The following is a 55,228-nucleotide window of genomic DNA, read 5'->3' as shown; positions in this document are numbered from 1 at the left end:
GCCACGCGGCGATGCCGGTGTGTCAGCGCACGCCTGCACCGGCTGTGAGACGAGCCGCCAAACCAGTACAACGGCAACAACGCGCAGGGCGCCGCTTATTCCTTGTCGAGCCGGCTGCGCTCGACCGCGCGCTCTTTCTGCACCGCCGATCCAGAAACCAGGCCAAGAAGGGCAGCAAGACCATGGAGCCCGGAATCGCCCAGATGAACAAGTAGGGCCAGACCGCAGGCGCAACGCCCCCCGAGGAGGGAAAGGAGCTACACGCAGTGAAAGCCGTGGGAGGCCTTAGTGTTTCGGCTCAGTCAGTGGATCCGCATGCCGGTGCACCAGCTTCCACGAGTCGCCTTCACGGCGAAACACTTCGGTCACACGCAGCTTGTTCGCCACGGGCTCTGGCTCACCCTTCATGCGGGCCTGCGCCTTTTGAATGCCTGTCCAGTACGCGACGGTGTCGCCCGCCGCCATGTCAAGAACCTCCAGCTCGGTCGTGCTGCCCGGCTCAAACCTGCCGGCATCTTGCTGGTAACGCGACCACACTTCCTTCGTGCCCTTCACCACCCCGCCGCCCGGGCTCATGAAGGTGGCCGGTGATTCCTGCGCCACGACACGGCCCAACGGCCCCGAATCGCCACTGACATACGCTGCCGCGACTTGCTGCCGCTCTTTCATGAAGGTTTTGAAATCTTGCTGCTGCTTGCTCATCTTGGGTCTCCTAAATGGACCAAGGTAAGCCTGACGCGAAAGCAGCGGCGTAGGACAAGGGATGAAGGGGAAAGCGGAGAAGTCTCGGACCGCGTTGGGTGTTCTGTAAATATTTAACTGCAAAACTCAGCTAGCCGAATACGTCGTTCCAGCTGGTCGCCTGATCAATCCCCCCTAAATAGAGGAGAGGGTATTTAGACGTAACTTTTTGTCCGTTTGAGTTCAGAATGCTTGCGGGCGTGATTCGACAAACTAATTTAGTAATCAGGGGCGCGGGATGGCTGGGGAAATGATTCTTCGAATTTGCGACGTCGAACATGGCGCGTGCGCACTGTTATCTCACCGCGAGAACGGCGTTCTGGGTCGGTTGGCCATGATTGATTCTGGGCACGCTCAAGATTGGCGACCAAGCACACATATTCGATACGTTCTCAGGCGTACTCAGCTCGACTACCTCTTCATTACCAATGCAGATTTAGATCACATGAGCGATCTAAACAGCCTATGGGAAATGGGCATTCATGTGGCTTCTCTGACGCGTAACCCGCATCCAACGCCCGCCATTCTTCGAGCTATCAAGCTACAGAGTGGTTCGCTGGGCCCGGACATTGAGCGATTTCTCAGTATTCATGAGACCTACAACAGCCCTATTCCGGAGCCTTTTGACACTCATATGGGAAGGATCACTTTTACCTCCTTCTTTAACTCTTACCCTGCGTTCCAGGACACAAACAACCTTAGCCTTGTCATATTTTTTGAGTATCAGGGTTTCAAGATCCTTTTCCCGGGAGATCTTGAAGCTGCAGGATGGTTGGCTCTACTGACCCGCGACGATTTTCGGGCGGCATTGCAAGGTGTGGACGTTCTCGTTGCCTCACATCACGGACGGGAGAATGGATACAGCGAAGAATTGTTTAAATACTGCCAACCGCGAGCAATCATCATGTCCGATAAAGCCATACAGCATGAGACTCAAAAAATGGCTGGGACCTATAGAGCCCGCGTTGTCGAAAATTTCCCTGACGGGGTATTGGTTAGAACCACGATGAAGCGCCGACACGTGCTTACTACACGAAGAGACGGGCACATAGAAATTACTGTGTCCGCCAATGGGGATTTCACTATTGATACAGAGTACCTTGGGTGAGATATCGAAGCACTTGAACGTGAGATGAAATCTCATTAGAAAACTCTCGCTCATCAAGAGTTAGTCGCATGAAATTTTAGAAAAAATGCCAAATGGAGGCACCATGTCAGTGATAAAAAGTTTTTCTGTGGGACTGGGCGATATGTTCTATCTGAAACATGACAATGATAATTTTTCTATTATTGATTGCGACTTGAGCAACGAAAACGCAGATCGAATAATTCAAGAACTCAAAACCGCAAAGGCGAATAAAAAGATCTCACGGTTTATCTGTACTCATCCTGACGATGATCATTTTGGAGGCATAGAGCTGTTAGATGATGCAATCCCCATTGTCAATTTTTACGTTGTCAAGAATCAAGCGATTAAAGATTCTGACTCAGACTCATTTAATCGATATTGCAAACTTCGTGACAGCGATAGGGCGTTTTACATCGAAAAAGGTTCAAAGCGAAAATGGATGAATATTGGTGACGATGAACGTGGCATGTCCGGCATTTCAATTCTTTGGCCTGACCTCTCGAACGAGCACTTTAAAAAAGCCTTGGCGTCCTGCGATGCGGGGGAAAGCTTTAACAATACTTCCGCAGTGATTAGATACCAAATAGGTAATACAAGTTTTCTATGGCTTGGTGATTTAGAAACAGATTTCATGGAAAAAATAGTTGGCAGTATTGAGCTGAAAAAAACAACTATTGTGTTTGCCTCGCATCATGGGAGAACCTCCGGAAAAATTCCCAATTCATGGCTTGAGAAGCTAGACCCTCAAGTAATAGTAATTGGAGAGGCGCCTTCAAGGCATCTGCATTACTACACCGGATACCAGACCATTACGCAAAACAGCGCGGGAGATATCACAATGGATTCGGACGGCAAGAAAGTTCACTTCTACGTTTCCAATGAAAGCTTCAAGTGGCCGGAGCTAGAGCAATACGGTCAATCCAAATTTTCGAACTACATCGGAAGTATCACCGCTGAAACTGAATACACACTGCAGACACGTTGACTGTTTCGCCGCGAGATCCAACAGTTGACCAAAGAAAACTCATCTTCTCAGCTTGCGCTTGTTCTGTCGGGCGGGGGGGTGCGGGCGATGATTTTTCATCTAGGCCTTCTTCGATACCTGGCAGAGAAAAGGCTGTTGGGAGATGTGAGTCGTATATCCACTGTCTCAGGTGGCAGTTTGCTAGTTGGATTGATTTTGCAAGAGGCTGGAATGCGATGGCCAGATTCTGAGGAATTTCAAACATCCATCTATCCGACCCTTAGGCACAAGCTCTGTGCGCTCAGCTTGCAGTACGGTGCGGCACGCCAGCTGCTTCTGCCATGGAACTGGCGCTTCATACTATCGCGAGCAAATCTCCTCGCAGCGGCACTCCGTGAAGAGTGGGATGTAAAGAGTGCTCTCGCAGACCTCCCGGAAACACCAGAATGGTCTATCAATGGCACTACCGCAGAGAACGGAAAACGTTTCCGTTTCAAACGAGAAAGTATTGGAGACTATTCCCTTGGCTACGCTACGCCGGGTAACTTTCCATTGGCTTCTGCTCTCGCAGTATCTGCAGCATTTCCCGGCGCATTTGGGCCGTTGTCTCTAAATACAAACAAGTTTTTGTGGAAGAAACGTACTAGTTGGGGAGCACCTGTTGAAGCTGCCGAAGTGGTTCAACTTGGCTTTAAGAGGTTGCATATTTACGATGGAGGGGTTTACGACAATCTTGGCCTTGAGCCCTTTTTTGATCAGGGTAAGTGCCTTTCTAAGCATTCGAACATTTTCATATTGGTGTCAGATGCGGGAGCGCCGCTCACCGTGGGATTTGATCGAAATGCACTAAATCCGTGGAGGCTTAAGCGAGTCAACGACATCATGTCTGAGCAGGCAAGAGCGCTTAGAGTTAGGGCGTTTATGCACTATCTTCAGAAAGATAGAGACAACGGCGCATACGTATATATAGGTAGCCCGGCTAGTTCCAGCGAGCTTATTAATGGCTTGCAACCCGCAGACTTCCCTACGACGCTTCGCCGCGTTACTGAGAATGAGTTTGACCTACTCTCAGGGCATGGCTATCAAGTCGGCCGTTCAGCATTGGTGGGGCTGGCGGCCATTTAAGTAAGCACAGCTTCCGGCATCTAGAAGAAGTAGTGTGTTCCCGAGTTGCGTTTCCCTATTGTCATCGTACTGAGCCTCTCGTGTCTCCATCCGATTCACTTGTGTATCAATTGATGCACCTCGCAGGTCAACTCCATCAGCATCAACTTGATACTTAAGCTACCCAGGATAACCGCTGCCTTTTTTCAGTCGCCAGCATCAAAGTTCTCTTCGATCAGCCCCACGGCTACGGCTAGCTCCAACACGCCGAATGGTAGATTCGGCAAAAGCCCGGCCCAGGGCTGAATAAAAAAGCAACTCATGAACAAAAAAACAAAGATCGCCTTCGCTGTTGCCGGAGGAGCCCTGTTGCTGGTGGTGGCCACCGCCATCGTCATTTCTGTTGACGCACGCAACAGCAAGAAAAACGCACCACCGGTTCCTAATGTTCTGGCCGCCACGCCACCCGACACCAGCAAAATCCTGACGGGCATGCAAGACCTGCTGGCCAGCTACCGAAAAATCATTGTGCTGTTTGCTGATGAGAAAAAGCTGGGTGCAGGCGAGCGGGCCATGGCCAACCAGGTGGGGCAGGGGCTTTTTCATGACAACCGTGCGCGCGCGGCCGAGATTGAAGCGCAACTGGCGGCGCTGGTGGCTTCTGGCAACCCGCAGCGCTTTGATGCGATTGCCGGCCTGCTGGACTATGTGGAAAGCGACCGTAGCCTTTTTGATGCTGACCGGTTGGCTTTTAGGGAGCTGCTGCGTAGCCTGCAAACCAGTGTGGCGGCTGATTCGTCATTACCGGCCATCAAGCTGCACAAGCGCATTGGCGAAGACCTGGATGCGCTGGTGGAGATTGAGCGTAATTACGAGAAGGAAATTCGCCTGGTGTTTGGCCGCTTTGAGCCGCGCGCGATTGAGCTGAAGCGTGAGCGCTGGGAAGACTATGTAGCCAGCCTGAAGAAGCGCTACACGCGTGAGCAGATTTTGAAAGACTTTGGCGTGGTGATGCCTTACGCGCTGCCCAAGCCCCCCACGCGCAAAGGCAAGAACGAGGAAGACGGCGAGGTGTTTGGCTACAGCCTGCCGCCCAAGACCATCGTGCTGACGTTTGACGACGGCCCGCACGGCACCTACACCAACGAGATTGCGGCCATTCTGAAGCAGTACAGCGTGCCGGGCATCTTCTTTCAGGTGGGCAGCAACCTGGGCACGGTAGCGGCCGACGGCAAAACCAAGCTGGGGCCGCGCGCAGACATCAGCCGCAAGCTGATGGAGGCGGGCCACACGCTGGCCAACCACAGCATGACGCATGCGCAGCTTTCCAAGCTCAATGGCGCGGGGCTCAAATCTGAAATGCTGGGCACCGACGAGTTGCTGAAAGCGGTGGATGCGCGGCGCTCGCCGCTTTTTCGCTTTCCGTATGGCGCGCGCAATGACGAAGGGCTGGACGTGCTGTCAGCCGCGCACCTGCGCTCTGTCATGTGGAACATTGACTCGCTGGACTGGGCCGACCCCGTGCCCAGCTCCATCGTGGAGCGGGTGCTGAAGTCTGTTGAAAAGGAAGGCCGCGGCATTGTGCTGTTTCATGACATTCATGAGCGCACAGTGAAGGCGCTGCCGGCCATTCTGGAGCGCCTGGTGGCCGACGGCTACCAGTTTGCCAGCTGGGACGGAACCGGCTTTACCGTGGCCAAGGGCGCGGGCGTGGCGCCCGCCCCGCAGGCGGCCAACCCGGGCTACAGCGATTCATGGGCCATTGTGATTGGCATTGACGGCTACGCCAGCTGGCCCAAGCTGCAGTACGCGGTGCGTGATGCGCGTGCCATTCGTGAAACGTTGATCCAGCGCTTTGGCTTTGCCACCGACCACGTGATCTCTCTGGAGAACCGCGAGGCCACGCGCACCGGCATATTGGCCGCCTTTCATGACAAGCTGGCGCACAGCGGCATGAAGAAGAACGACCGCTTGTTTGTGTTTTTTGCCGGGCACGGCGCCACACGGCAGCTGAGCTCGGGCCGCGATTTGGGCTACATCATTCCGGCAGATTCAGACCCGAACAAGATTGCCACCGACGCGGTGCCGATGACGGAGCTGCAGAACATTGCTGAAAGCCTGACGGCCAAGCATGTGCTGTTTGTGATGGACGCCTGCTACAGCGGGCTGGGCCTGACGCGCGGCGCGGGCTCTGGCAACTTTCTGCGTGACAACGCCAAACGCCTGGGCCGGCAGATGCTGACGGCCGGCGGCGCCGACCAGCTGGTGGCCGACGGCGGGCCGAACGGGCACTCGGTTTTTACCTGGACGCTGCTGCAGGCCATGGGCGGCAAGGCCGATTTGAACGGTGACGGCTTGATCACCGCCACCGAGCTGGCCGCGTATGTGGCGCCGGCTGTGGCGTCCGTTTCGCGGCAGACGCCGGCCTTTGGCAGCCTGCCGGGCTCGGAAGGCGGCGACTTTGTGTTTGCGCTGCCGGTAGAGGCCGAGTTTTTGAGCGTGCAGACAAGCCAGCTGTCTGGCGACGCGATTGCGCTGAACAGCAAGCTGGACGCCACGCGCCCGCCTGCTGCCGCGCCCACAGCCGGCAGCGATGCACCGGTGGCCGCGCCACCCACGGCAACGGTGGTGGTGAAAGACCTGCAGGGAGGCGAACAGAAGATCACCACGCCGCTGGCGGTGCCCAGCTCGGCACGGCAACTGGCCCAGCGCGCCAATGACCGCGGCCTGCAGCTCTACAAGGAAAAGCTTTATGCCGAGGCCGAGGCCCAGTTCACCGAAGCACTGAAGCTGCGCCCCGACTTTGCGCTGGCCGCCAACAACCTGGGTTTTGTTTATTTCAAGCAAGACAAGTTCAAGGAAGCGGCGCGCTGGTTTGAGAACACCGTGAAGATGGACCCGTCACGCGCGATTGCCTACCTGAACCTGGGCGACGCCCATGCCCGCGCGGGCGATGGCGACAAGGCGAAGAAGGCGTTTCGCAATTACCTGGAGCTGGCACCGAACGGGACGGGCGCAGCCCATGCGAAACAGCAGCTTGAGAAGGTTTGATGCGGCTGACGGCACTTCGCCCATGACCCACGCCGTTTCTCTTCTGCGCACCGCGCGCCTGGCGCGCGCCTCCAAGCCCTTTCTGGCCCGCGGCGGCCCGCGCAATGTGCGCTGCGCCGGTTGCCGGCTGATCCCCAGCCACTGCATGTGCGCCTTGCGCCCCGTGGTGCCCACGCGTGCGGGCGTGTGCCTGGTCATGGCGGACATCGAACCACTGAAACCCAGCAACACGGGCTGGCTGATTGCTGATGTAGTGGCAGACACGTTTGCGTTTGGGTGGGCGCGCACAGAGGTAGACCCTGCCTTGCTTGCCCTGCTGGCTGACCCGCAGTGGCAGCCGTACCTGGTGTTTCCCGGGGAGTTTGTGGCGGCGGAGCGGGTGGTGACGGATGTGTTGCCTGCCGATGTTGCAGCGGGCGCGGTAAACAAGCGCCCGTTGTTTGTGTTGCTCGACGCCACCTGGCCTGAGGCACGAAAGATGTTTCGCAAGAGCCCTTACCTGAATCACTTGCCTGTGCTGAGTCTGCAGAGCGAGCAGCTCTCCCGCTATAAGCTGCGCCGCTCGCAGCGCGACGAACACTTTTGCACGTCTGAAGTAGCGGCCCTGTGCCTGGAGCTGGCCGGTGAAACGCTTGCTGCGCAAACGCTGGAGGCTTACCTGGATGTGTTTACCAATCACTACTTGCAAGCCAAGCAGCAGTTACCGGTGGACATGGAAGACGCTGCGCACGTGCGTTTGCGCGGCTTGCGTTTGCAGTCGGGTATTGGCGCTGGACGCTAACAAGCAGCGTCTACTTGACGCACAACTCATACCCCGTGCTGCGCCCCCCACCCTTCAGCCTGCGCAGCACGCCGCGCGCCAGCAGGTCGTTGATATCGCGCAGCGCTGTGTCGGCGGAACATTTGCCAATGGCGGCCCACTTGGCGTTGGTGAGCTTGCCTTCAAAGCCGTCCAACACACGATTCAGTACTTTGGTTTGGCGCTCGTTCATGGGCGTGCCTGCCCAGCGTTGCCAGAACTGGGCCTTGTCCAGCACACCGGCCAGCGTGGCGTCTGCGCCCTGCACGGCGCGCAGCAGGCAGCCCAGAAACCAGCTGAGCCAGGGCGTGACGTCCAGCGGGCCTTTTTGCGTGGCCTCCAGCTGGTCGTAATAGTCTTTGCGCTCTCGCTGTATCTGGGCGCTAAAGCTGTAAAAGCGCCGGCTGGTGCCTTCGGCGCGGGCGAGTGCCATGTCGCCCGCGGCGCGGCTGACGCGGCCGTTGCCGTCGTCAAACGGGTGCAACGTGACCAGCCACAGATGAGCCAGCCCGGCCTTGATGAGTGCGTCCCCCACCGGGGCTGCGTTGAACCACCTCAGGAAGGCTTCGGTTTGTGCTGGCAAGATGTTGGCCGGTGGCGCCTGAAAATGCACGCGCTCGCGGCCCACTGGGCCGGACACCACCTGCATGGGGCCACTGGCGTCGTTGCGCCATGCGGCCACGGTAATGCGCACCCTGCCGCTGTAGCCGGTGGGGAACAAGGCTGCATGCCAGCCAAACAGGCGTTCACTGGTCAACGGCTGGTCAAAGTTGCGTGTGGCGTCCAGCACCACATCCACCACGCCGTCTACATGCCGGTCGCTCGGAGCCAAGGCGCCGATATCCAGGCCCAGCCTGCGGGCGATGGACGAACGCACGGCGTCCAGGCTGAGCCGCTCGCCTTCAATCTCGCTGGTTTTGATGACCTCCTGGGTCAACACCTGCAGGGTGGCTTGCTCGCGCTCCGCCAAACCCAACTCGGCCATACGCCCCATGAGTTCGCCTTGCGCCCGATGCACCTGCGCCAATTGCGCGGCCAAGGCAGCAAGGTCAAACTGGAGCTGCGGCCAGTTGGGTAGCTGCCAGATATAGCGTGGGTTATGAGGAGCACGAGGTCTGGCCATGCGGGGATTATGAAGCATATTCACCGCATTTAATACGGTGAATGAGCCTGAAATACGGCTCAAATTGCTCGCCAACCCGCCGAAACGTCCAAATTGCCCCTTGCTTTCATCGTAGCGATGGCCACGTCGTGAACATTCGCAAAGGAGTAAGAGCCATCGCTAACGATCGGCCTTCGTCCCTTTTTAATCAAACAGGGGAATGATGTGGCAGGGACGTAGTTTGTCCCCGATCCGTAGAACTATCCGTAGCGCAGCGGCGCCAGACATTCATCGCCGAGTCTCGTGTTTGAAGATGTGCGCGTACGGTCATTGCGATTCTTCGGGGAACCGCCCCTCCAAAGAAAAAGGCTTCGGAACCGAAGTTTCGAAGCCTTTGACGCTTTACTCAGCGCAGGGCTGAGGTAGCTGGTTTGCTACGGCATTTCTGCCGTTGGCTGGGGTTGCAGGGCTTAGTAGCCGCCGCGGCCACCGCCGCCGCCGCCATAACCGCCACCGCCGGAACGGTCGCCGCCGCCGTAACCGCCGCCACCACCACCACCGCCGAAGCCGCCGCTACGTGGAGGACGTGCCTCCATCGGACGGGCTTCGTTCACGGTGATGCTGCGACCACCAAGAGATTGGCCGTTCATGCCGGCGATAGCTGCTTGAGCTTCGGCATCGTTGCCCATTTCCACAAAGCCGAAGCCTTTGGAGCGACCGGTGTCGCGTTCCATCATGACCTTGGCGCTGGTGACAGCACCGTATTGGCCGAAAGACTGTTGCAGATCTTCGTCGCGCACTGTGTAAGGCAGATTGCCGACGTAAAGTTTATTGCCCATGGGGACTCCTCAAAAAACACATAAAACAAAAGCGATGGGGTCCCGAAAGCACAACAAACCTGAGAAGTACCGCCGTAGCGCGCGAAACTGACCGATCACTAACCTGTCTGGATGGAAATCCACCCAAACAGTTGAATTATGCGCCAATAAGCCTCAAACAGGCTTGAAAGGGCAAACCCGGGGGTCCGCCTGGGAATAAACCCAGTGACGGCCCAGCGCCCTGAACGGGCTATTGCGAGATGCGCACCACGCGGCCATTCAGGGGTTGAACGGGCCGCGCGTTGGCCGGGTAAAGCTGGCGAAAACGGCGAATGGCCCCCGCCGAAACCTTGACAGGCTGCGTCAGCACCATCCAGTGCACGCCCTCGGAGCAAGGCGGCGTTGTCAGAGAGCCCTCAAAGTCCCAATAACGCCGCTCGGTGGGCAACAGGCCCGCCAAGTCGAGCTCAAGGCCGTCAACGGTCAACGTCTCGCCGGCTTGCCGCGGCAGGTGCGACAGGACCGTGTCGAATCCGGTGGAGGCTTTGCCCGGCTGGATCAGCGCGGCCACGACGGCCAGCTTGCCTTCTTCACTGCGGTGAACGAAATGCGCCACCATGGCGCTCGGCTTGCCCTGCACCTTCTCCTCGCTCGGCGTGTGGAAATGGAACTGCAAAAGATCGTAGCGTTGCCCGGCAATGGTCAGGAACTGGCCTTTTGGCACATTGACCTGGATGGTGTGGCCATTGTTCACGATGGACGGCGCCACGCGGCCGTATGAAAACTCCAGCGCGGGCAACTGTGCTGCCTGGGCGTTGCGAATGTCGATGGGTGATTGCACCTGGCCTTTGGCGCAAGATTCGTACGCCGGCTCGATGTCGCCCCAGTGGGTGGCGCCGTGCTTACCGCGATAGTCCCAATGCGCCGCCGGAGCAGCGAAAGACGCGGACGCGCACAGGGCGGACACGAGGATGGAGCAAGAGGCAAGGGCGCGGGAAAGTTTCATGGTTAAGAACTTAAAAAGGATTGAAGATGCCGCCCGGCTGACGCCTGTCAGCGCAGCCCGTTGCGGCGACCGCATTAGATGCCCGAAGTCTAAAAGGAATCTTAAAACTCGCCGCTCGGACACAGCGCCCTGGTTGAGAGCTGCGCAGAGGTGTGCGACCCGGCTGCACTGGCTCAAGCGTTGACTGAGCCGAGAAAGGATGCAGGATAGCGCAGGCCGGCTGCAGCGTCGGGCGGGAAGGCCTTGTCGAGCTGGGCCAGTTCGGCCGGGCTCAGCGTAACGTCGAGCGCGGCGATGTTCTGGTCAAGATAGGTGCGGCGCTTGGTACCAGGAATGGGAATGATGTCGTTGCCCTGTGCCAGCACCCACGCGAGCGCGACTTGCGACGCGGTGACGCCTTTGGCCACGGCCAGTTGCTTGACGGCATCGACCAGGGCCAGGTTGCGCTTGAAATTTTCTTCGGCAAAGCGGGGCGAGAACTTGCGGCGGTAGTCGTCGGCGGGCAGATCTTCGGGCTTGCTGAACGCACCCGTGAGAAAGCCGCGGCCCAGCGGCGAATAGGCGACAAAACTCACACCGTGCTCGCGGCAGGCGGCCAGGGTACCGGTAACTTCAGGGTCGCGCGTCCACAGCGAATATTCGCTTTGCAATGCAGCGATGGGGTGCACCTTGCAGGCGCGGGCAACGGTGGCAGCCGATGCTTCAGACAGGCCGAGGTAACGCACCTTGCCGGCCTTCACCAGCTCGGCCATGGCGCCCACGGTGTCTTCAATGGGCACGGTTTTGTCGACGCGGTGCTGGTAATAGAGGTCAATCTGGTCGATGCCCAGGCGCTTGAGGCTGGCGTCGCAGCTGGCTTTGACGTATTCAGGCCGACCATTGACGCCTCGTACTGTTTCGTCGACCGGGTCGCGCATGATGCCGAACTTGGTGGCGATGAACACGTCTTTACGGCGACCGGCGATGGCCTTGCCGATGAGCAGCTCATTGGTATGCGGGCCATAGATGTCCGAGGTGTCGAGAAAATTCAGGCCGCGGTCCAGCGCATGGTGAAGGGTGGCGATGGACTCGGCATCGTCACGGTTGCTGTAGAAGTCGCTCATGCCCATGCAGCCGAGGCCGATGGCGGAGACGGAAGGGCCGTTGCGGCCGAGGGTGCGGGTTTTGATCATGGTGTCCTTTGGATGGGTAAGTGGAGTGGGTAGATGGCTGGGTCAGGCGCGTTTGGGTACAACGCGCAGTTCTTCGTACAGGCCGATCTTTTTGCGGATGTACTGCAGGGTTTCGCGCTGGGCGCGTATGCCGGCTTCCAGTCGCGCGGCATGTTCTTCCAGCAAGGTTTGCCGCTCGGCCAGGCTGCCGGCGGTATTGCCTTTGCGCAGCAGCTGGGCGTAGCGCTGCATGTCACGCATCGACATGCCCGTGGCGCGCAAGCGCACCAGAAACTCGAGCCAGCGCATGTCGGCGTCGCTGTAGCGGCGCGCGCCGCTACGCCGGTCAATCGGCGCAATGAGGCCGATCTGTTCGTAATAACGCAGCGTGTAGGCGCTCAGCCCCGAGGCTTCCGCGGCTTCGGCAATGCTTAAAGAGACGGTGGGTGCGGTGGTCATGCATTGACTGTAAAACTTCGAGCGCACTCGAAGTCAAGCCCCTGCTTTGCGCGGGGTGTTCTGGCCGTGACCGCGGGTAAAAACCGCCTGCCCGGTACCTGGAGCGACAATGGGGCATACCCAGCAACGCCAGAGCAGCACCATGACCGAAGACCTGAACCGAAAAAACGAACTGAAAAAGATGGTGCTGTGCGATTCATGCGCCGGTATTCAGCGCAACTGGCGCAAAGCCCCGGGCCACCCCGAGCTTGTGCAGGGCGCCAACCGGCAGGAGAAGCGCGGCGGCCATCTGGTCAACGTGACCAAATACAGCTGTGACCGCTGCGGCACGGCGTGGGAATACGAGAACGACAAAAGCAACCTGCATGCGGGTTGGTCGGTGGTGGGGCGGTAAACCGCTTTTTCGATTCAAGTTCTGAGGCGACATGCGCCCATAAAAAAAGACAGGCCAGGCCTGTCTTTTTTTTGTTTCGACTTGGCAGCTGTTAACAGCCACCACTTCGCAATTACTTGCTGCCGGCTGCTTTCGCGTCGGCCTTGCCTTCTGCCTTGACTGCATTGGTTTCAATGCTGGCATTGGCCTTGGTGGCTGCAGCATCAGTCTTGACAGTTTCCAGCTTGGCATCGGCCTTGATGGTGGCCTTGTCTGCTTTTGCATCGGCCTTGCCGGTTTTGACAGCGGCTTTTGCATCTACCTTGTCGGCTTTAGCGGCAGCTTTGGCTTTCTTAGTGTCAGCTGCCATTTCTGCTTTTTCAACCTTGGCGTCGGCCTTGGCATCCACCTTGGCTTCGCTTTTCACTGCAGCTGCCACGGCCTTGTCGGCTTTGACTTCTGCCTTCGTTGTTGCGGCAGTAGCAGGCACAGCTGGTGTGGCAGGTGTAGCGGGTGCAGTGACTTGTGCAAATGCAGCGCCGGTAACCAGGGTAGCGATCAAGGTGGCAAGTAATTTGTTCATGAGAGTCCTTTGAGTAAGCATGTTGTGACCAGCTGAAAATCATGATGATCCAGTGTTCAACGCTTCACAAAGACATGCCGGGGACACAACACACATGCTGTTTCAAGACAGCGCATTCGCTTTACATGTGTGTCTTGTACATACTTCAGCCGTTGCAGTTGGGCTCTAAAAAATTCACGCGCCCCGTGTAGGCCGAAGCGCCATCGGTGTGTCAGTGCGTTGCCTGCCCCGCTTCAAATTCAAAGTGCGGTTTGGAGCGCGTGAGCACACGGGCCTTGGACTTGGCCGCCGGCCACGCGGCCGATATTTCCTGCATGAGGGCGGCCAGGAGTGTGCGCACGTCTTGCGAGGCCAGGTCATGCAGGGCTTCGACCACGATCAATGCTGAGGTGGTGCCGGCGCTGACGGCTGACAGGCTGCTTTGCCGGTTGGTCCATCGGCGCGCGTGGGCACTGCCGGCCACGTCGGCAAAAATGATTTCATCGGGCTCGGGGTGTTCGACCTCGCCGGAGAAGGTTTCGTAGTTTTCGGTGCCGGTGGCGTAGCGCACTTCGAGGTCGCCGGAAATTTTATTGATGTCGAATACGGCGATGGGAATGGCAAAGGCGGCCGAGATGGCGTTGCACAAGTCCACCAATGGGTGCAGGCGCGGCAGCTCGTTTTCCTTGCGCAGGCGGCGCAGCAATGCTTCTGCCGCGCAGCGGTATTTGGTGGGCTTGAGCCCCATGATCGAAAACGTGGCGCGCCAGGCCTTGATTTCCGGCAGCTCGCCTTCTGCGTTGGCTGCCAGCCGGGCCGCGGCCATGGCGCTGAAACGCGCGACCTGTTTGTCCACGGCTGCATGCCGGTTGACACCCTGTATCACCATCGCACCCGGTACCAGCTCGGGGTGGTGCGCCCAGATATCACTTGCGTGACTGAAAATCATGCCCATTCCTCCTGCTGCCAATGATGCGCCAAGCGCGGGCTTCCCGCAACGACAGCCTGTCCCTCCTGTTTTCATAGCTGCTTGCACTCATAGACATTGGGCTACTGGCCGATTCCATGGCTAAAAGGCGAAGTGTCAAGCACTGGCCACCTGCAGCACCGCGCTAGTGCAGTGTTGCATGCTTGATGGGACAAATAAAAATGATGGATTTTGAGTCAGGGCAAGGCGCAAACCACAGCGATACCCCAGGTATCGCGCGGATTTGCAACGCAGCCATGGCACAAAAGACGCATTTTTATGTTCCAGATAGCGTGCAACACTGCACTAGGCATACCACCAGGGAAGGAGTACTCTGCGCATCATCGAGATGGCGGGAAATCCCACATACCATTGCCGTGCCGGGAGGTGTCAAATCAAGCTGGCAAGGTTCAAGATAGACAGGTGGCCGTGGATTGCCCGCAACAAGGGAAAGAGACGCAGGACAGCATGCAACAGAAAGACCAAAGCCTGCACGAGCGCATCGCGGAGCTGACGCGTCTGAATGAAAACCTGGCGCGGCAGGCAGGCGCGCAGGCACCCGCGAACGGAGACCCCGGCACTGAAGGCGACCAGCACTTCAGTAGCGCCTTCGAAAACGCAGCCATCGGCATGGCCGTTCTGGCGCTTGATTCGCACAGGCTCCGCGTGAACCAGGCGTTCAGCGACATGCTGGGGTATTCGAAGGCCGAGCTGCTGACCACGGCCGTTTTCGACGTCACCCATCCGGAAGACCTGGCGGAAGACCTTCTGCAGCGCGAGCGTGCACTGGCCGGTGAAATTGAAACCTACCAGCGGGAAAAGCGTTACCTGCACAAGTCGGGCCACATTGTGTGGGCTCACCTGACCTGTTCACTGGTGCGGGGTGCTGACGGAACGCCGCTGCACTTCATCTCCCAGATGCAGGACATCACCGAACGCAAGCGCGCCGAGCAAATACTGCGCGAAGGCGAAGAGCGTTTCCGCGCGCTGGTCGAGCTTTCCAACGACTGGTTTTGGGAGCAGGACGAACACTTTCGCTTTGTCCAGATCTCGGGCGATGTGGCAGACATGGCGTCCGTGACGAGTGCACAAAGCATTGGCAAACTGCGCTGGGAGCTTGCCCATGTGGGCATGGATGACAGTGTGTGGGCGGCACACAAGGCACTGCTTGAAAGGCATGAAGCCTTCCGGGATTTTGAAGTGACCCGGCTTGACTCCAAGGGCGAGGTCCGCTACCTGAGCATCAGCGGGGTGCCCATCTTCGACGCCTCCGGGCGCTTCACCGGTTACCGGGGAACTGGCAGGGACACGACAGCGCTGCGCCGCTCCACCGACAACCTGCGCGCCAGCGAGCGGCTGCTGCATGAAATCACGGACACCATCCCGGCCTTGGTCGCTTACGTCGACTCTGAGCAACGCTGCCGTTTTCACAACCGGGCCTATCAGGACGCCTTCGGCCTGACAAGTGAACAACTGCTGGGCAAGACCATGCGGGAGCTCATGGGCGACGAATATTACGAAAAAACCCTGCGTTCGAAGGTTGAAGAAGTGCTGGCTGGCTATCCGGTCGTCTATGAACGCAAGCAACGCGTGGCGCGTGGCGGTCGTCGCCACTTCGTGGTCAACTATTTTCCGCGTTATGGCGATGACGATGATGAAGGCAAGGTGATCGGTTTTTATTCGCTGGCGACCGACATCACTGAGCTCAAGCGGATTGACCAGCTGAAAAACGAGTTTGTCTCGACGGTGAGCCATGAGCTGCGCACGCCGCTGACCTCCATACGAGGTTCGCTTGGCCTGATAGCCGGCGGTGTCGCGGGCAAGCTGCCGGACGCAGTGCAGAGCCTGGTCGGAATTGCCAAAAGCAATTGCGAACGCCTGATTCGCCTGATCAACGACATTCTGGACATTGAAAAAATCGAGTCCGGCAAGATGAAGCTGGAACTGCAGCCGGTGCCGCTGGTCCCCCTGATCACGCAGGCGGTTGCCGCAAACGAAGGATTTGCCCTGGCAACCGGGGTGCGCCTGGCGCTTCACTGTGAAGACGAGAACATGCATGTCAACGTGGAGCCGGACCGGCTGACCCAGGTTGTGACCAACCTGCTGTCCAATGCCCTGAAGTTTTCACCTGCAGACGGCACCGTGGATGTTCATGTCAAGCGCCAGGGCCTGGGTGTGCGGGTAGAGATACACGATCACGGCCCCGGAATTCCCGAGGAGTTTCGTGGGCGCATTTTCCAGAAGTTCTCACAGGCGGACTCGTCGGACACACGGCAAAAAAGCGGTACTGGCCTGGGGTTGAATATTTCGCGCGCCATCGTGGAACGAATGGACGGAAGTATCGGTTTTGAAACCGAATCCGGAAAAGGCACAACGTTTTTCTTCGAGCTGCCGGAATGGAAACTGCCCGTGACAACCTTGCCCGGCCAGCCGCTACCGCCGCGGCGGCCCCGCATTCTGATCTGCGAGGGGGACGTTGATGTGGCGAGGCTGATCGGCATCATGCTTGACAAGGCCGGCTACGACTCGGACATGGCGCACAGCGCCGAGCAGGCGTCCGAATTTCTGGCGCGGGGCGGCTTCGACGCCGTGACGCTGGACCTGAAGCTGCCCGGCCAGACGGGCGGCGAATTTCTCGACGCGCTGCGGAACGACGAAAAAACCATGTCTTTGCCGGTCGTGGTCATCTCCGCACTGCCAGGCCAGGGAGAACTCAAACTTGATCAACGGCCTTCGGCGGTGTCTGAATGGCTGCCCAAGCCGATTGACGAAGACCGGCTCATCTCGTCAATGCAGCGCGCCGTCTCGGCGCTCAAGGGCAGGAAGCCGCGCATTCTTCACGTTGAAGACGACCTGGATATCCAGCACATCACCGCGGCCATTGCAGCGGACTTCGCCAGCTTCGAGTTTGCCGCCACGCTTGCAGAGGCGCGCGAATGCCTGCTGAGCAAACCGTTTGACCTGGTCCTGCTGGACCTCTCCCTGGGCAAGGAGTCGGGGTGGGATCTGGTCGAGGTTATTGATACGCTGGACCCCCGGCCGTCGCTGATTGTCTTCTCGGCAAGCGATGTGCTCCCGGGCGGAAGATCGCGGCCGGATGCGGTGCTGCTCAAGGCCTCGACATCGAACGCCGATTTGCTCCACACCATCCAGCGTGTCCTCAAAATGCCGGAGGCAACTGAGCCACCGCCGACCGAGTAGAGAGAAATGAATGCGTCATCACCAGACGCTATTGTTTTTATAGCTATCAGCGCCCGTCGAATAAGGGGAAAGCGGCGATTTTGCTTATGAATTTTGTCAAAACACCTTAAATCGGCTTTATCTGCGGTGGCGCGGCAGACCCGGCAGGCGCGGGAGCGGAGGCCCCTCGCGCAAGCGGTCGTGAATGCTCTCGCGCACGCCATGGCCGGGGTGCGGCACGTGCACCTGCGGCACCATGGGTACCGGAGCCACCTGCTGGTACGGCCGGCTGTAAGTACGCGGATAGGAGCGATAACCATAGTGGTATGCCCCGCCGTAGATATAGGTGGGCTGCTGGACCACCCCATAAGGCACCACCATCGGCGTCTCATAGGTCTCGTAGGCAGGTGCTGGGTACACCGCGCAGCCCGACAGGGTTGCAGCAGCCAGCACGAGTAGCGTCGTTTTCATGAAAATATCCTGACACCCGGTCGGTAAGACATCCGGGCCATGCCAGTAGGCCCTGATGAGGTGTCGCGGGTGTATAGCTTATGTGGCCATGCGTGTATGCAGGTTACAAGGTGTGCAGGTCAAAAACGGTGCATCCTCCTCTGCGCGCGGCGGGCGGGCGTGCAACCTGCCTGCAAGCCGGGCATCGGCCTACATCGCAAGGCGGGCCCGTTGCTTAGCCTTGCTGACTTGACCACTTGAACACTGCCATGAAATTTCAGGCCACTCGCACCGTGAACACCGACACCACGTTCCCTGCTTCTTCCTGTGCTGCAGCCGCGCAGCAACCCGAGCATCCGGAAGGAGAAGCCATGCAGCGCCGCGCGGTGTTGCAGCTGGCGGTGGGCGCAAGTCTTGTTTGGGCTGCGGCTTCGACACTGCGCGCGGCGCAGGCTCAGTCTGGTTACACCGTTACCACCGAACAAATGCGCGAGGCGCTGGGCAAACGGTTTCCGCGGCGCTACAAGGCCGGCAGCTTCTTTGCGATAGACATGCAGACGCCCAACCTGCGACTGCTGCCTGAACAGAACCGCCTGGGTGCCGCCATTCAAATGGAAGCCAGCGGCCCAGCGCTACCCGACCGCCACAACGGCGTGTTCGATCTGGACTTCGCGCTGCGTTATGAAGCCGCCGATCAGTCGATTCGCGCGCATCAATTGAAAGTCAACGCCCTGCGCTTTTCAGGCATGCCCGCGCGGCAGGCGGAAATTCTTGAGGCTTACGGCCCGGCGCTGGCCGAGCAAACCCTGCAGGATGTGGTGCTGCACCAGCTGCAGCCCAAAGACCTGGCCTTGACTGACGGCATGGGCCTGGAGCCCAGCACCATCACCGTGACGCCCAAGGGCTTGGTGGTGGGTTTTGTGGCGAAGCCGCTGCGTTGAGCGAAACTGCCCGCTCAGGCTACGGCTTGAGATTCACTGTGGCGCGAGGTGGAAGTGAGCGAGCGCCGGAACGCGGTCTGGACGTCAGGAGGGATCAGCTTTATGCCGCGAGTACCTCGCCGCTCCATTCTCCTGCGCGATGAGAGGCAATGACGAGAAAATCGCCGGCGCCGGGTGCTGCGACAACCAACTTTCCACCCGGTGCCCAAAATGAGCTTCTGCCTGCGGAGACATAGCCCCCAGAGGGCCCCCCATGATTGGACATGAGTACGCCGACGTTGAGTTCGGTGGCGTAGCGGTGCAGCTTGGCAGAGTCGGCTGCATAACCGGCCTCCGACACAAGGACGCTCGCCAGATAGAGTGACGCCCCGGTAGCTGCCGCGCTCACAGCGTGTTGTTCGTGCGAGGTATCAGCGCAGATTGCCAACGCAAACGACTTGTCAAAAAAGGCATGGCTATGGCTACCCGCTGCACCTTCAACAACATACCTCTCTTCGCCGGGGTGCAGGTATTGCTTGCAATAGACCGAGGTACTTCCGTCCGGCAAGAACGTGATGGCAGCGATGGAGGGTGCAACGCCCTCGCCGCGGTCAAGGGGTGCGCCGACAACCACCGTCATGCGGGTCTTTTGCGCCAGGTCCCGGATGGGCGCCAGACGGCTGTCGTCGGGCTGCAGGCGGCAGTCTTGGAGAAGCGGCAACTCGTAGCCACTGAGCGACAACTCGGGAAAGACGAGAAGGTCGACTTGTGCCTGATGCGCCGTCTCGATGAACTTTGTGTGCGTCCGCACGTTCGCGGCGACATCGCCCGCTGTGCTGACTGTCTGTGCGGCTGCAATTCGAATGGAGGGAGTGGGTTTCATGGACTGGGAATCAGGTCTTCGAACACTAGGCGTCCGACATGGATGCTACTGCCATTGCTGTCGAACCACCCCGGGATGAAAGCGTCAGGCCTCGGCCGACGCCTTCAGCTTGGCTAACGTGACCGGAAGGCCTTTGTTCAATTGCGAACCGATGACTCGCCCCAGCAGGAACGCGAGCGCGCCTGAGAAGGTGACGCGATGAATGACCTTGGTGGCCTCTTCCATGGGCAGTAGTTCATGCTCGAAGACCATGCGAAAAAGAGGAATCCTGACCTCAACCGTGAACGAGCGATCCGAAACTACCGACGTAAGAAGCATGGGGACAGTGTTGCCCTTCGTTGGCGTGAGAGAGCCGCGCGTTCCGGCCTGAAACGGCCCACCTATGGATGAGGCCTTGGTGTCTGGATCCCAGCGATTCCAGTTGGAAACGTCGGCATAAAGAGAGAACAACCGCTCGGGCGCCGCGTTGACGAGGACGGAGTGCTCAACTTGCATAGGTGTACGGAGTAGTGGCGACTCTGTGCCGCCAAAGTTGGACGTAAGGGGCAGAGTGGTCAGGCCTCGGCAATGGCTGCGACGGACACCTTCAGGCCAGGAACGCGCGCGGGCAGCTTGGCGCCCTGGCGGGCGGGCGGATTCGAAGGGAACCACCTGAGCCACTCCTCGTTCATTCCCGCGAAATCATCTTCGTCCGCCAGCACAACCGTGACACTGACGATCTTGTCCAGGGAGCTGCCCGCTTCCTCAAGAATGGCCTGTATGTTGGTCAGGCACTGCCGGGTTTGTTCCTGAATGGTTGTGCCCTTGAACGCGCCCGTAGCAGGGTCAGCCGGGCTTGTACCCGAAACAAAAACCAGGCCCGCGGCCTTGACTGCCTGGCTGTATGACGGCGGCGGCTTGGCTGCCTTGGGGGTGAATACGATTTGACGGGTCATGGTGCTTCTTTCAAGAGCATGGGTAGAGGGGAGGCCGTGTTTTGAACGCGTGACGTTAATAGGTGGTCAACGGTGGAGTGAGTCCGTCGGGTCAGTACGTCGTTGAAGGTTTCGGCTTGAGCCCTGTTCGTTTCAAGAACTCTTCAGTCAGTTGTTCAGCTCCGGGGTTCAGGCCCGACACATCCAGTTTGAATTTTCTTTTGCGATTTCCGCTGCCGTCTTTCAGCCTCACGTACAGAAACAGGAACGGAGACCGGCCGCCATAGCCCAGCCAGTATGAATCGATGTCGGCCCAAAGCACGCGCACTGCACCAAAAAGACCCTGGTAGATAAACCCGCGTGGATAGATCGCAACTCGCCGGCCGGGACCCAGCAACCTGCGCAGGCAAAGCAGAAGTAGCCAGCCCAAAAGGAATAACGAGAGTCCCGCAACTACCCGCGCTGCCAATGGAATAGATAGCTGAGAACCAAAAGGGCCAGGCAAGAACAGCAGCGCCATCGGCGCAAACATTACGGAACTCGCGGTCGCCATAATCAAATAGCCGAACCGTCCATACCAGGAGGTTCGGTATTCGGGAATTGGCGAGTTCTCACTCATTCAGCGACGAATAAATTGTTGACTGATGGTTGGATCAGATCTTGTTGCAATAGACTCTCACGCCTTCGCTGCCAGCTTGAGCGCTAGAACAAGATATTCACGGACATGCTTGCCTGTGATATCCGAAGCCGATGACAATTTGATGTGGCGGCGGAACTTGCCTTCGCCCTCAAGCACCTTGAACTTGTCTGGAAGTGATGCGCCCTCACCGAACTCCAGGGAAACGTGCTTTGCATAGGAGAAGATTCCGCAAAATGGCTTTCCAGCGGAGAACAGAAAGCCGCCGTATTTCACCTCTTCGGTGATTGAGGAATCCAGACCAAGAATGATTTTTCTCAGCGCCTGCACAAGCTCGAAGCGTTCAGGATCGAGAAGACGTATGTCTTCGAGCAGTTTGGAAATTCGGTCGTTGGCCACGGTGTCAGGATTTGTAGTATTGCTTGAACACGGGGCTGGGCTCGCGTTCGGAGTGCAGCCCCATCAGGTAGATCATGATTTCTCTATCGCGATAGCCTACAACGAAACATAAGCTGCATACACCAGCGCCGCTGCAGCCAGCCCCGATGCCCAAGCACCCAGCAGGTTGCCTGCAAACACCAACCGTGCCGACAGCGGCCCGCCCGATGACAAACCACGGTGGCCGGCGAGGGCGGCCAGGGGCAGTGAGAAGCAGAAGGCGTACGACGAGACGATGAGGGAGACGGCGATAAACCAGTGCAGGGCCGCGCCACCTGCCAGGTGCGACAGCAGTGCGCCGACCGCAAGCATGACTGTTGCGCCCATTGGCAGGCTGGCATGGGCCACGCGCCAGGAGTGGACGATGTGCGCAGCGGCCTGGCGTTTGATGGCGCTGGCGTAAGGGCCACCGCAGAGCAAGCCGAACAGCAGCACGATGGTGCCGTGAAAGATGAGATGGCGGGCGGGTGTGTTCATGTGATGCCTGGATGTATCAAATGTCAAAGAAATCGAAAGCCGACAGGTCTATATCGGGAAATTGCAGCCACGAGAGGTCGAGGTCGAACCACGAGCTGTCGCCCCCGGTGCTGACCGATGACAACATGTCGCCCTTCATGGACAGGTAGTCGCAGCTCTCGCCTATGGACTCGTGGTAGCTGTCAAAGTCTTCGTGGGTGTTGAAGGTGGCATGAGACCAGCAGCCAAAGTCGGCCTTGATGCCTTGCCGGCGGTTGGCGTTTTTAACTTGCTCGACGGTGTAATAGGGGTTTTTGCCGTAGTGCCTGAGCAGGTCGTTGCCTACCAGGCTGACTTGTTTGCGGCGATCCGATGGACTGATGGCGCAGGCTGGCATGCAAGCTTCCTCCCTTTTTTGTTCCCCGTAATGTATCCGGAGAAAACTGCGCGGCCGACAGACGAGGGACGACAAATTTTCTGCCCCCTGGTCTGACGGCGATGCGCCCTGGCAGCGGATCAGGGCGCTGTTGAATCTGCGGGGTGGTCTGCGCAAACGTCGCGTACGCAGCCGCGCAGCCAGCGATGCGCCAGGTCAGCATGCAGCCGCGGATGCCAGAACAGCGAGACCGTGATCTCCGGCACGGAGACTGGAAGGGGAAAGCTGTACATGCCGGCGCGCAGGTTTTCGGTGTGCCGCTCGGGAACACTGGCAATCAGGTCGGACGTTCGGGCGAGTGCCAGCGCTGCCGAAAACCCCGCGACTATGGTGACGACTTCCCGTTCCAGCCCTAGCGGATTCAAGGCTTCGTCAATCGGCCCTTTGTCCTGGCCCCGCCGCGAAACACAGATGTGCCTGCCTGCCGCGTAGCGTGCCGGCGTGAGCTTGCCCTGGCTCAAGGGGTGCCCCATGCGTACGACGCCAACGAAGCGGTCACGGAACAAGGCCTGCACCCGCACCTCCGGCCCTGTTGTTTTCCCCAACACACCTGTTTCCAGGTCGACAACGCCATCGCGTAGGGGCGTGCTGTCTTTGTCGGATTTTTGCATGAAGCGCAGCCGTACACCGGGCGCCTCCTGGCTGATGCGGGCAATCAGCTTGGGGCCGAAGTTCTCCACAAAGCCGTCGCTGGTGCGCAGGGTGAAGGTGCGCACCAGCTGCTTGAGCCTGAGTTTTTTGGCCGGACGCAAAACCGCCTGCCCGTCTTGCACAAGCTGGTTCACGCGTTCGCGCAGCTCCAGCGCCCGGGGTGTGGGAACCAGGCCGCGCCCGGCCCGCACCAGCAGCGGGTCACCGGTGGTCTCGCGCAGGCGCGCCAGTGCCCGGCTCATGGCGGAGGGGCTGAGCCGCAAACGCTCTGCCGCACGTGCAACGCTGCCTTCCTGAAGCAGCACGTCCAGGGTGACAAGCAGGTTGAGGTCGGGCAGGGTCATGCGCCGACCATAGCGCAGTTTGACCGTGACATGGCGTTGAGTGCATGAATAAAATGCAAATGCTGCGTCTTCCGCCACACCGGACAAAGAACTACGCTTGAGACAGCTCCATTTCGGGAGCCAGAAAACGGAGTTCATGGTGACGTCAATCAATACAAATCAAGATACGGCAAGCAGTGAAAGCGAAGGTTCGAAGCAGGTAATTTCGGTGCGGTGGGCGCTTGCCAGCCTTTCGTTCTCGATGCTGCTGTCTTCGCTGGGCACCAGCATCGCCAACGTGGGCCTGCCAGCGCTGGCACAAGCCTTCAACGCGTCTTTTCAGGAAGTGCAGTGGATCGTGCTGGCCTATCTGCTCGCCATCACGACCTTGATCGTCAGCGTCGGGCGGCTGGGCGACATTGTTGGCCGAAGGCGTCTGCTACTTGCCGGAATTTTCCTGTTCACAGCGGCATCAGGCCTGTGCGGCATGGCGCCTACGCTCTGGCTGCTGATTGGCGCACGGGCGGCCCAGGGCCTGGGGGCAGCCGTCATGATGGCACTCACCATGGCCTTTGTCGGCGAAACGGTGGCCAAGGCAAAAACCGGCAGCGCCATGGGCCTGCTTGGCACCATGTCCGCTGTTGGCACCGCGCTCGGTCCGTCACTCGGTGGCGTGCTGATTGCCGGGCTCGGTTGGCAAGCTATCTTCCTCGTCAACATGCCGCTGGGTATTCTGGCTTTTCTTCTTGCGTACCGTTACCTGCCTCTTGACCAGCAGAAGCCCAATGGCGCCCGCGCAGGTTTTGACCTGGTGGGCACGTTGCTGCTTGCCCTCACGCTCGCGGCGTATGCACTGGCCGTCACGATGGGGCGTGGCAATTTTGGTTCGCTCAATCTGGTTTTGCTGTTGGCTGCTGGCCTTGGGGCCAGCCTCTTCGTGTTCACTGAGGCGAGGGTGGCATCGCCTTTGATCCGGCTGGCCATGTTCCGCGACCCCATGCTGAGTGCGAGCCTTGGCATGAACGTGCTGGTCTCGACGGTGATGATGGCGACTCTGGTGGTGGGGCCGTTTTATCTGTCCCAGGGGCTGGGGCTCAAGCTGGCTTTTGTTGGCTTGGTCATGTCGATGGGCCCGATCATCTCCGCACTGAGCGGTGTACCCGCCGGGCGCCTGGTGGACCGCATGGGCGCGCCGTTCACGGCCGTTGCTGGACTCACTGCCATGGCAGCGGGTGCGCTTGCGCTGTGCGTGCTGCCGGCAATGTTCGGCGTGCTGGGCTACATGGTTGCCATCGCCGTCCTGACGCCCGGTTATCAACTGTTTCAGGCGGCCAACAACACCGCCGTCATGGTTGACGTGTTGCCGGAGCAACGAGGCGTCATTTCCGGCATGCTCAGCCTCTCACGCAATCTTGGGCTGATCAGCGGAGCCTCCGTGATGGGCGCGGTGTTTGCGTTTGCATCGGCCTCTGTTGACATCACAGCCGCACCGCCCGAAGCCGTTGCTGCCGGAATGCAGGTCACGTTTGCAGCGGCGGCGATTCTGGTGGTGATTGCGCTGGCCATGGCACTTGCCAGCCGAGCCACGGCAACGCGCCGGATACTGCCTGCCAAAGTGTCGTGAGGAGAAGCCGCATTGGTTTTCAGGCCGACTCCGGCTCCTCGATGGCACGCTGCAATGCAGCCCGAGCCAGCAGGCGTGTCGAGTCCAGCGTGGGCAATGCCGAGTTGCCGTCGTTGATGATGAGCGGGATCTCGGTGCAGCCGAGCACGACGGCGTCGCAACCTTCGCTCTTCATTCGTTCAATGACGCGCTGGAAGCTGGCAACCGCCTCGGGCCTGAAAACCCCGCACACCAGTTCGTCCATGATGATGCGGCCCAGCTCGTCGCGCTCTGCATCGCTGGGGCGCAGGTATTGCAGGCCACGCGCAGCGAACTTTTCGGGATAGACCTCGCTGCGTACCAGCCAGCTTGTTCCAGTGATGCCGATGCGGCGAAAACCGCGGCGCACGGCTTCGTCGGCCACCACCTCGGCAATATGCAGCCAGGGCAAGGGCGAGCGCGGCTCTACATAGTCAAAGGCCTGATGAATGGTGTTGTCGGGGCAGATCAAAAAATCGGCGCCGATGGCGGTGAGCTTGTAGGCGGAGGCGATCATAAGTTCGCCCACGCCTTTCATGTCGCCACGCTCCAGGCAGTCCACATACTCGGACAGCGAGGGTGTGTGCATGGAGATTTCTGGGTGCGCGTGGGGCCCGAGGAGCTGTGCACCCTCGGCGCAAAGAGTGCGGTAGCAAAGGGCAGCACCTTCGGCGGAGCAGCCGACGATTCCAATGTGTTGTGGCATGGGCGTTGAATTCCTTCCAAAGCAGTTTTACAACAAGTCTGGCAAGGCTGCCCGCGAGGCCGGGCAAAGCCGCTATGCTGGCTGTTTTCTCTCTGAACAAGGCTTCACTCATGCTCACCACGCTTGTCACGATCGCGCTGTTGCACTGGGTTGTTCTTGTGACACCGGGCGCCAATGTGCTTGTCATTTCCCAGTTGGCGGCGGGCGGCCAGCGCAGAAGCGCGCTGTATGCCAGCTTCGGTGTGACCACTGTGGCGGTGACCTGGGCCTTGTTGGCCATTCTTGGCGTCAACGCCGTATTCGCGGCCATGCCGGGGCTGCGCTTCGCGCTACAGGTCGCCGGGGGCATCTATCTTTGCTACGTAGCGTGGCGGCTGTGGCGCTCCGGCGCATCTGCCAATGGGCAGGCGGCTGAAATGCTCGCGCCGTATGCTGCCTTTCGGCTGGGCTTTCTCACCAACATCATGAACCCCAAGTCGGCGCTGTTCTTCGGCAGCGTTTTTGCGACCGCTCTTCCGCAAGACCCCAGTACCTCGCTGCTGGCCTGGGCTGTGGGCCTGGTTTTTCTGAACTCTCTTGGCTGGCACATCTTTCTGGCCCTGGCATTTTCGCACCCGCGCGTGCAGGCGGGTTACGCGCGCCAGCGGCAGCGGCTGAACCGCATTGCCGGCGCCATTGTGGGTGCGTTGGGCCTGCGCCTGCTGGTCACCACCGCCAACGAAGTCCGCGCGCGCTGAGCGCTGACGACCCAGGTGCGCATGCAGCGGCTACTTTTCATATGCAGCAGAAACCGCCTTCGCAGTCCCACGGCGGAGCAGCAGTTTGCAGGCCGCCCTGGCATTGAAACTGACTCAGCCGGCCTGGCGCCGGACGCGGACACACCGCTCGATGCGGAGCAGGTTCGCTGGGCCGATGTGATCTTCGTGATGGAACGCGCGCACCGCAACAAGTTGGCGCAACGGTTCGGCCCGCAGCTCAAAGGTAAGAAACTGGTGTGCCTGGACATTGCAGACAACTACACCTTCATGCAACCGGAGCTGGTGGCACTGCTTGAGAAGAAGATGGCGCCCCATCTGCGCTGAGCCTTGCTGAAAAGCCGTTGCCATGGTTTCCCGCGGCTGACTGCATTTGCTCTCTTTTTAATAGCTGTTCGCGCCCGCGGGATAAGGGCCAACAACCCCTTTTATTGTTAATCGGCGGTCACAGGCCCTTTTCGACCATGTCCAGCAGGCGCTGCCCAATCTGCGGCAGCTGCGGGCCAATCATTGGCCCCAGCGGGCCGTCAACGACCAGCATGGCCAGCCCATGCACCGCTGACCAGGCAAGAAACTCGGCGCCGGGCCGGCGCTCGGGCGGCATCACGCCGGCTTCCACCAGCTTGTCGAGCGCGGCGCCCAGCAGTTCGAAAGGATTGAGGCCACCGGGGCCGGCGGTTGGCGTTTCTGGCGTGCCCTGCATCAACACGTCGGAGCGGGCAAAGGCGGTGCGGAACAGGCCGGGCTCGGTTTGGGCGAAGCGAAGATAACCGCTGCCCACGGCACGAACACTGGCGCGGGCGAAGTCGGCCGCCGGCAGACCGGCGGGCAGGCTGGCCAGCTCGGTTTCCATGGCCGCAGCCACCGCGGACAGCGCCGCCGCGCGCACCGCATGCAGCAGGGCCTCGCGGCTGGCGAAGTGGCGGTAGGCGGCATTGGGCGCCACACCCGCGCGGCGCGTGGCTTCACGCAGCACCACAGCATCAGGCCCGCCCGTGCGCGCCAGCTCAATGCCCTCTTCCAGCAGCGCGCGCCGCAAGTCGCCATGACGGTAGGTGCTGCGGGGAGGCGGGGTCACCGAAGGGAAGGGCATGTTTTGTTACGTTTAATGTGGACAGCGTCCATTATCTTTGCTATTCTCTTGTGGACGCCGTACACAATACCGTTGATTTTGAGGTTCGGCAACTGTTTTGAGTTATTTCCAAATTTTTCCAAGGAGTCCGGCATGCAAAAAATCACCACGTTTCTGACCTTCGGCACCCAGGCCGAAGAGGCTCTCAATTTCTACACCTCGGTCTTCAAAAACTCGAAGATCGGCGATGTCCGGCGCTACGGCAGCACCGGGCCAGGTGTGCCAGGCTCGTTCATGACGGGCACTTTCGAGATCGAGGGCCAGCAGTTCATGGTGCTGAACGCCGGCTCAGACTTCGGCTTTGCGCCAGGCATATCGCTGTTTGTAGACTGCAAGACGCAGGAAGAAGTTGACCATCTGTGGGAAAAACTTTCCGACGGCGGCACCATCCAGCAATGCGGCTGGCTGCAGGACAAGTTCGGCGTGTCATGGCAAATCATTCCCGGCGAGCTGATGAAGATGATGGGCGACAAGGACCCGGTGAAGACAGAGCGCGTCATGAAAGCCATGATGCAGATGGTCAAGCTGGACATCAAAAAGCTGCAACAAGCTTACGCAGAGGCCTGAGCCATGAACTACAAGGGAAGCTGCCACTGCGGCGGCATCGCCTTCGAAGTGGAGGGCGAACTCGCCGGGGCGTTGGCCTGCAACTGCTCGATCTGCTCACGCAAGGGTTCGCTGCTGTGGTTTGTGCCGCACGACAAGCTGCGGCTTCTCACGCCGGAAAAAGACATCAGCACCTACGTCTTCAACAAACATGTCATCCAGCATCGGTTTTGTCCGACATGCGGCATCCATCCTTTCGGCGAAGGTGTAGACCCCAAGGGCAACAAGATTGCAGCCATCAATATCCGCTGCCTGGAAAACCTTGATCTGGCAAGCGTTGCAGTGACACACTTTGACGGACGCGCGCTGTAGGTCTGCTACAAGCGCGCCAATTGATTTCTCAACCATTGCAAAAGGAGCACACCATGAAAGTCGAACCGTATCTGCTTTTTAACGGTCGCTGCGAAGAGGCCCTGAACTTTTACCGCACGGCGCTGGGCGCTGAAGTAACCGGGCTGATGCGCTTCAAGGAAAACCCGGAGCCCATGACGGGCCCGGACGGCTGCGCGCCGCCACCCGGCACCGAAGAAAAAATCCTGCACGCGAGTTTTCGCATTGGCGAAACAACCGTCATGGCGTCTGACGGCATGGCCTCGGGCAATGCGGAATTCAAGGGCATCTCGCTGACGATCACCGTGCCGACAGATGCAGAGGCCGAGCGCCTGTTCAAGGCGCTGAGCGCGGGCGGGCAGGTGCAGATGGCCATTGGCAAAACTTTCTACGCCACGGCTTTCGGCATGGTGGTGGACCGCTTCGGTGTTTCGTGGATGGTGATTAACCCGCTGCCCATGCCTTGAAGGAGCGCTTCCGAATGCAATATCTGCTGATCATCTGCCACGACGCGTCCTTTGTACCCACGCCTGCACTGGTCGGCGAGATCGGCGTTTGGGTCAAGGACATGGAAAAACGCGCCATCCTGAAGCAGAGCAACCCGCTGCGCCCGCCCGGGGAAGCGACGACGGTGCGTGTGCGGGAGGGCAAACGCGTACTGACCGCCGGCCCCTTCGCCAACAGCAAGGAAAAAATGGCTGCATATGGGCTGATTGAATGCGCCGACGAACAGGAAGCGATTGACATTGCCGCCAGTCACCCAATGGCCAAGGCGGCAACGATCGAGGTAAGACCGGTGTGGTCCGACCTGCCGCAGATGGCCTCATGAACACGCCTGCATGAAATCGGATGCACGCCGGCCACGGGGCGGCCGCTCTTTTTTGCCCTTAGGAGATTGTTGAATGGAAAGCAAACCGCAAAAGGAACACCAGTGGCTGGACCAGCTGCTGGGCGAGTGGACCATGGAGGGTGAGTGCGACATGGGCCCCGACGCGCAGGTCATGAAGAGTTCGGGCACTGAACACGTGCGCAGCCTCGGCGGGCTGTGGGTGGTCTGTGAAGGCACCGGCACCATGCCCGGAGGCGGCACCGCCGAGATGCTGATGACCCTGGGCTACGACGTGGAGAAAAAGACTTACCTCGGCAGCTGGACCGGCTCCATGATGTCGCACATGTGGATTTATCGCGGCACACTGGACGCAGCCGGCAAGGTGCTGACGCTGGACACCGAAGGCCCCAGCTTTGCCGGCGACGGCAAAACGGTGCGTTACCAGGACGTGATCACCATCAAAAGCAAGAACGAGCGGACATTGCACTCGCAGACGCTGCAGCCGGACGGCAGCTGGAAGCGTTTCATGACGGCGACATACCGCCGGGTGAAGTAGCGCTTTCCGGCCCGGCCAACAAAGCGTCACACAAACCAACTAGCTGGAGAGTGACCATGAGCACACAGCAAGCACTGAAATCGGCAAACGAACTGGCGCAGAAGAACGGGGTTCGTTTTCCGAACGAAAGTGGCGACTACCGCCGCGCGCGTGACGCGCTCCTCGCCGAGGAGATCGAGCTCAGGCGCCACATCGAAAAAGTGGCGCTGCAGCGCCGCGAGCTGCCGCCCGGCGGCGTGCTGCCGAAAGACTACGCCTTTGAAGGCGAAGACGGCCCGGTGCGCTTGTCGGAACTGTTCGCAGGCAAGCAAACGCTGGCTGTTTACAGCTACATGTTCGGGCCCCAGCGCAAACAGCCTTGCCCGATGTGCACCTCGCTGCTGTCGGCCTGGGACGGCGAAGCCGAAGATGTTGCGCAGCGCATCGCACTGGTGGTGGTGGCGCGCTCACCCATCGCGCGCCTGCTGGCGTTCAAGAAAGAACGCGGCTGGCGTCACCTGAGGCTTTATTCGGATACCAGTGGCGATTACACGCGCGACTATGTGAGCGCAGACGACGCGGACGAGCCGGCCTTCAATGTCTTCACGCGGCGCGACGGCAGCATGCGTCATTTCTGGAGCGGCGAGATGGGGATGAGCACCGCAGACCCGGGCCAGGACCCGCGCGGCGCGCCCGACCTGATGCCGCTTTGGACCATCCTGGACAGCACGCCTGAAGGCCGGGGCGGCGACTGGTATCCTGAGCTCAGCTATTCCAAACCCTGATTTTTAACAGCCCCATGAAAAAGACTTTTCACGGCAGCTGCCATTGCGGCGCCATCCGCTTCGAGGCCGACATTGATCTGAGTATCAGCACGTACAGATGCAATTGCTCGATCTGCTCACGCAACCGGTTCTGGCCGGCCATCGTTGCCCCTGACGACTTCCGCCTGCTGTCGGGTCAGGCAGAACTGACCAAATACCTGTTCAACACCATGCGCAATGAGCACTTTTTCTGCAGGCATTGCGGGGTGCGCGCTTTCGGCATCGGCAAGACGCCCGACGGCAAGCGCATATACGGTGTAAACCTGGGGTGCCTGGAAGACGCCACGCCCGAAGAACTGGCCGCAGCCCCCATCACCTATGTGGACGGCAAACACGACAACTGGTCGGAAGCGCCGGCCATCACCAGTTACCTGTAGGGGTATCCCGATGTCGGCAGCCTTCGTGCGATCCGGTTACCGCTGTGCTGAACGGCACAAAAAACGAAACCCGCCAGGCCTGGCGGAGGAGTGTTCGCAAAAAAGGCTCCTGCCTGTTGGGGCGGGAGCCTTTTTCTGGCAGTGCAGTGCACTGCGATGGGCCGCAAGCTTACTTTTGCGGGACCACGATCACGGTGTCGCCCGTGGTGCCCTTGTCACCCGTTGCGCCTGTAGCGCCAGTGGCACCGGTGGCGCCAGTCGCGCCGGTTGCACCGCCGCTGGAACCCGTGGCGCCGGTGGAACCGGTCGAACCAGTTGAACCCGTGGAGCCGGTCGATCCGGTCGCACCGGTGGGGCCGGCAGGACCAGGCACTGTCACCACTGCGGGGGTGGGTGTGACAACGGTACGTTCGCAGGCAGTCAGACCGAGGGTAGCGACCAATGCGGCGAGCAGGATGGAATATTTCATGGGGAGTCCTTAGGAGTTGAGCGAAACATGCGCGTGAAATACGCGGGCAGTTTTTCTGCCTCGGCCATGAACTTCCAAAATTATTTCTGGGCAGGTGCAAAGGACGAACACTGAACTTAACCGTGCCGCACCTCGTCAGCTGTAGGACGGCCACACCACTGCCTGTCCCTAATCGGCGGGTCGGAACGCATGGGACACCGACAGACTGGCTTGAAAACCCCACTCAACCATTTTTGTCAGCACTCGATAGAATCAGCCGGGCCTGTTCCGGCACCACCTTCACTTCAGGACGCCGCGTGCAACCCATCATTTCAATCAAGCAACTCAGCAAGACCTACGCTTCAGGCTTTCACGCATTGAAGTCGGTTGACCTGACCATTCAGCGCGGTGAAATTTTCGCCCTGCTCGGCCCCAACGGCGCCGGCAAGACCACGCTGATCAGCATCGTCTGCGGCATCGTCAAGCCGAGCTCGGGCAGCGTGACGGCTGACGGCCATGACATCGTGCACGACTACCGGGCCGCCCGCGCCAAGATCGGACTGGTGCCACAGGAGCTGTCGACCGATGCTTTTGAGACCGTCTGGGCCACCGTGAGTTTCAGCCGTGGCCTGTTCGGCAAGCCGCCTAACCCCGCGCACATTGAAAAGGTGCTGCGCGACCTGTCGCTGTGGGACAAGAAAGACAGCAAGATCATGGCGCTGTCAGGCGGCATGAAGCGCCGGGTGCTGATTGCCAAAGCCCTCTCGCACGAACCGACCATTCTTTTCCTCGACGAACCCACGGCCGGCGTGGACGTGGAGTTACGGCGCGACATGTGGCAGATGGTGCGCAAGCTGCGCAGCAGCGGCGTCACCATCATTCTGACCACGCACTACATCGAAGAAGCTGAAGAGATGGCCGACCGCATCGGCGTAATCAGCAAGGGGGAGCTGATTCTGGTGGAGGACAAGGCGGTGCTGATGCGCAAGCTGGGCAAGAAGCAATTGACGCTGCAGCTGCAGGCGCCGCTGCAAAGCATTCCGGATGCACTGGCAGGGCTGCCGCTGGAGCTGGCCGAGGAAGGCCACGCGCTGGTCTATACCTTTGACACGCAGACCGAGGAAACCGGCATTGCAGCGCTGCTCAAACTGCTGGCAGAACTTCACATTGACTTCAAGGACCTGCATTCGAGCGAGAGTTCGCTGGAAGACATTTTTGTGAGCCTGGTGCATGCCGACAAACCCGCCACCACACCTGCTGCCACGAAGGAGGTCGCATGAACTGGCACGCCATCCGCGCTATCTACCGCTTTGAAATGGCGCGCACCTTCCGCACGCTGATGCAGTCCATCGCCTCGCCGGTGATTTCGACCTCGCTGTACTTCGTGGTGTTCGGCGCAGCCATCGGCTCGCGCATGGGCGACATTGACGGCATTGGTTACGGCGCCTTCATCATCCCCGGCCTCGTCATGCTGTCGCTGCTCAATGAAAGCATTTCCAACGCCGCCTTTGGCATCTACATGCCGAAATGGTCGGGAACAATTTACGAGTTGCTGTCGGCGCCTGTGTCGTCCATGGAAGTGGTCATGGGTTATGTGGGCGCGGCGGCAAGCAAGTCTGTTTTGCTGGGCCTGCTGATTCTGGCGACGGCGCGGCTGTTTGTGCCTTATGAGATTGCGCACCCATTCTGGATGTTGTGCTTTTTGCTGCTGACCGCACTGACCTTCAGCCTGTTCGGTTTCATCATCGGGCTGTGGGCAGACAATTTCCAGAAGCTGCAAGTCGTGCCCTTGATGGTGGTGACACCGCTGACCTTTCTGGGCGGGGCGTTTTACTCCATCAACATGCTGCCGCCGCTGTGGCAAAAAATCGCCTTGTTCAACCCGGTGGTCTACCTGATCAGCGGCTTCCGCTGGAGTTTTTACGGCGTGGCCGACGTCAACGTGGGTATCAGCGTGGCGGCCATTCTGTGCTTCCTGGCACTGTGCCTGGGCGCCGTGTGGTGGATCTTCCGCACGGGGTGGAAGCTGAAGGTCTGAAGAAAGCGCGGCACCCCGCGTGCTGCAGCCCTTCCGCAGTTGCTATCTATTTAGTAGCTGTTGGCGCACGATTAATATGGGCTAGCGGCATATTTTGCTTGCAAAAAGGCCGAAATGAGCACCCTGGATGGTGCTGGCGTGCAGCTTGAAAGAACACGGGGTAACCTTATATGTGTTCTTTCAAAGTCTCACGCCAGAAAGGCCCCGTCATGTCTGCCAGCACCGCCGCCAGCCCTGTTCTCCAGATCAAGCCCCTTGGTTTCCCGTGGGAAACCATCGACCCCTTTTTGTTCTGCGCGTACCACGACGACGCTTACCCCAAAGGCAATGCCGACATGGGACCTGCTGCCTCACTGGCGGGTCGCGCCATCGGCCAGGACTTCAGCCGCAAGGATGGCTGGAGCATGTACCACGGTGAAAAGGTGCCGGGCTTTCCGCCGCACCCGCACCGCGGGTTCGAGACCGTCACGATTGTGCGCAAGGGCCTGATCGACCACTCGGATTCACTGGGCGCCACTGCGCGCTTCGGCCGAGGCGACGTGCAGTGGCTAACGGCTGGCAAGGGCATCGTGCATGCAGAAATGTTTCCCCTGCTTGACGAAAAGAACGACAACCCGCTGGAGCTGTTCCAGATCTGGCTGAACCTGCCTGCGCGCAGCAAGATGAGCAAGCCACACTTCACGATGTTCTGGTCGCAGGACATTCCGCGCCTGCTAGCCAGGGACAGCGACGGGCGCACGACAGAAGTTGCCGTGATTGCCGGCAGCCTGCAGGACGCCGGCACGCCGCTGGCGCCGCCGCCCGACTCGTGGGCCGCCCAGGCTGATGCCGACGTGGCGATCTGGACCCTGCGCATGGAGCCCGACGCCCGCTGGACGCTGCCGGCCGCCGGCAAGGGCTCGCGGCGCAATCTGTATTTTTTCAAGGGCCAGTCGGTCAGCATTGGCGGCCAGAATGTGCGCAGCCCTGCAGCCATCGAAGTGCGCGCCGACATGGCAATTGAGCTGGTCAATGGCAGCGAAGTGGCCGAGTTCCTGTTGCTCCAGGGCAAGCCCATTGCAGAGCCGGTGGTGCAGTACGGCCCCTTCGTGATGAACACCCAGGCCGAGATTGCACAGACCATGGCCGACTACCAGCGCACGCAATTCGGCGGCTGGTCGTTTGACAGCGACGCGCCGGTGCACGGGCGCGACCCGGCACGGTTTGCGGTGCACCCCGGCGGGCGCGAGGAGCGGCCGGCGGGCGGCTGACGCCCAGCAAGCGCACATTGTTATATTTTTGATAGCTGTTTGCGCTTGCTTTTCAGTGCTCCAGGGCACTTTTCGCATAAATCCGGCATTACCGGTCAGTCTCCCCGCGGTACCCCCAGGCGATATCGGGTTTCGCAAACGCCGCCTATGGGGCGCGGCAGCAGACGCCTACACTCCCGCCTACACAAGGAGACGCCATGAGCCAGGAGCCCAACCGCCAAGCGGTCAAAAACGAACTGGATGCGCTGGCGCTTGCGTTTTTTCGCGCTGTCTCGTTTGAGCCGGGCAGCGCGCCGCCTTACGGCGACATCCCTGCGCTCTTCATCGACGCAGGCCTCCTGATCAAGAACACGGGGGCCGCGCCTGAGATCTCCAGCGTGCACGAATTCATCGCGCCGCGGCAGGCCCTGGTGGACGGCGGTGCGCTGACGCGCTTCAGGGAGTGGGAGCTGTCGGAAACCACGCAAATCTTCGGCAATATTGCCCATCGCTACAGTGCTTACGGCAAGGCCGGCACGATGAAGGGCGAGGCATTCGAGGCGCGAGGCATGATCTCGACGCAGTTCGTCAAAACGCCCGAGGGCTGGAAGATGAGCGCGATGGCCTGGGACGATGAACGGCCCGGCCAGACCCTACCGGGCTGACCGGGTTAACCGGCTACTCAGACAGGCATCAAGCCTGCGTTGATCACCGCCGCATCCTGCGCGGTGAAGGTCATGTTGTGGTGGTTCGTCAGCAGGCCACCGCCGGGCACCATATGACCGTCTGCGGCGTAGCCAATAGCCTTGAACTTCCACACGCCACCAATCAGTTTGAGTTGACCCACCAGCTCGTCACTGTCCAGATGAACACTCACCACTTGCTCGTTGAGCTTTTTGAACGTCAGGGGCATGACATTAATCTTTCCAGATGATGGGGCGGCTGAAGCATTGCGCCGAGAAAAAAAAAGCGCCCGGAGGCGCTTTCTCATTGGCGATGCCGAAGTGAATTACTTCGCCACCACGCGGACCATTTCCAGGCACTTGTTCGAGTAGCCCCACTCGTTGTCGTACCAGGCCACCACCTTGATGAAGGTTCCGTCCAGCGCGATGCTGGCGTCAGCGTCAAACACGCTGGTGCAGGTCTCGCCGCGGAAGTCGGTGGCGACCACTTTGTCTTCGGTGTAGCCGAGGATGCCTTTGAGAGCGCCTTCGCTCTGTGCTTTCATTTCGGCGCAGATTTCTTTCAGCGTGGCTTCCTTATTCAGCTCGCAGGTCAGGTCAACCACCGACACATCGGAAGTGGGCACGCGGAAAGACATGCCGGTGAGCTTTTTGTTCAGCTCGGGAATCACCACGCCGACAGCCTTGGCCGCGCCGGTGCTCGAAGGAATGATGTTTTCCAGGATGCCACGGCCGCCGCGCCAGTCCTTATTACTCGGACCGTCCACGGTTTTTTGGGTGGCAGTGGCGGCATGCACAGTGGTCATCAGGCCACGCTTGATGCCCCACTTGTCATTGAGCACCTTGGCGACGGGCGCCAGGCAGTTGGTGGTGCAGCTGGCGTTGGAGATGATGTTCTGGCCTTTGTAGGTCTTGTCGTTGACGCCATAGACAAACATCGGGGTATCGTCTTTAGACGGGGCCGAGAAGATGACCTTTTTGGCACCGGCGGCCAGATGCTTCTCACCGGAGGCCTTGTCGAGGAAGAGGCCGGTGGCCTCGAGCACGATGTCGGCGCCGATCTCGTTCCACTTCAGGTTGGCAGGGTCACGCTCCTGGGTCAGGCGAATTTTCTTGCCGTTGACGATGAGGGTGTTGCCTTCAACCGATACGTCGCCCTTGAAGCGGCCATGCACCGAGTCGTACTGCAGCATGTACTTCAGGTAGTCAGGCTCGAGCAGGTCGTTGATGCCGACGATTTCAATGTCGCTGAAGTTCTGCACGGCGGCGCGCAACACGTTGCGGCCGATGCGGCCGAAGCCGTTGATACCTAGTTTGATCGTCATCTGCTTTGCTCCTGGAAGTTAAAAACGGGGATCACCATGCGCCTGTGGGCCACGGTGCTTATTTTTTGGACAGCACCTTGCGCACGGTGTCTGCCACGTTTTCGGGCGTGAAGCCGAAATGCTTGAACAGCACCGGGGCCGGCGCCGATTCGCCGTAGGTGTCGATGCCGACCACCGCCGCGCAGCCATATTTCCACCAGCCATCGGTAACGCCCATCTCCACCGCGATGCGGGGGATGCCGGCCGGCAGCACGCTGGTCTTGTAGGCTGCGCTTTGTTTGTCAAACGTGGTGTTGCTCGGCATGGAGACGACGCGCACCGCGATTTTTCTGGCGGCAAGCAGCTCCTGCGCCTTCAGCGCGAGCTGCACTTCGGAGCCTGTGGCAATGATGACGGCCTGGGCTTTCTTGTTCAGGCCCACTTCAGCGGGCTCGGCCAGCACATACGCACCCTTGCTGATTTCGCTGAGGTCGTTCTTGGGGGCGTAAGGCAGGTTCTGGCGGCTCAGCAGCAGGGCCGTCGGCTTGTTTTTGTTCTGCAAGGCCACAGCCCAGGCCACCGCGGTTTCGGCGGTGTCGCCCGGACGCCAGACGTCGAGGTTGGGAATCAGGCGCAGGCTGGCGGCGTGTTCGATCGACTGGTGCGTCGGGCCGTCTTCGCCCAGGCCGATGGAGTCGTGCGTGAACACGTGCACCACGCGGATCTTCATCAGTGCAGCCAAGCGGATAGCGTTGCGGCTGTAGTCGCTGAAGGTCAGAAAGGTGCCGCCGTAAGGAATGTAGCCGCCATGCAGCGCAATGCCGTTCATGATGGCGGCCATGCCGAACTCACGCACACCGTAATTGATGTGGCGGCCGATGACCTTGCCACCTTCGGCTGTCTCGGTCATCACCACATTGCCGGCCAGGTCAAAACGCAGCGCGGGTGTGCTCTTGGTGTTGGTCAGGTTGGAGCCGGTCAGGTCGGCCGAGCCGCCCAGCATTTCAGGCAGGCCGGCAGTGAAGGCTTCAAGCGCCAGCTGCGAGGCCTTGCGCGAGGCAACGGTTTCATATTTGGTGTGGGCGCCGACGACGGTGTCCACCGCGATCTGCGAGAAGGCCCTGGGCAGCTCGCCCTTCATGCGGCGCGTGAATTCTGCCGCCAGTTCAGGGTGCGCCACTTTGTAGGCGGTGAATTTCGCGTCCCAGGCGGCTTCGAGCGCCAGGCCCTTGGCTTTGGCATCCCAGGCTTCGTAGGCTTCCTTGGGCAGCTCGAAGGGGGCGTGTGTCCAGCCCAGCGCTTCGCGGGTGAGTTTGATTTCTTCGGCGCCCAGCGGCTCGCCATGGGCCTTGGCCGTGTTGGCGCGATTGGGTGAGCCTTTGCCGATGTGGGTTTTGCAAATGATCAGCGTAGGCTTGTCGGCGCTGTTTTTGGCGTCAGCCAGCGCGCGCGAGACAGCGTCAACATTGTGGCCGTCGATCGGTCCGATGACGTTCCAGCCGTAGGCCGCAAAACGCAGCGCGGTGTTGTCGATGAACCAGGGTGCGACCTGGCCGTCGATGGAAATGCCGTTGTCGTCGTACAGCGCGACCAACTTGTTGAGCTTCCAGGCGCCGGCCAGTGCACAGGCTTCGTGGCTGATGCCTTCCATCAGGCAACCGTCACCCATGAAAACATAGGTGTGGTGGTCAACGATGCTATGGTCGGCCTGGTTGAATTCGGCCGCCAGCAGCTTTTCAGCCAGCGCCATGCCGACGGCATTGCTGATGCCTTGGCCCAGCGGGCCGGTGGTGGTTTCCACGCCGGCGGTGTAGCCGAACTCGGGGTGGCCCGGCGTCTTGCTGTGCAGCTGGCGGAAGTTTTTCAGTTCATTGATGGGCAGTGGGTAGCCGGTCAGGTGCAGCAGCGCATAAATCAGCATGGAGCCGTGGCCGTTGGACAGCACAAAGCGGTCGCGGTTGAACCACTGCGGGTTGTGCGGGCTGTACTTGAGGTGCTGGCCCCAGAGGGCAACAGACATGTCGGCCATGCCCATGGGTGCGCCGGGGTGGCCGGAGTTGGCCTGTTGCACGGCGTCCATTGCGAGCGCGCGTATGGCATTTGCCATTAATTCTGTAGTGGCCATCTGGCAAAGCTCCGGGAAGTTCAGGGAAGTCGGGGGGTGGGGGATAAAAGGCTTAATCCGCTATTTTACCGGGGCTACGGGTTTCCCCCGGGTTTGGTGGAAAGTCGCCGGATTGGCGCCAGCCCGGTGTTTTAATGCCTGCTTATGCACGGACTGCACCTCACCGCCGATCTTCATGACTGCCGCTGCGAAGCTTTCTGGCTGGTCGACGCGGAACGGGTGGGCGAGCAATGCCTGCAAGCTGTCCATGCAGCCGGCCTGCAGCCGGTCGCCCGACTTTTCCACTCGTTTGCAGCCGCCGGACCGGGCCCGTCGGGTTTCACCGCCACTGTCTTGCTGGCCGAGTCGCACCTGTGCCTGCATACCTGGCCCGAATTGGGAGCCGTCACCCTGGATGTGTATGTGTGCAACTTCGGGGCAGACCACTCCGCCAAGGCCGAGGCCCTGATGGAGACGCTGGTGGCCTTGTTCCAGCCCGGACATGTGGAGCGGCATGCGCTGCGGCGCGGGCAAAAGGCGGGCAGCCCGGCGACCGTTCCCGCAGCGTGATCAGGCCAGGGCCATGGCGCGTTGATGGCCCTGGATAAAAGCTTCCTCAAACACCGAATAACCTGCCAGGTCGCTGTGCGCAAAATGCAGGCGCCGCCAGGGTGCAGGCTGCACAGCCTGCAGTGCGGCCAGCGCCGCACTGCTGCGAATGCCGGGTACCGGGGTACTCATGGCATGGCCGTAACGCATGACGTCGATGTGTGTGGCCTTGTCGCGTAAATCAGGGTGCGGCACAGACAGCTCATTGAGCACAGCGTCACGCCAGTGCGCCCAAGGCTGCTGGTACAGGTTCTGGCGCTGCGCCGGGTCCAGCCCGAAGGCGCGGTACCAGGTCAGCACCGTGGCACCAGGTACCGGCTGCAGGCTCTGGTGCAGGGCGTCTACATAGCCCAGGCCCTGGGCTTGCTCGCCATAAATCACGTTGTCCCAGCTCGGTGCTGCACCAGGACGGTCATGCAGCGCTGCCTGGATATGAATATTGGCCACCAGCCAGGGCGCGTACCGCAGCTGCGCTGCCGCCTGGCGCAGGGCCGGCGGCGGGTTTTCCACCACGCGCGCCGCAAGAAACAACGGCAGGGCCAGAATGCATTGATCGGCCTGCCAGCGCTCCAGGCTTTGGGTGGCCACGTTAAAGGCATCAAGCTCGACGCCATGCTTGCCCGCCGCCACGCGGACCACCACACGGCCGGAGAGCAACCGGTCGCCCAACGGCGCGGCCAGTCGCTGCGTCAACCAGGCGTTGCCCTGCGGCCAGGCCAGCACGGCGGATTCGTGACCTGCGCGCTCGCCGTCCTTGTTGTCACCCTCACCGGGGGGCTGGAAACCGTGGCGGCTGGCAAAGTAATGAATGCCGGCCCAGGCCGATACCGTCCCGATGCCAGCGCCGTAATCGTCGCGGCAGCAGTAGTCCAAGTACCAGCGCAGGTGCGGTTCCAGCAACTGGTTGCGGCCCAGCCATGCTTCAAAAGTAATAGCATCCAGCGCTCGTTGTTCGTCGGCCAAAGGCAGTTTTGATGCAGGAATGGTGAACCCGCCAGCACGCACGAAGTTGTCGATCAGTTTGGCAAAACGCTGGTAGGCCAAAAGCGCCTCCGGACCGGCGCCCTGCATCGGCAGCAGGCCCTCCTGCCACTGGCCCTGAAAAAACAGACGCTCCTGCGGGCTGTGGCACAGATGCCGTTCGTCGTAGGTCCAGCGGCCCGCCACGCGGCGGCGCAGGCCCAGCTCTTCCAGCAAATCCTGCACCTGCGGTGCATCGTCGCCGGGCACCGGCAGGTAATGGGCGCCCAAGGGGCAGGCAATGCCGTTGATCTGTCCCCCGCGGCTGTTGCCGCCTGCCGTGTCTTCGAGTTCCAGCAAGGTGAAGTCGTTCATGCCGCGCAGGCGCAATGCGCGTGCGGCGGCCAGGCCCGCCACGCCACCGCCCGCTATCAGCACCCGGGTGCGCCGGGTTCTGGCGGGCAACGGCCAGCTGGTGCTGCCGCGCAGCACATGGCCGCGCTGGTGCTGCACGCCGACAAATCCACCGGTGATGTCGGGTGCCGGTGCGCAACCTGTCAGCGGCAAGGCGGAGGCTGCGAGGAAGTGGCGGCGTTTCATCCGGGCAACCCGTTCAATGCGAAACCTTGCCCCACTCCCGCTCGTAGGTGTGCACCAGCGCCTGGTTAGACAAGCGGTTCACCTCCGCAGGAACACGCGCCATGTCCTGCGGAAAATCAAACAATGCGGGCAGGGTTTGCAGGTTGAGGAATTTCATGTCCGCCGGCAGCGCACCGGCCAGCCTGAAGGGCCGGCGGCCAGCCGCCACAAAACCCCACTCGCCAAAACTTGGCACGTTGGCGTGATAGGGGGTTGCCGTCAGTCCCACTGATTCAATCGTGGTGACAACGGTCCAGAAACTCTTGCGCGCCACCAGGGGAGAAGTGGTCTGGACCACCGCATAACCGCTGGCGGCCAGGCGCTTGTCGAGCAGGGCGTAAAACGAGTTGGTGTAGAGCTTGCCCACCGAGAAGTTGGTGGGGTCGGGGAAGTCAACAATCACCACGTCGAAGGTGTCGCTAGTTTGCTCGAGCCAGCGAAAGGCATCGGTATTCACGATGGTCACTTTGGGAGATTTCAGGGTGCCGCCATTGAGCTGGGTCAGGGCCGACTGCTGGGAGAACAAGGTGGTCATGGCCGGATCAAGCTCGACCAGGGTCACGCTTTCAACACTGGCGTACTTGAGAACCTCGCGCACGGCCATGCCATCGCCGCCACCGAGCACCGCCACTTTTTTGGGCGCGCCATGCGCGCTCATGGCCGGGTGCACCAGGGCTTCGTGGTAACGGTATTCGTCGCGCTCGGCAAACTGCAGGTTGCCGTTGAGGAACAGGCGATGGCCGGTTTTGCCGTTGGTCACAACGATGCGCTGGTAGGGCGTGGACGCAGTGAAAACAATCCGGTCCTGGTAAAAATGGTCTTCAGCCAGCGTGGTGATCTGGTCGGCCCCTGCCAGGCCCGCGGCCAGCGCACCCAATGTGAGCCCGCAAGCCACCGCATGTGCGCGCCATTGCCGCAGCTCATGGCGAAACAGCCACAACGCCCACACGGCCACCGCAGCATTCATCAGGCCAAACAGCAGGCCGGTGCGCACCAGGCCGAGTTGCGGCACCAGCACCAGAGGAAAAGCCAGCGACACCGCCAGCGCGCCCAGGTAGTCGAAGGTCAGCACCTGCGAAACCAGGTCTTTCAGGGCCACGTTGCGCTTGAGGATACGCATGACCAACGGAATCTCCAGCCCGACCAGGGTGCCGACCGCCAGCACCAGCGCATAAAGCAAAAACCGGAAAGCCCCCGGCGCGTACGCATTTGCTATGAAAAGAATAGCTGGTAATGCCCCACCTATAACGGCAACCAGCAGTTCTATGCGTAAAAAATGAGCCGGCAGCTGGCGTTCAAAAAATCGCGACAGCCAGGACCCGGCGCCCATAGCAAAGAGGTAGGTGCCGATGATGGTGGAAAACTGCAGAACAGAGTCGCCCAGCAGGTAAGACGCAATCGCCCCCGCCGCCAGCTCATAAAGCAGGCCGCAGGCCGCAACGACGAAGACGCTGGCGAGCAGCGCTACTTCGAGCGGGCGGGGGGATGGAGATTCTTGCGCAGACAAAGCGATATGTAGGGCGTAGCGAGCGGGCTGCGGACTAGGCGGACGGAGCGGAGGAACCGGAACGTACTTCAGGTACGTGAGGATTCCGAGCACCGCCCAACGACGTCCCCAGCTCGCGCAGTAGCCCTAACCGTGGATGGCGGCGGCTACGATGATGGAAATGCCCAGACACATGGCCGCCACGATCATCGCAAGCGCCATGTTCTGCTTCTCGACAATCTCGTGCCAGAGATCGTAAGGCGTGACTTTGTCGATGATGACAAAGCACAGCCAGAAGATGAGCACGCCGATCAGCGCGAACAAGATCGAGCCGAGGAAAGCGGCGGGTTTAAGCCATTCAAGTCCCATGGTGTTCTCCAGAAAAAAACAAGGATGCCGACAGATGTGTCACTTGTGCCCTCCGCCTCCGGAGAAGCCGCCGTAGGAGCCGCTCGACGTACGGGTGCCTGACGAGGAGCAGTTTTCCACATTCGAATCGCAGCGGGAACAGCGGCTGATCAGAAAAAGGAAGAACAGGACCAGGAATATCACCACAATGATGGTGCCGCAACCCATGCCCGATGCGCTGCTCAGCGGCTGGGCATCCGATCGTTTGAACAGGTCTTGTTTGCCACTCAGGTTGAAGGCCTTGGCCACCACGTCACCTTCGAGCTTGGTGCCGCTGGACCAGGTCACTTCGCTCGAAGCTTCCTCCTGCGACAGCAATGATTTGCCATTTGCAAAATCGCGGTTGAAGGTTTTTTCGTCGCGCTCCACACGCCAATAAAACTCGCCCGCCACGTAACTGGTTTCGGCGTGGTAGCTGCTTTGCCGCTGATAGGTGGTGTTGAGGTAGCGGGCGCTTTGGGCGTTGCCGTTCAACACGGGCGCACCGGTCACGGGTTTGACCATGCTCCAGCCGTCGGTGGCGTCGACCAGAAAGGCGAAACCGCGCTTGCGGTTGTACAGCAGGTACTCGTCCCAGCCAAAGTGTTCGTCGGCGTCGTCGGGCTCATACCCCATGCGGTGCTGGAAACCGACCACCTGCCAGACAACACCCAGCAGCTGACCGGTGGTACCCAGCGCAATCAGCGGATTGACCGGCTCGTTCTGGATGGCGTGTTTAAGCTCCCCGCCCAAGCCCTGGGAAAGGTCAATGACGCTGTTGCACGATGGGCAGCTGATGCTTTTGCTGGTGGCCAGACTCACCTGGACTTGCGTACCGCAGTTGGGGCAGCTGAACTGCCGGCCTTTTTCTTCCTTGGCCGACTCGTCGCGCAGACCCGTGAGCTTGAGCTCGTCGAGCAACACCGCGCGGCCCAGCGACAAGGCCGGCACGGCCCCAGCCAGAACCGGGCCGTAGTCAATGCTCAACACCTCACCTTCGGCGCTGCGCAACTCCACCATGGCAAACGAGGCGCCCAGCGCCGGCAGATGAGGCAGCTCGCCCTGTGCCGACAGCAGCGATACCTGTTCGTTGGACGCCACGCTGAACGGCTTGCCCTGGATCGCGGTGGTTGCGCCAACGCGGAACTGCGTCGCAGTCGGAACCTCGCGCTGCAAGACAGTGGGCAAGGTGAACACGTAGGCGCCGTTGTCCTCGCTGAGAAAAGCCGTGCTGCCGTCGTTGAAGAGGGCATGCCACTCGGTCCAGGTGCCTTTGCTGTATTTGTATTGCAGGCGCCCCACAAGCGTGAAGGGCCGGTTGTCAAAAGTACCCGACGCCATTAATTGCAGCGGACTGAAGTCGTTGAACACCTCGGCCATCTTGCCGAGGCGGGACAAGGTGTCACCGTCGCGCACCACAGTGCTCTGGCAATAGCCGCACACCGCATGCGTGGACTGTGCACTGCGGAACTCCACCGGCGCGCCGCAGCCGGGGCATGGCGCGCGGTAAGCGCGTTGGGAAAGGGTGGCCAAGCTGGGGGCTTCTTAACCGCTCACACCGAGCTTGTCGAAGTGTTGCACGCAGCGCATGTCATGGCTTCGACAAGCTCAGCCCGAACGGAATCATGTTCGGGCAATGGCTTACACCAGTTTCTTGAGAAGTTCGACCTTCTTGGCGTCGAACTCCTCTTGCGTGAGGATGCCCTTGGCCTTGAGCTCACCGAGCTTCTCCAGCGTAGCCATGACGTCATCAGGCTTGACCGCCGTCACAGCCGGGGCTGCCTGGGCCGGCTCACCCTGCAAGCCTTTTTGCAGGTTTTGCGCCAGCACCTGGCCCAGCGCCACGCCTGCGCCCAGTCCCATGGCGTCACCGGCAATACCGCTGCCGCCCGAGCCGCCACCTTCGGCAAACTTGGGGATGGCCTGCGCTGTCTGGTACTGCATGAACTTGCCCATGTCGTTGCCGACCATGCCCATGCCGATTTTCTGGTCGAGGATTTTCTGCAACTCCTCGGGCAAGGAGACGTTTTGTACCGTCATGCCTTCGAGCTTGAGGCCGATGGCCGCGAATGCGGGCGAGAGTTCGTTCGACAAGGCCTTGGCAAACTCCATCTGGTTGGCCGCCAGGTCCAGGAAAGGAATGCCGCTGGAGGCAATCGCGTCCGAGAGATGCTGCAGAACCATGCCGCGCAGCTGCCCATCGAGTTCGCCCACACTGTAGATATCGCGGGTGCCTGAAATCTCCGTGTGAAACAGCTTGGGATCGGCCACCCGGAAGCTGTAGTTGCCAAAAGCACGAAGCCGCACCGCTCCGAAATCTTTGTCGCGAATGGTGATGGGCTGCGGTGTACCCCATTTCTGGTCAACCTGCTGGCGCGTGCTGAAGAAGTACACGTCGCTCTTGAACGGGGACTCGAACAGCTTGTCCCAGTTCTTCAGGTAGGTCAGCACCGGGATGGTCTGCGTCGTCAGCTTGTACATGCCCGGGCCAAAGACATCGGCGATCTTGCCCTCGTTGACGAACACCGCCATCTGCGACTCGCGCACGGTGAGTGATGCGCCGTACTGGATCTCCATGTCCGCCATCGGGAAGCGCCAGGCCAGGGTGCCGTCGCCGGTTTCGGTCCACTGGATGATGTCGATGAACTGTTTCTTGATGAAGTCCATGAGAGCCATGCTGCGATCCCTTCGAGGTGAGTTGTGGCCGGATAATAACCTTGCGCCGTGTCTACGCATACAGCCAAGCTGCGGCGGGTTGCTTCCTCTTTCTTCCCGTCAATACAAGTCCTGATTTTTGCTATGATTTCAGTAGCTACTTATGCCCGTATTCTCTGGGCAAACACCCAATTCGCCTTCACAAAAGCATAATCACAGCCTGTATGACCACCCAAGCCCTGATTCTGGCCGCCGGCCGCGGCGAGCGCATGCGCCCGCTGACCGATCTGACGCCCAAGCCGCTGCTACCAGTGCAAGGCAAACCGCTGATCGCCTGGCACCTGGAAAGTCTTGCGCGCGCCGGCGTGAAGGAGGTGGTGATCAATACCGCCTGGCTGGAGGACCAGTTTCCGGCCGCGCTCGGCGATGGCAGCGCCTGGGGCCTGCGCATCCGCTATTCGCATGAAGGCGCACTTTTTGGTGGCGCACTGGAAACTGCAGGGGGCATTGCCACCGCGCTGCCGCTGCTGCAGGACGCACCCTTTTGGCTGGTTGCCGGTGACGTGTTCATGCCGGGCTTTGATTTTCCGACGGCCGATGCGCAGCGGTTTGCTGCCTCCGCTGCGCTGGCACACATTTACCTGGTGCCGAATCCGCCGCACAACCCGAAAGGTGACTTCGGCATCAGCAGCGCTGGCCTGGCGCTGTCGCAGGCGGATGAAAAATTCACCTACAGCACCGTGGGCCTGTATCGCCCGGCCCTGTTCAAAAATACGCCGGTCGGCCAGAAAGCCGCACTTGCACCGTTGCTGCGCGAGGCCATGCAGAGCGGCCTTGTCAGCGCAACGCTATATTCAGGGCCATGGACCGACGTGGGCACGCCCGAGCGTCTGGCCGAGTTGAACATCCCACGTTAGGAAAACGCTTTTACCCATGACCACCATCTACGAAAAACGCCGTGCCGCGGTGGCACGTGCCCTCAAAGCTGCCGGCGGCGGCATTGCCCTGCTGCCCACTGCCCCTGAAGTGGCGCGCAACCGCGACAGCGACTTCGCTTACCGCCATGACAGCTACTTTTATTACCTGACCGGCTTCAACGAGCCCGGTGCCTGGCTGGCCATTGAAGCCAGCGGCAAGAGCACGCTGTTTTGCCGGCCCAAGGACCTGGAACGCGAGATCTGGGACGGTATCCGCCTGGGCCCGAAAGCTGCGCCGGCCGCATTGGGCGTTGACATGGCTTTCAGTGCCGAAGCCCTCGAAGAAAAAATGCCGGCCCTGCTGACCAACCAGAACGCGGTGTGGTTTCCGTTTGCCACGCACCCGGGCCTGGAGACGCAGGTGGACGGCTGGCTGGCCAAGGTCAGGGCCCGTATCCGCTTCGGTGCCGAATGCCCGCAGAGCCAGCACGACCTGTGCAAGCTGCTGGACGAAATGCGGCTGGTCAAGGACACGCATGAAATCGCCATCCTGCGGCGTGCCGGCAAAATTTCTGCGGGCGCCCATGTGCGCGCGATGCAAACCTCGGCCGCCATGCTGCGCAGCGGCACCAAAGGCGGCCTACGCGAATACCACCTGGAAGCCGAGCTGCTGCACGAGTTTCGCCGCCATGGCTCACAGTACCCGGCCTACACCAGCATCGTCGCGGCAGGCGCCAATGCCTGCGTGTTGCACTACCGCGCGGGCGACGCCGAGCTGAAGCCCGGTGAGCTGTGCCTGATTGACGCCGGTTGTGAACTCGACGGTTACGCCAGCGACATCACCCGCACCTTTCCGGCCGATGGCAAGTTCACACCGGCGCAGCGCACGCTGTACGACATCGTGCTGGCCGCACAGGATGCAGCGGTGAAAGTCACCAAACCCGGCAAACGTTTCATGGACCCGCACGACGCCGCCACGCGCGTGCTGGCCCAAGGCATGCTGGACACCGGCCTGCTCGACAAAAGGAAACACGGCAAGGTCGACGACGTGCTGGAGTCGGGTGCCTATCGCCAGTTCTATATGCACCGCACGGGTCACTGGATGGGTATGGACGTACACGACTGCGGCGACTACACCGAACCCGGCAGCAAGCCACGCGAAGAAAAAGACGCGTTGGGCCAAACCGTGATGCGCAAACCCTCGCGCATTCTGCGGCCGGGCATGGTCACCACCATCGAGCCCGGCATCTATGTGCGGCCAGGCAAAGGGGTGCCGAAAGAGTTCTGGAACATCGGCATCCGCATCGAAGACGACGCGTTGGTCACGGCCAAGGGCTGTGAGCTGATGACGCGCGGCGTGCCTGTGAAGGCAGATGAAATTGAAGCCTTGATGCGGGGATGAGGGCGCAGCCGGTCAGGCTGCAGCCAGCAGCGTGGCAACCCAGGCCGGCAATTTTTTCACCAGAAGGGTGGTCTGCTCTTTCTCGCACATTGCCACCAGCACATGTGCGCCCCGCTCTACTTCGGCGGCATCGTAGACAAAGGCAAGATCCGCGCGCCGCACTGCTTTCTTGAGGTTGGCCATGGTGCGCGGGTAGCGTTCCAGAATGCGTTTGGCCGGAACGCTGTGGCCACCTTCCTGAACGCGCTGGCTGACCCGGGCCAGCAGGCGCCGCCGGTCGCCCACCGACACCACATAGAGAACCACCTGATAACCCAGCGACTGGGCCTGACTGACAAGGTTTAACTTGGATTCGTGCGAGAAGACGGTTTCGCTGACGAAATCAACCCTGGCATGGAGCAATGCCTCCCGCCGTCCGTCGGCCCACTCACGCGCTGCCTCGGAACGTTTTTGAGGGTCGGCGATGTGCTGCAAATGGCTTCGTTCGTACAGGTCGGCATTAACAAACTCCAGTTCGCCGCCGAAGGTACCGCCGGCCGCCAGGGCGCGGTAGAGCGTCGATTTGCCCGCGCCGTTGGGTCCTGCAAGAAGATGAAAAGTGGGCTTGCTCAAGCAGCGGCCCGTCGCACCGCCTGTTTACGATTTTCTTCAACAATGGTGCGGATCCGGGCTTGCAGGGTGCCATCGGTACTGGCGGCCAGTACGCGCTGCTTTAGGGTCTCCAGCGAATCAGGTGTTTTTCCGCGTGCCTGTCGCACCGCCGCCTCATACCCCTCAATTGCCGTCTGTGCCTCTTGCACCGTCAGGCCGGAATGCTCAACCACTCGGCCAAGTGTGGCCCAGTACTCGATTTGCCCGGCAGCCGAACGACGCAGGGGCTGGGCGGCCTCGCGTGCTTGTTGCACCAGGCTGGCTGGGAGTTTGACGGAAGCAAAGTTGCTGGGCGCAGTCATGATGGACTCCTTTATGGCGCATTTTGCGCCATTTTGCCTCTTTTTGCAAATGACAACCGACCCGTCGGCAGCCAGGCGTTGCCCGGTCCAACTCAGCCCGGTTTGTCTGACCGCGCCGCTGGTGAGCGATCGACAATGACCCTGCGCGGCGGCGACCCGTCACCCTGGGCCTCGGAAATCGTCAACACCACCGAACGCTCGCCGGCAATCACCAGCACTTGCAGCGGCAAGGCGCCGGCCGGCACGGCCTTGGCCACAAAGGCCCGGGTATCCGGGTCATAACGCAACCACGCCGGCAACGGCCGGCCGGTGAGGGTGCTGGCTTGAATCGGTGCCCCACTTGCCGCAGCCCATGCCAGCAGGCCTGCGGGAAGGGAGAACCGGAAGCCCGCACTTGCAGTCGCACCAGCCACCGTCACCGAGACAATGCCGGGCTCCTGGTCGGTGGCCTCGCGCACCGTCGCCACCGAAACACATTCTCCGCCTGCGCTCTCCTCCGCGGCGCTTGACGCCTGGCAAGCGCCCGACGCGGTTGGTGCGTTTTCAAGCAAGGCATTCATGCCCGCAACCGTCAGCCCGCCGGTGCTCAGACGTGGCGTGATGCTTGGTGGCGGTGCCGGGAAAAATGCACCGGCCAGACTGGACAAATCGGTAATGCTGGCCGTTGTGGTGGCGGTGTCACTGGCCAGTATGTAGTTGTCCGCAGCAGCGCCGCCCAGGGTGATGCCGGTGATGTAGACGGTCTTGTTCGTGCCTACCGATGGGGTATCAAAGTTGCCGATCGCGGTGGTCACATTGAGCGCATCCCCCGGGACCATGTTGGGAAAGCCGGCGCCGCCGGTGTTGAGCGTGGCACTGGTGTTGCCATCCACGACTTTGTTATCGGCCGTGATGCCGGTCACGCGGGGGATGCTTCTTCGCGTGATGGTCAGCAGGCCGCTGTTCAGCACCAAAGTGTAGTTTTCATTGTTGGTGGCGCCGGGCGTGATGGTTACCGGGCCGGCGGCCACCGGCGTGTTGAACACCGCCGACGTACTGCGGTAAGTGCCGACGCTGGCATCCGTATCGCCATCAATGAAGCCGGTGGTGGGGCTGCCGGTGAACACGGGATTGGCGTCCCCATAAACGCGGGTTGCGTTGTCGGCACTGATGGTCAGTGTGGGTGCAATGCGGTACATAAACATGTTCGAACTGCCGCCCGGGGTGAAGCTGGCGGCGGTGTTGTAACGCTTGCTGTAACCGGTAACACCTTCCGTCGTGGAGCCCGGATCACCGCTGTACACCAGATAACGTCCGACGGAAGCCACGATGCCGCTGACACCGACGTTGTTGATCAGTTGCCCGCCGGTGGAAGTGCCGGCGGCGTTGGAAGAACCTGCCTTCAGAACAATGGCGTCGCCACCGGCGCTGGATGTCACCGCGTTGTTCAGGGTAAGGTTGGACGCCGCGCCCGTGGTTTCAATTTTCGCGGTGCCGGTGGTGGTGACGCCCGCCACACCCACGGTGCCGACAATCAACGCACCGGTCTGGCTGTAGTCAATGCTCCCAGTGTTGGCCGCCAGCGTAGTTACGGCGTTGCTTGCGTGGCGCAAGGTGTGGGACCCACCCGTACCGGTGAGCGCCAGGCCCGCTACCGCAATCGCGCCGGACTGGGTCACCGCGCCGCCGGAAGATAGCGTGGCATTGCCGCTGGTGCTGACAGCGGCCACGTCAAAGCCCGTGCCGCTGGTGTATTGAATCGCTCCGGTGCCCGTCGCCTGCAGGTTGACGGCGGTGGCGTTGTTGCCGGTGTTGGTCAGCGTGATGGGTGCGTTGGCTGTCAGGTTCTGGACCTTGAGTGTGCCCGCCGTGATGTTGCCGGTGGTCGCCGTTTGAGTCACTGCGCCGCTGGCGGTCAGGTCCAGCGTGCCGGTTCCGACGCTCGACGCGCTTGTCCCTACACCGAGATTAATTGCTCCGGTACGCACAAAGGCATTGGCGTTTCCTGTGGTGTTGATGCTCAGGTTGGTTGCGGCGATGTCAATGCCATTGGCGTTGCTCGTCCCAATCTGGCCATTGGCATTGAGCGTGACGTTGGTGGCGGTGACGGTTTGTACGCCGGTGTCGGTCATGGAGCCCGCATTGAGCGTCACGGTTTTGCCCGTCAGGCCAACAGCTGCCCCTATCGTCAAAACACCGGTGCTGGCGGTGTCGCCGATCACGATGGGGCCTGTGGCGCCTGTCGTGATCGCAGTTATTTCAGCCGCTGAGATATCAAAACCGGAAGCGCCTGCGAGCGACATGGCGCGATTGGCCGTCTTTGCTTTGAGAGTCAAGGTGCCACTGCTCGTCAGCGCGTTGTTACCTGTGTTGGTACCTATGGCCACCGTGTCCGCCGTCACCGTGATCGCGCCGGTACCTGCGCTGACATCGATATTGGTGTTCTGCGTGTAGGTGCCGGTACCGGCATCCATCTGGACCGCGCCGCCGCTGCCTGCTGCAGCGCCGCCTGAAGCCGTGCCGCCCACTGCGGACAGATTGCTTGCCACGGTAACGCCCACCCCGCTGAGCGTGATGGCTCCGGCGTTGCCGCCGGCGGCCACACCCGCCACGCCATTGCCGCCTGTCGTTGTGACCGTCCCCAACGCCACGCTGCTGCTTGTGGAACTGGCATTCACCGCGCCGGCGTTGCCTCCCGCCTGGCCAGAGCCTGCCCCGTTGCCGCCAATGGTGCTGATCGCTCCACTCCCGCTTACGGCCCCGCTGCTTGCTGCCAGAGTGATGGCCCCACCGTTGCCGCCTATGCCGAGCGTACTGGCATTGGTGCCGTTGGCTGTCATGGTGCTGGCACCGAGCGTCAGCGCCGCCCCGCTGATATTGATGGTGCCAGCGTTGAGTCCGCTTGACGTGCCAACCGCGGTACCGCCGCTGGAAGCGACGTTTCCAGTAGCCACAGAGCCGTTGGCGCTGAGCACCACGTTGCCGCCAGCCGCTTTGGTGCCGCCCGTGGTGGTAATCGCTGCCGTGGTGAGGTTGCCACCTGCTGCGCTGTTGGTCACGTTGACGCTGCTGGTGGCGTTGAAGCTGCCCGCTGCGCCCGCGCCCGGCGCATTGCCGGTTTGTACCGTCAGTGCGCCCGTGGTGAGGTTGCCTGTGCCGCTGTTGGCCACCACCACGCGCCCGGCGTTGCCTCCGTTGCCCGTGCCGACCGCCGCACCACCACTGGCCGTCATGGCCGCGCCTGCTATGCCGCCGACTGCCGTGACGTTGACTTGCCCACCTGCGCCGCCGTTTTGGTTGGTGCCCACGCCTGCTGTGCCACTCGCGGTGATGGCGCCAAGGGCTGTGATGGCTGCGCCCGTGTTGATCGTGACGTTGCCTGCATCGCGCCCGTCCAGGGTGCTGAGGGCATTAACCGTGCCGCCGCCTGTGCCGATGGTGCTCGCACTCAGTGTGCCTGTCGTGCTGATGCTGACCAGCCCGCCGTTGCCGTTGGCCTGACCGCTGGTGTTCAGTGCGGCCAGGGTGGTCGCCGTCGCTGCTGTGGCGTTGTTGTTGACGGTGATGCTGCCAGCGGCTCCCGCTGCCGCGGTGCCCACTGACGCGCCCGTGCGGGCGTTGAGCCCGCCGCTGCCTATCAGGTTGATGGCCCCCGTGCTGGCTGCGCTATTGGTCACGCTGATGGTGCCTGCCGCGCCGCCTGCGGCGTTGCCGGTGCCGCCTGCGCCGCCGTTGGCCGTCATGACGCCGACGCCACTGCTGCTCATGCCGCCTGCGGTACTGGTCACGCTGATGGCGCCGCCGCTGCCGCCTGCAAAGTTGGCGCCGTTGCCTGCCCCGCCTGTAGCGCTCAGCACACTGGCTCCCAGGGTGACGGTGCCGCCGCTTAAGGTGATGTTGCCTGCGTTCGCTCCCGCGCTGGTGGTGCCTGCTCCACCCGTCGCAGTGATGGCCGCCCCGCCTGTGCTGAGCACGCCTGTGCCGGCTGCGCTGACGTTGATGCTGCCGCCTGCGCCTTTGATGCCGCCGGTCGTGGTTAGCGCCGCTGTGGTGACGTTTCCTGTGGCAAAGCTATTGCTCACGCTGATGGAGCCGGCCGTGCCGCCCACACCTGTGCCGACTGCGTTGCCGGTGCTCGCTGTCAGGGCGCCCGTCACGAGGTTGCCCGCGGTGCTGTTGGTCACCGAGATCGTGCCGGCGTTGCCGCCGTTGGTGTTGCCCGTGCCTCCCGCGCCTCCCGAGGCGGTGATGGCGGCGGTCGTCACGCCGCCCACGCCTGTGACGCTCACTGTGCCTGCGTTTCTGCCGGCCTGGGCCGCTGCACCGGCGCCGCCGGTGGCCGTGATCGCGCCGACGCTTGCCGTGCCGGTGGCGCTGGCGCTGATGTTGCCGGCATCCCCGTTGACGCCGCCGCTGGTGCTGAGTGCGCCTGTGCTGAGGTTGCTGCCGGTCAGTGCAATGCTGCCGACTGCACCGCCGGCTCCTGTGCCGGTCGCCCCACCCGTCGATGCAGTGATGGTGCTCGTGCCCAGTGTGCCCGCGCCGGTGATGGACACCACCCCTGCCGCGCCGCCCGCCTGGTTGGTGCCGTTGGCCGCGCTGCCGCTGGCGGTGATGGCGCCGGTGATGCTTCGGTTCACACCGGTGATCGTGATGTTGCCCGCGTTGCTGCCCGCGCGTGTGCCTGCCGCCAGTACGGTGCCGCTGGTGTTTAGTGTGCCCGTCACCGTGACGCCCGCTTGAGACGCCAGTGTCACAGCGCCGCCATTGCCGCCCGCGCCGCCTGCTGTTGACAGCGCCGTTGTGGTGACGTTTCCTGTGGCCGCCGTGTTGCTCACGCTGATGGAGCCGGCCGTGCCGCCCGCACCTGTGCCGACCGCGTTGCCGGTGCTCGCCGTCAGTGTTGTGGTCTGTATGTTGCCTGCGCCGCTGTTGTTCACGCTGATCGTGCCGGCGTTGCCGCCCGCGCCGTTGTTGACACCCGCCCCGCCGCTGGCCGCCAGGGCCGTCACGGTAACGCCGCTGTTGCCGGTGACCGAGATCGCTGCGCCGTTGCCGCCGGCCTGGACTCCGGTGGTCACGCCGTTGCTGCCACTGGCGGTAATCGTTGTGCCGGTCAGCAACCCGCCCGTCGCCTGCAGGGTCACAGCGCCCGCGTTGCGCCCGGTTGTGCCCGCATTGGCCGTGCCGCCTGAGCTGTTGATGGCCCCCACGGTTTGCGCACCCGCCGTGGTCACGCTGATGGCGCCGCCATGGCCGCTGGCGCCACCCGTTGTGGTGAGGGTGCCCAATGTCGTGGCTATGCCTGTGGCGTTGTTGTTGACGGTGATGCTGCCAGCGGCTCCCGCTGCCGCGGTGCCCACTGACGCGCCCGTGCGGGCGTTGAGCCCGCCGCTGCCTATCAGGTTGATGGCCCCCGTGCTGGCTGCGCTATTGGTCACGCTGATGGTGCCTGCCGCGCCGCCTGCGGCGTTGCCGGTGCCGCCTGCGCCGCCGTTGGCCGTCATGACGCCGACGCCACTGCTGCTCATGCCGCCTGCGGTACTGGTCACGCTGATGGCGCCGCCGCTGCCGCCTGCAAAGTTGGCGCCGTTGCCTGCCCCGCCTGTAGCGCTCAGCACACTGGCTCCCAGGGTGACGGTGCCGCCGCTTAAGGTGATGTTGCCTGCGTTCGCTCCCGCGCTGGTGGTGCCTGCTCCACCCGTCGCAGTGATGGCCGCCCCGCCTGTGCTGAGCACGCCTGTGCCGGCTGCGCTGACGTTGATGCTGCCGCCTGCGCCTTTGATGCCGCCGGTCGTGGTTAGCGCCGCTGTGGTGACGTTTCCTGTGGCAAAGCTATTGCTCACGCTGATGGAGCCGGCCGTGCCGCCCACACCTGTGCCGACTGCGTTGCCGGTGCTCGCTGTCAGGGCGCCCGTCACGAGGTTGCCCGCGGTGCTGTTGGTCACCGAGATCGTGCCGGCGTTGCCGCCGTTGGTGTTGCCCGTGCCTCCCGCGCCTCCCGAGGCGGTGATGGCGGCGGTCGTCACGCCGCCCACGCCTGTGACGCTCACTGTGCCTGCGTTTCTGCCGGCCTGGGCCGCTGCACCGGCGCCGCCGGTGGCCGTGATCGCGCCGACGCTTGCCGTGCCGGTGGCGCTGGCGCTGATGTTGCCGGCATCCCCGTTGACGCCGCCGCTGGTGCT

At 61.0% G+C, this 55,228-nt stretch carries 56 protein-coding genes (1 of these 56 running past the window's edge); 25 read left to right on the top strand and 31 right to left on the bottom strand.

Going from position 1 to position 55,228, the window contains the following annotated elements; genetic code table 11:
- Nucleotides 1-285: 285 nt before the first annotated feature.
- Complete coding sequence (locus B0B52_RS18875) at nucleotides 286-702, bottom strand: DUF4440 domain-containing protein (protein ID WP_139352011.1); 417 nt, start codon at nucleotides 700-702, stop codon at nucleotides 286-288.
- 289 nt (nucleotides 703-991) lie between these two features.
- Between B0B52_RS18875 and B0B52_RS18870 the strand changes: the two genes are divergently transcribed.
- The 5 genes from B0B52_RS18870 (at nucleotide 992) to B0B52_RS18850 (ending at nucleotide 7,770) form a co-directional block, all read left to right on the top strand.
- A complete protein-coding gene (locus B0B52_RS18870; RefSeq protein WP_254425771.1) occupies nucleotides 992-1,849 on the top strand; it encodes a ComEC/Rec2 family competence protein in 858 nt (285 codons plus the stop codon).
- A gap of 103 nt (nucleotides 1,850-1,952) precedes the next feature.
- Complete coding sequence (locus B0B52_RS18865) at nucleotides 1,953-2,855, top strand: ComEC/Rec2 family competence protein (RefSeq protein WP_077595208.1); 903 nt, start codon at nucleotides 1,953-1,955, stop codon at nucleotides 2,853-2,855.
- Nucleotides 2,856-2,879: 24 nt separating this feature from the next.
- A complete protein-coding gene (locus B0B52_RS18860; RefSeq protein WP_217349817.1) occupies nucleotides 2,880-3,959 on the top strand; it encodes a patatin-like phospholipase family protein in 1,080 nt (359 codons plus the stop codon).
- Between the two features lie 300 nt (nucleotides 3,960-4,259).
- On the top strand, nucleotides 4,260-6,989 hold the full coding sequence (locus tag B0B52_RS18855; RefSeq protein WP_077595207.1) for a polysaccharide deacetylase family protein: 2,730 nt from the start codon (nucleotides 4,260-4,262) through the stop codon (nucleotides 6,987-6,989).
- Nucleotides 6,990-7,011: 22 nt separating this feature from the next.
- On the top strand, nucleotides 7,012-7,770 hold the full coding sequence (locus tag B0B52_RS18850; RefSeq protein WP_077595206.1) for a tRNA-uridine aminocarboxypropyltransferase: 759 nt from the start codon (nucleotides 7,012-7,014) through the stop codon (nucleotides 7,768-7,770).
- Between the two features lie 10 nt (nucleotides 7,771-7,780).
- Here the strand turns inward: B0B52_RS18850 and B0B52_RS18845 are convergent, their stop codons facing one another.
- The 5 genes from B0B52_RS18845 to B0B52_RS18825 all read right to left on the bottom strand — a co-directional run bounded on the left by B0B52_RS18845 (nucleotide 7,781) and on the right by B0B52_RS18825 (nucleotide 12,324).
- Nucleotides 7,781-8,911, bottom strand: a complete 1,131-nt coding sequence (locus B0B52_RS18845; RefSeq protein WP_077595205.1) for a Fic family protein — start codon at nucleotides 8,909-8,911, stop codon at nucleotides 7,781-7,783.
- Between the two features lie 449 nt (nucleotides 8,912-9,360).
- The gene (locus B0B52_RS18840; RefSeq protein WP_077595204.1) at nucleotides 9,361-9,729 is read right to left on the bottom strand and encodes an RNA-binding protein; all 369 of its coding nucleotides are present in this window, start codon (nucleotides 9,727-9,729) and stop codon (nucleotides 9,361-9,363) included.
- Nucleotides 9,730-9,958: 229 nt separating this feature from the next.
- Nucleotides 9,959-10,714 (bottom strand): carbonic anhydrase, encoded by a 756-nt coding sequence (locus tag B0B52_RS18835; protein ID WP_077595203.1) that lies wholly within the window; start codon nucleotides 10,712-10,714, stop codon nucleotides 9,959-9,961.
- 173 nt (nucleotides 10,715-10,887) lie between these two features.
- Nucleotides 10,888-11,886 (bottom strand): aldo/keto reductase, encoded by a 999-nt coding sequence (locus B0B52_RS18830; protein ID WP_217349816.1) that lies wholly within the window; start codon nucleotides 11,884-11,886, stop codon nucleotides 10,888-10,890.
- Nucleotides 11,887-11,928: 42 nt separating this feature from the next.
- Nucleotides 11,929-12,324, bottom strand: a complete 396-nt coding sequence (locus B0B52_RS18825) for a MerR family transcriptional regulator (protein WP_077595202.1) — start codon at nucleotides 12,322-12,324, stop codon at nucleotides 11,929-11,931.
- Between the two features lie 142 nt (nucleotides 12,325-12,466).
- On the opposite strand from B0B52_RS18825, the gene B0B52_RS18820 reads away from it, so the two are divergent.
- Nucleotides 12,467-12,718, top strand: a complete 252-nt coding sequence (locus B0B52_RS18820; RefSeq protein ID WP_077595243.1) for a hypothetical protein — start codon at nucleotides 12,467-12,469, stop codon at nucleotides 12,716-12,718.
- Nucleotides 12,719-12,830: 112 nt separating this feature from the next.
- Here B0B52_RS18820 and B0B52_RS18815 read toward each other — a convergent pair whose 3' ends face one another.
- Nucleotides 12,831-13,280 (bottom strand): hypothetical protein, encoded by a 450-nt coding sequence (locus B0B52_RS18815; RefSeq protein ID WP_077595201.1) that lies wholly within the window; start codon nucleotides 13,278-13,280, stop codon nucleotides 12,831-12,833.
- 211 nt (nucleotides 13,281-13,491) lie between these two features.
- On the bottom strand, nucleotides 13,492-14,208 hold the full coding sequence (locus tag B0B52_RS18810) for a B3/4 domain-containing protein (RefSeq protein WP_077595242.1): 717 nt from the start codon (nucleotides 14,206-14,208) through the stop codon (nucleotides 13,492-13,494).
- Nucleotides 14,209-14,694: 486 nt separating this feature from the next.
- On the opposite strand from B0B52_RS18810, the gene B0B52_RS18805 reads away from it, so the two are divergent.
- Nucleotides 14,695-17,427: a PAS domain S-box protein gene (locus B0B52_RS18805; protein WP_168173592.1), complete on the top strand. Its 2,733-nt coding sequence runs from the start codon at nucleotides 14,695-14,697 to the stop codon at nucleotides 17,425-17,427.
- Nucleotides 17,428-17,544: 117 nt separating this feature from the next.
- On the opposite strand, the gene B0B52_RS18800 is transcribed toward B0B52_RS18805, so the two are convergent.
- Nucleotides 17,545-17,877, bottom strand: a complete 333-nt coding sequence (locus B0B52_RS18800; protein ID WP_139352010.1) for a hypothetical protein — start codon at nucleotides 17,875-17,877, stop codon at nucleotides 17,545-17,547.
- A 248-nt stretch (nucleotides 17,878-18,125) separates the two neighbouring features.
- Here B0B52_RS18800 and B0B52_RS18795 point away from each other — a divergent pair, with 248 nt between their 5' ends.
- Nucleotides 18,126-18,797, top strand: coding sequence for a DUF1439 domain-containing protein (locus B0B52_RS18795; protein ID WP_254425770.1), 672 nt, complete (start codon nucleotides 18,126-18,128; stop codon nucleotides 18,795-18,797).
- Between the two features lie 100 nt (nucleotides 18,798-18,897).
- Here the strand turns inward: B0B52_RS18795 and B0B52_RS18790 are convergent, their stop codons facing one another.
- From B0B52_RS18790 to B0B52_RS18755, 8 genes are all read right to left on the bottom strand, one after another.
- Nucleotides 18,898-19,659, bottom strand: a complete 762-nt coding sequence (locus tag B0B52_RS18790) for a carbon-nitrogen hydrolase family protein (protein ID WP_077595198.1) — start codon at nucleotides 19,657-19,659, stop codon at nucleotides 18,898-18,900.
- 84 nt (nucleotides 19,660-19,743) lie between these two features.
- A complete protein-coding gene (locus B0B52_RS18785) occupies nucleotides 19,744-20,154 on the bottom strand; it encodes an SRPBCC family protein (protein ID WP_077595197.1) in 411 nt (136 codons plus the stop codon).
- Between the two features lie 59 nt (nucleotides 20,155-20,213).
- Complete coding sequence (locus B0B52_RS18780) at nucleotides 20,214-20,594, bottom strand: RidA family protein (RefSeq protein WP_077595196.1); 381 nt, start codon at nucleotides 20,592-20,594, stop codon at nucleotides 20,214-20,216.
- 91 nt (nucleotides 20,595-20,685) lie between these two features.
- Nucleotides 20,686-21,192, bottom strand: coding sequence for a hypothetical protein (locus tag B0B52_RS18775; protein ID WP_077595195.1), 507 nt, complete (start codon nucleotides 21,190-21,192; stop codon nucleotides 20,686-20,688).
- 57 nt (nucleotides 21,193-21,249) lie between these two features.
- Nucleotides 21,250-21,609 carry a DUF1801 domain-containing protein gene (locus B0B52_RS18770; RefSeq protein ID WP_077595194.1) on the bottom strand — a complete coding sequence of 120 codons (360 nt, stop codon included), beginning with the start codon at nucleotides 21,607-21,609 and terminating at the stop codon, nucleotides 21,250-21,252.
- A 96-nt stretch (nucleotides 21,610-21,705) separates the two neighbouring features.
- On the bottom strand, nucleotides 21,706-22,125 hold the full coding sequence (locus B0B52_RS18765; RefSeq protein ID WP_077595193.1) for a hypothetical protein: 420 nt from the start codon (nucleotides 22,123-22,125) through the stop codon (nucleotides 21,706-21,708).
- Between the two features lie 16 nt (nucleotides 22,126-22,141).
- A complete protein-coding gene (locus B0B52_RS18760; protein WP_077595192.1) occupies nucleotides 22,142-22,501 on the bottom strand; it encodes a DUF6559 family protein in 360 nt (119 codons plus the stop codon).
- A gap of 119 nt (nucleotides 22,502-22,620) precedes the next feature.
- The gene (locus B0B52_RS18755) at nucleotides 22,621-23,535 is read right to left on the bottom strand and encodes a LysR family transcriptional regulator (RefSeq protein WP_077595240.1); all 915 of its coding nucleotides are present in this window, start codon (nucleotides 23,533-23,535) and stop codon (nucleotides 22,621-22,623) included.
- Between the two features lie 136 nt (nucleotides 23,536-23,671).
- Here B0B52_RS18755 and B0B52_RS18750 point away from each other — a divergent pair, with 136 nt between their 5' ends.
- Nucleotides 23,672-25,138 (top strand): MFS transporter, encoded by a 1,467-nt coding sequence (locus B0B52_RS18750; RefSeq protein ID WP_077595191.1) that lies wholly within the window; start codon nucleotides 23,672-23,674, stop codon nucleotides 25,136-25,138.
- Between the two features lie 19 nt (nucleotides 25,139-25,157).
- Here B0B52_RS18750 and B0B52_RS18745 read toward each other — a convergent pair whose 3' ends face one another.
- Nucleotides 25,158-25,862, bottom strand: a complete 705-nt coding sequence (locus tag B0B52_RS18745) for an aspartate/glutamate racemase family protein (protein WP_077595190.1) — start codon at nucleotides 25,860-25,862, stop codon at nucleotides 25,158-25,160.
- Between the two features lie 110 nt (nucleotides 25,863-25,972).
- On the opposite strand from B0B52_RS18745, the gene B0B52_RS18740 reads away from it, so the two are divergent.
- Nucleotides 25,973-26,599 (top strand): LysE family translocator, encoded by a 627-nt coding sequence (locus B0B52_RS18740; RefSeq protein ID WP_077595239.1) that lies wholly within the window; start codon nucleotides 25,973-25,975, stop codon nucleotides 26,597-26,599.
- 21 nt (nucleotides 26,600-26,620) lie between these two features.
- Complete coding sequence (locus B0B52_RS18735; RefSeq protein ID WP_077595189.1) at nucleotides 26,621-26,944, top strand: low molecular weight protein tyrosine phosphatase family protein; 324 nt, start codon at nucleotides 26,621-26,623, stop codon at nucleotides 26,942-26,944.
- 118 nt (nucleotides 26,945-27,062) lie between these two features.
- Here B0B52_RS18735 and B0B52_RS18730 read toward each other — a convergent pair whose 3' ends face one another.
- The gene (locus tag B0B52_RS18730; protein ID WP_077595188.1) at nucleotides 27,063-27,710 is read right to left on the bottom strand and encodes a TetR/AcrR family transcriptional regulator; all 648 of its coding nucleotides are present in this window, start codon (nucleotides 27,708-27,710) and stop codon (nucleotides 27,063-27,065) included.
- A gap of 132 nt (nucleotides 27,711-27,842) precedes the next feature.
- Between B0B52_RS18730 and B0B52_RS18725 the strand changes: the two genes are divergently transcribed.
- The 7 genes from B0B52_RS18725 to B0B52_RS18695 all read left to right on the top strand — a co-directional run bounded on the left by B0B52_RS18725 (nucleotide 27,843) and on the right by B0B52_RS18695 (nucleotide 31,250).
- Nucleotides 27,843-28,316, top strand: a complete 474-nt coding sequence (locus tag B0B52_RS18725; RefSeq protein ID WP_077595187.1) for a VOC family protein — start codon at nucleotides 27,843-27,845, stop codon at nucleotides 28,314-28,316.
- A 3-nt stretch (nucleotides 28,317-28,319) separates the two neighbouring features.
- Nucleotides 28,320-28,667, top strand: coding sequence for a GFA family protein (locus tag B0B52_RS18720; RefSeq protein ID WP_077595186.1), 348 nt, complete (start codon nucleotides 28,320-28,322; stop codon nucleotides 28,665-28,667).
- Between the two features lie 53 nt (nucleotides 28,668-28,720).
- Nucleotides 28,721-29,152: a VOC family protein gene (locus tag B0B52_RS18715; RefSeq protein WP_077595185.1), complete on the top strand. Its 432-nt coding sequence runs from the start codon at nucleotides 28,721-28,723 to the stop codon at nucleotides 29,150-29,152.
- A 14-nt stretch (nucleotides 29,153-29,166) separates the two neighbouring features.
- A complete protein-coding gene (locus B0B52_RS18710) occupies nucleotides 29,167-29,514 on the top strand; it encodes a YciI family protein (protein WP_077595184.1) in 348 nt (115 codons plus the stop codon).
- A 73-nt stretch (nucleotides 29,515-29,587) separates the two neighbouring features.
- On the top strand, nucleotides 29,588-30,070 hold the full coding sequence (locus tag B0B52_RS18705; protein WP_077595183.1) for a DUF1579 domain-containing protein: 483 nt from the start codon (nucleotides 29,588-29,590) through the stop codon (nucleotides 30,068-30,070).
- Nucleotides 30,071-30,126: 56 nt separating this feature from the next.
- Nucleotides 30,127-30,834, top strand: coding sequence for a DUF899 family protein (locus B0B52_RS18700; RefSeq protein WP_077595182.1), 708 nt, complete (start codon nucleotides 30,127-30,129; stop codon nucleotides 30,832-30,834).
- A 14-nt stretch (nucleotides 30,835-30,848) separates the two neighbouring features.
- Nucleotides 30,849-31,250: a GFA family protein gene (locus tag B0B52_RS18695; RefSeq protein ID WP_077595181.1), complete on the top strand. Its 402-nt coding sequence runs from the start codon at nucleotides 30,849-30,851 to the stop codon at nucleotides 31,248-31,250.
- A gap of 169 nt (nucleotides 31,251-31,419) precedes the next feature.
- Here the strand turns inward: B0B52_RS18695 and B0B52_RS18690 are convergent, their stop codons facing one another.
- Nucleotides 31,420-31,719: a hypothetical protein gene (locus tag B0B52_RS18690; RefSeq protein ID WP_077595180.1), complete on the bottom strand. Its 300-nt coding sequence runs from the start codon at nucleotides 31,717-31,719 to the stop codon at nucleotides 31,420-31,422.
- Between the two features lie 296 nt (nucleotides 31,720-32,015).
- Here B0B52_RS18690 and B0B52_RS18685 point away from each other — a divergent pair, with 296 nt between their 5' ends.
- The 4 genes from B0B52_RS18685 to B0B52_RS18670 all read left to right on the top strand — a co-directional run bounded on the left by B0B52_RS18685 (nucleotide 32,016) and on the right by B0B52_RS18670 (nucleotide 35,630).
- A complete protein-coding gene (locus B0B52_RS18685; protein ID WP_077595179.1) occupies nucleotides 32,016-32,978 on the top strand; it encodes an ABC transporter ATP-binding protein in 963 nt (320 codons plus the stop codon).
- On the top strand, nucleotides 32,975-33,736 hold the full coding sequence (locus B0B52_RS18680; RefSeq protein ID WP_077595178.1) for an ABC transporter permease: 762 nt from the start codon (nucleotides 32,975-32,977) through the stop codon (nucleotides 33,734-33,736). The genes B0B52_RS18685 and B0B52_RS18680 overlap by 4 nt, the downstream gene beginning before the upstream one ends.
- 209 nt (nucleotides 33,737-33,945) lie before the next feature.
- Complete coding sequence (locus B0B52_RS18675) at nucleotides 33,946-34,986, top strand: pirin family protein (protein WP_077595238.1); 1,041 nt, start codon at nucleotides 33,946-33,948, stop codon at nucleotides 34,984-34,986.
- A 197-nt stretch (nucleotides 34,987-35,183) separates the two neighbouring features.
- The gene (locus tag B0B52_RS18670) at nucleotides 35,184-35,630 is read left to right on the top strand and encodes a hypothetical protein (RefSeq protein WP_077595177.1); all 447 of its coding nucleotides are present in this window, start codon (nucleotides 35,184-35,186) and stop codon (nucleotides 35,628-35,630) included.
- A 17-nt stretch (nucleotides 35,631-35,647) separates the two neighbouring features.
- Here the strand turns inward: B0B52_RS18670 and B0B52_RS18665 are convergent, their stop codons facing one another.
- The 3 genes from B0B52_RS18665 to tkt all read right to left on the bottom strand — a co-directional run bounded on the left by B0B52_RS18665 (nucleotide 35,648) and on the right by tkt (nucleotide 39,077).
- Nucleotides 35,648-35,878, bottom strand: a complete 231-nt coding sequence (locus B0B52_RS18665; protein ID WP_077595176.1) for a hypothetical protein — start codon at nucleotides 35,876-35,878, stop codon at nucleotides 35,648-35,650.
- A gap of 96 nt (nucleotides 35,879-35,974) precedes the next feature.
- A complete protein-coding gene (gene gap, locus B0B52_RS18660) occupies nucleotides 35,975-36,973 on the bottom strand; it encodes a type I glyceraldehyde-3-phosphate dehydrogenase (protein WP_077595175.1) in 999 nt (332 codons plus the stop codon).
- 58 nt (nucleotides 36,974-37,031) lie between these two features.
- Nucleotides 37,032-39,077, bottom strand: coding sequence for a transketolase (tkt, locus tag B0B52_RS18655; RefSeq protein WP_077595174.1), 2,046 nt, complete (start codon nucleotides 39,075-39,077; stop codon nucleotides 37,032-37,034).
- A 144-nt stretch (nucleotides 39,078-39,221) separates the two neighbouring features.
- Between tkt and speD the strand changes: the two genes are divergently transcribed.
- The gene (speD, locus tag B0B52_RS18650; protein ID WP_077595173.1) at nucleotides 39,222-39,626 is read left to right on the top strand and encodes an adenosylmethionine decarboxylase; all 405 of its coding nucleotides are present in this window, start codon (nucleotides 39,222-39,224) and stop codon (nucleotides 39,624-39,626) included.
- Here the strand turns inward: speD and B0B52_RS18645 are convergent, their stop codons facing one another.
- The 5 genes from B0B52_RS18645 to B0B52_RS18625 all read right to left on the bottom strand — a co-directional run bounded on the left by B0B52_RS18645 (nucleotide 39,627) and on the right by B0B52_RS18625 (nucleotide 45,813).
- Nucleotides 39,627-41,225 (bottom strand): FAD-dependent oxidoreductase, encoded by a 1,599-nt coding sequence (locus B0B52_RS18645; RefSeq protein ID WP_077595172.1) that lies wholly within the window; start codon nucleotides 41,223-41,225, stop codon nucleotides 39,627-39,629.
- A 13-nt stretch (nucleotides 41,226-41,238) separates the two neighbouring features.
- Nucleotides 41,239-42,777, bottom strand: coding sequence for a polyamine aminopropyltransferase (locus B0B52_RS18640; RefSeq protein WP_077595237.1), 1,539 nt, complete (start codon nucleotides 42,775-42,777; stop codon nucleotides 41,239-41,241).
- Between the two features lie 120 nt (nucleotides 42,778-42,897).
- Nucleotides 42,898-43,119 (bottom strand): DUF350 domain-containing protein, encoded by a 222-nt coding sequence (locus tag B0B52_RS18635; protein WP_077595171.1) that lies wholly within the window; start codon nucleotides 43,117-43,119, stop codon nucleotides 42,898-42,900.
- Nucleotides 43,120-43,158: 39 nt separating this feature from the next.
- The gene (locus B0B52_RS18630) at nucleotides 43,159-44,670 is read right to left on the bottom strand and encodes a DUF4178 domain-containing protein (protein WP_077595170.1); all 1,512 of its coding nucleotides are present in this window, start codon (nucleotides 44,668-44,670) and stop codon (nucleotides 43,159-43,161) included.
- 108 nt (nucleotides 44,671-44,778) lie between these two features.
- Nucleotides 44,779-45,813: an SPFH domain-containing protein gene (locus B0B52_RS18625; RefSeq protein ID WP_077595169.1), complete on the bottom strand. Its 1,035-nt coding sequence runs from the start codon at nucleotides 45,811-45,813 to the stop codon at nucleotides 44,779-44,781.
- A 203-nt stretch (nucleotides 45,814-46,016) separates the two neighbouring features.
- On the opposite strand from B0B52_RS18625, the gene murU reads away from it, so the two are divergent.
- Together murU and B0B52_RS18615 are read left to right on the top strand one after the other, a co-directional pair.
- Nucleotides 46,017-46,709 (top strand): N-acetylmuramate alpha-1-phosphate uridylyltransferase MurU, encoded by a 693-nt coding sequence (gene murU, locus B0B52_RS18620; RefSeq protein WP_077595168.1) that lies wholly within the window; start codon nucleotides 46,017-46,019, stop codon nucleotides 46,707-46,709.
- A gap of 16 nt (nucleotides 46,710-46,725) precedes the next feature.
- Nucleotides 46,726-48,111 (top strand): aminopeptidase P N-terminal domain-containing protein, encoded by a 1,386-nt coding sequence (locus B0B52_RS18615; protein WP_077595167.1) that lies wholly within the window; start codon nucleotides 46,726-46,728, stop codon nucleotides 48,109-48,111.
- A gap of 12 nt (nucleotides 48,112-48,123) precedes the next feature.
- On the opposite strand, the gene B0B52_RS18610 is transcribed toward B0B52_RS18615, so the two are convergent.
- The 3 genes from B0B52_RS18610 to B0B52_RS18600 form a co-directional block, all read right to left on the bottom strand.
- Entirely contained in the window at nucleotides 48,124-48,723 is a 600-nt protein-coding gene (locus B0B52_RS18610; protein ID WP_077595166.1) for a zeta toxin family protein, read from the bottom strand.
- Nucleotides 48,720-49,064: a hypothetical protein gene (locus B0B52_RS18605; protein ID WP_077595165.1), complete on the bottom strand. Its 345-nt coding sequence runs from the start codon at nucleotides 49,062-49,064 to the stop codon at nucleotides 48,720-48,722. Before B0B52_RS18605 ends, B0B52_RS18610 begins: the two co-directional genes overlap by 4 nt.
- A gap of 92 nt (nucleotides 49,065-49,156) precedes the next feature.
- Nucleotides 49,157-55,228 carry the 3' portion of a filamentous hemagglutinin N-terminal domain-containing protein gene (locus tag B0B52_RS18600; protein WP_077595164.1) on the bottom strand. The gene runs 2,535 nt beyond the window's last position, so only the last 6,072 of its 8,607 coding nucleotides appear in the window; its start codon lies beyond the right edge, outside the window; the stop codon is at nucleotides 49,157-49,159.

The sequence above is a fragment of the Polaromonas sp. A23 genome, from assembly GCF_002001015.1.
Classification (GTDB): Bacteria; Pseudomonadota; Gammaproteobacteria; order Burkholderiales; family Burkholderiaceae_C; genus Polaromonas.
This window is presented reverse-complemented; position numbering and strand designations above follow the sequence as displayed.

Coding starts and splice junctions, on each gene's coding strand:
- B0B52_RS18775 (WP_077595195.1), bottom strand. CDS start 21,192: ATGAGTGAGAACTCGCCAATTCCCGAATACCGAACCTCCTGGTATGGA.
- speD (WP_077595173.1), top strand. CDS start 39,222: ATGCACGGACTGCACCTCACCGCCGATCTTCATGACTGCCGCTGCGAA.
- B0B52_RS18840 (WP_077595204.1), bottom strand. CDS start 9,729: ATGGGCAATAAACTTTACGTCGGCAATCTGCCTTACACAGTGCGCGAC.
- B0B52_RS18645 (WP_077595172.1), bottom strand. CDS start 41,225: ATGAAACGCCGCCACTTCCTCGCAGCCTCCGCCTTGCCGCTGACAGGT.
- B0B52_RS18800 (WP_139352010.1), bottom strand. CDS start 17,877: ATGAAAACGACGCTACTCGTGCTGGCTGCTGCAACCCTGTCGGGCTGC.
- B0B52_RS18810 (WP_077595242.1), bottom strand. CDS start 14,208: ATGATTTTCAGTCACGCAAGTGATATCTGGGCGCACCACCCCGAGCTG.
- B0B52_RS18850 (WP_077595206.1), top strand. CDS start 7,012: ATGACCCACGCCGTTTCTCTTCTGCGCACCGCGCGCCTGGCGCGCGCC.
- gap (WP_077595175.1), bottom strand. CDS start 36,973: ATGACGATCAAACTAGGTATCAACGGCTTCGGCCGCATCGGCCGCAAC.
- B0B52_RS18680 (WP_077595178.1), top strand. CDS start 32,975: ATGAACTGGCACGCCATCCGCGCTATCTACCGCTTTGAAATGGCGCGC.
- B0B52_RS18710 (WP_077595184.1), top strand. CDS start 29,167: ATGCAATATCTGCTGATCATCTGCCACGACGCGTCCTTTGTACCCACG.
- B0B52_RS18845 (WP_077595205.1), bottom strand. CDS start 8,911: ATGGCCAGACCTCGTGCTCCTCATAACCCACGCTATATCTGGCAGCTA.
- B0B52_RS18755 (WP_077595240.1), bottom strand. CDS start 23,535: ATGACCCTGCCCGACCTCAACCTGCTTGTCACCCTGGACGTGCTGCTT.
- B0B52_RS18785 (WP_077595197.1), bottom strand. CDS start 20,154: ATGCAAGTTGAGCACTCCGTCCTCGTCAACGCGGCGCCCGAGCGGTTG.
- B0B52_RS18675 (WP_077595238.1), top strand. CDS start 33,946: ATGTCTGCCAGCACCGCCGCCAGCCCTGTTCTCCAGATCAAGCCCCTT.
- B0B52_RS18705 (WP_077595183.1), top strand. CDS start 29,588: ATGGAAAGCAAACCGCAAAAGGAACACCAGTGGCTGGACCAGCTGCTG.
- B0B52_RS18760 (WP_077595192.1), bottom strand. CDS start 22,501: ATGCCAGCCTGCGCCATCAGTCCATCGGATCGCCGCAAACAAGTCAGC.
- B0B52_RS18835 (WP_077595203.1), bottom strand. CDS start 10,714: ATGAAACTTTCCCGCGCCCTTGCCTCTTGCTCCATCCTCGTGTCCGCC.
- B0B52_RS18735 (WP_077595189.1), top strand. CDS start 26,621: ATGCAGCGGCTACTTTTCATATGCAGCAGAAACCGCCTTCGCAGTCCC.
- B0B52_RS18635 (WP_077595171.1), bottom strand. CDS start 43,119: ATGGGACTTGAATGGCTTAAACCCGCCGCTTTCCTCGGCTCGATCTTG.
- B0B52_RS18795 (WP_254425770.1), top strand. CDS start 18,126: ATGAAATTTCAGGCCACTCGCACCGTGAACACCGACACCACGTTCCCT.
- B0B52_RS18830 (WP_217349816.1), bottom strand. CDS start 11,886: ATGATCAAAACCCGCACCCTCGGCCGCAACGGCCCTTCCGTCTCCGCC.
- B0B52_RS18695 (WP_077595181.1), top strand. CDS start 30,849: ATGAAAAAGACTTTTCACGGCAGCTGCCATTGCGGCGCCATCCGCTTC.
- B0B52_RS18730 (WP_077595188.1), bottom strand. CDS start 27,710: ATGCCCTTCCCTTCGGTGACCCCGCCTCCCCGCAGCACCTACCGTCAT.
- B0B52_RS18625 (WP_077595169.1), bottom strand. CDS start 45,813: ATGGCTCTCATGGACTTCATCAAGAAACAGTTCATCGACATCATCCAG.
- B0B52_RS18875 (WP_139352011.1), bottom strand. CDS start 702: ATGAGCAAGCAGCAGCAAGATTTCAAAACCTTCATGAAAGAGCGGCAG.
- B0B52_RS18815 (WP_077595201.1), bottom strand. CDS start 13,280: ATGAACAAATTACTTGCCACCTTGATCGCTACCCTGGTTACCGGCGCT.
- B0B52_RS18790 (WP_077595198.1), bottom strand. CDS start 19,659: ATGAAACCCACTCCCTCCATTCGAATTGCAGCCGCACAGACAGTCAGC.
- B0B52_RS18825 (WP_077595202.1), bottom strand. CDS start 12,324: ATGACCACCGCACCCACCGTCTCTTTAAGCATTGCCGAAGCCGCGGAA.
- B0B52_RS18805 (WP_168173592.1), top strand. CDS start 14,695: ATGCAACAGAAAGACCAAAGCCTGCACGAGCGCATCGCGGAGCTGACG.
- B0B52_RS18665 (WP_077595176.1), bottom strand. CDS start 35,878: ATGCCCCTGACGTTCAAAAAGCTCAACGAGCAAGTGGTGAGTGTTCAT.
- B0B52_RS18765 (WP_077595193.1), bottom strand. CDS start 22,125: ATGAACACACCCGCCCGCCATCTCATCTTTCACGGCACCATCGTGCTG.
- B0B52_RS18870 (WP_254425771.1), top strand. CDS start 992: ATGATTCTTCGAATTTGCGACGTCGAACATGGCGCGTGCGCACTGTTA.
- B0B52_RS18855 (WP_077595207.1), top strand. CDS start 4,260: ATGAACAAAAAAACAAAGATCGCCTTCGCTGTTGCCGGAGGAGCCCTG.
- B0B52_RS18725 (WP_077595187.1), top strand. CDS start 27,843: ATGCAAAAAATCACCACGTTTCTGACCTTCGGCACCCAGGCCGAAGAG.
- B0B52_RS18615 (WP_077595167.1), top strand. CDS start 46,726: ATGACCACCATCTACGAAAAACGCCGTGCCGCGGTGGCACGTGCCCTC.
- B0B52_RS18820 (WP_077595243.1), top strand. CDS start 12,467: ATGACCGAAGACCTGAACCGAAAAAACGAACTGAAAAAGATGGTGCTG.
- murU (WP_077595168.1), top strand. CDS start 46,017: ATGACCACCCAAGCCCTGATTCTGGCCGCCGGCCGCGGCGAGCGCATG.
- B0B52_RS18780 (WP_077595196.1), bottom strand. CDS start 20,594: ATGACCCGTCAAATCGTATTCACCCCCAAGGCAGCCAAGCCGCCGCCG.
- tkt (WP_077595174.1), bottom strand. CDS start 39,077: ATGGCCACTACAGAATTAATGGCAAATGCCATACGCGCGCTCGCAATG.
- B0B52_RS18745 (WP_077595190.1), bottom strand. CDS start 25,862: ATGCCACAACACATTGGAATCGTCGGCTGCTCCGCCGAAGGTGCTGCC.
- B0B52_RS18670 (WP_077595177.1), top strand. CDS start 35,184: ATGAGCCAGGAGCCCAACCGCCAAGCGGTCAAAAACGAACTGGATGCG.
- B0B52_RS18720 (WP_077595186.1), top strand. CDS start 28,320: ATGAACTACAAGGGAAGCTGCCACTGCGGCGGCATCGCCTTCGAAGTG.
- B0B52_RS18715 (WP_077595185.1), top strand. CDS start 28,721: ATGAAAGTCGAACCGTATCTGCTTTTTAACGGTCGCTGCGAAGAGGCC.
- B0B52_RS18690 (WP_077595180.1), bottom strand. CDS start 31,719: ATGAAATATTCCATCCTGCTCGCCGCATTGGTCGCTACCCTCGGTCTG.
- B0B52_RS18700 (WP_077595182.1), top strand. CDS start 30,127: ATGAGCACACAGCAAGCACTGAAATCGGCAAACGAACTGGCGCAGAAG.
- B0B52_RS18740 (WP_077595239.1), top strand. CDS start 25,973: ATGCTCACCACGCTTGTCACGATCGCGCTGTTGCACTGGGTTGTTCTT.
- B0B52_RS18605 (WP_077595165.1), bottom strand. CDS start 49,064: ATGACTGCGCCCAGCAACTTTGCTTCCGTCAAACTCCCAGCCAGCCTG.
- B0B52_RS18865 (WP_077595208.1), top strand. CDS start 1,953: ATGTCAGTGATAAAAAGTTTTTCTGTGGGACTGGGCGATATGTTCTAT.
- B0B52_RS18750 (WP_077595191.1), top strand. CDS start 23,672: ATGGTGACGTCAATCAATACAAATCAAGATACGGCAAGCAGTGAAAGC.